The 55,123-nt window shown below is 49.2% G+C and carries 64 protein-coding genes and 3 tRNA genes (1 of these 67 cut by a window edge); 21 read left to right on the top strand and 46 right to left on the bottom strand.

Annotation, left to right across the window (positions count from 1 at the left end):
- Positions 1–332, bottom strand: the 5' end (the start) of a protein-coding gene (locus AC3OH0_RS02895) for an NAD(+)/NADH kinase (RefSeq protein ID WP_193436645.1). It extends 493 nt beyond the left edge of the window; the window shows 332 of its 825 coding nt (coding positions 1–332); the start codon lies at positions 330–332; the stop codon falls past the left edge of the window.
- A 70-nt stretch (positions 333–402) separates the two neighbouring features.
- On the opposite strand from AC3OH0_RS02895, the gene AC3OH0_RS02890 reads away from it, so the two are divergent.
- The gene (locus tag AC3OH0_RS02890) at positions 403–1,386 is read left to right on the top strand and encodes a class I SAM-dependent methyltransferase (RefSeq protein WP_193436644.1); all 984 of its coding nucleotides are present in this window, start codon (positions 403–405) and stop codon (positions 1,384–1,386) included.
- On the opposite strand, the gene AC3OH0_RS02885 is transcribed toward AC3OH0_RS02890, so the two are convergent.
- Complete coding sequence (locus AC3OH0_RS02885; RefSeq protein WP_498344701.1) at positions 1,342–1,797, bottom strand: DUF371 domain-containing protein; 456 nt, start codon at positions 1,795–1,797, stop codon at positions 1,342–1,344. The two genes, AC3OH0_RS02890 and AC3OH0_RS02885, sit on opposite strands and share 45 nt — an antisense overlap.
- Before the next feature lie 54 nt (positions 1,798–1,851).
- Here AC3OH0_RS02885 and AC3OH0_RS02880 point away from each other — a divergent pair, with 54 nt between their 5' ends.
- The gene (locus tag AC3OH0_RS02880; protein ID WP_193436642.1) at positions 1,852–2,535 is read left to right on the top strand and encodes a protein-L-isoaspartate O-methyltransferase; all 684 of its coding nucleotides are present in this window, start codon (positions 1,852–1,854) and stop codon (positions 2,533–2,535) included.
- On the opposite strand, the gene AC3OH0_RS02875 is transcribed toward AC3OH0_RS02880, so the two are convergent.
- From AC3OH0_RS02875 to AC3OH0_RS02845, 7 genes are all read right to left on the bottom strand, one after another.
- Positions 2,532–2,978: a hypothetical protein gene (locus tag AC3OH0_RS02875; RefSeq protein ID WP_193436641.1), complete on the bottom strand. Its 447-nt coding sequence runs from the start codon at positions 2,976–2,978 to the stop codon at positions 2,532–2,534. The genes AC3OH0_RS02880 and AC3OH0_RS02875 overlap by 4 nt on opposite strands.
- A gap of 141 nt (positions 2,979–3,119) precedes the next feature.
- Positions 3,120–4,181 carry a flap endonuclease-1 gene (fen, locus tag AC3OH0_RS02870; protein ID WP_498344700.1) on the bottom strand — a complete coding sequence of 354 codons (1,062 nt, stop codon included), beginning with the start codon at positions 4,179–4,181 and terminating at the stop codon, positions 3,120–3,122.
- Positions 4,182–4,229: 48 nt separating this feature from the next.
- Positions 4,230–4,487 carry an ArsR family transcriptional regulator gene (locus AC3OH0_RS02865; RefSeq protein ID WP_498344699.1) on the bottom strand — a complete coding sequence of 86 codons (258 nt, stop codon included), beginning with the start codon at positions 4,485–4,487 and terminating at the stop codon, positions 4,230–4,232.
- A gap of 10 nt (positions 4,488–4,497) precedes the next feature.
- A complete protein-coding gene (locus AC3OH0_RS02860; RefSeq protein ID WP_498344698.1) occupies positions 4,498–6,699 on the bottom strand; it encodes a CDC48 family AAA ATPase in 2,202 nt (733 codons plus the stop codon).
- 62 nt (positions 6,700–6,761) lie between these two features.
- On the bottom strand, positions 6,762–7,034 hold the full coding sequence (locus tag AC3OH0_RS02855) for an elongation factor 1-beta (RefSeq protein WP_498344697.1): 273 nt from the start codon (positions 7,032–7,034) through the stop codon (positions 6,762–6,764).
- A gap of 13 nt (positions 7,035–7,047) precedes the next feature.
- The gene (locus AC3OH0_RS02850) at positions 7,048–7,269 is read right to left on the bottom strand and encodes a zinc finger domain-containing protein (protein WP_498344696.1); all 222 of its coding nucleotides are present in this window, start codon (positions 7,267–7,269) and stop codon (positions 7,048–7,050) included.
- Positions 7,270–7,311: 42 nt separating this feature from the next.
- Positions 7,312–7,980: a hypothetical protein gene (locus tag AC3OH0_RS02845; protein WP_498344695.1), complete on the bottom strand. Its 669-nt coding sequence runs from the start codon at positions 7,978–7,980 to the stop codon at positions 7,312–7,314.
- 120 nt (positions 7,981–8,100) lie between these two features.
- On the opposite strand from AC3OH0_RS02845, the gene pth2 reads away from it, so the two are divergent.
- Together pth2 and truD are read left to right on the top strand one after the other, a co-directional pair.
- Positions 8,101–8,412, top strand: coding sequence for a peptidyl-tRNA hydrolase Pth2 (gene pth2, locus AC3OH0_RS02840; RefSeq protein ID WP_498344712.1), 312 nt, complete (start codon positions 8,101–8,103; stop codon positions 8,410–8,412).
- On the top strand, positions 8,409–9,500 hold the full coding sequence (gene truD, locus AC3OH0_RS02835) for a tRNA pseudouridine(13) synthase TruD (protein WP_498344694.1): 1,092 nt from the start codon (positions 8,409–8,411) through the stop codon (positions 9,498–9,500). Before pth2 ends, truD begins: the two co-directional genes overlap by 4 nt.
- Before the next feature lie 8 nt (positions 9,501–9,508).
- Here the strand turns inward: truD and AC3OH0_RS02830 are convergent, their stop codons facing one another.
- Together AC3OH0_RS02830 and AC3OH0_RS02825 are read right to left on the bottom strand one after the other, a co-directional pair.
- Entirely contained in the window at positions 9,509–10,006 is a 498-nt protein-coding gene (locus tag AC3OH0_RS02830) for a transcription elongation factor (protein WP_498344693.1), read from the bottom strand.
- 65 nt (positions 10,007–10,071) lie between these two features.
- Positions 10,072–10,926 carry a DMT family transporter gene (locus AC3OH0_RS02825; protein ID WP_498344692.1) on the bottom strand — a complete coding sequence of 285 codons (855 nt, stop codon included), beginning with the start codon at positions 10,924–10,926 and terminating at the stop codon, positions 10,072–10,074.
- 200 nt (positions 10,927–11,126) lie between these two features.
- Between AC3OH0_RS02825 and AC3OH0_RS02820 the strand changes: the two genes are divergently transcribed.
- Genes AC3OH0_RS02820 through AC3OH0_RS02810 form a run of 3 tightly spaced genes read left to right on the top strand, consistent with a single transcriptional unit; the run spans position 11,127 to position 14,337 of the window.
- Complete coding sequence (locus AC3OH0_RS02820) at positions 11,127–12,029, top strand: ABC transporter ATP-binding protein (RefSeq protein ID WP_498344691.1); 903 nt, start codon at positions 11,127–11,129, stop codon at positions 12,027–12,029.
- Between the two features lies 1 nt (position 12,030).
- Positions 12,031–13,542 (top strand): ABC transporter permease, encoded by a 1,512-nt coding sequence (locus AC3OH0_RS02815; protein ID WP_498344690.1) that lies wholly within the window; start codon positions 12,031–12,033, stop codon positions 13,540–13,542.
- A gap of 30 nt (positions 13,543–13,572) precedes the next feature.
- Entirely contained in the window at positions 13,573–14,337 is a 765-nt protein-coding gene (locus AC3OH0_RS02810; RefSeq protein ID WP_498344689.1) for an alanyl-tRNA editing protein, read from the top strand.
- A gap of 6 nt (positions 14,338–14,343) precedes the next feature.
- On the opposite strand, the gene AC3OH0_RS02805 is transcribed toward AC3OH0_RS02810, so the two are convergent.
- The 3 genes from AC3OH0_RS02805 to AC3OH0_RS02795 form a co-directional block, all read right to left on the bottom strand.
- Positions 14,344–14,418: transfer RNA gene (locus AC3OH0_RS02805), tRNA-Val, on the bottom strand.
- 178 nt (positions 14,419–14,596) lie between these two features.
- Complete coding sequence (locus AC3OH0_RS02800) at positions 14,597–16,162, bottom strand: hypothetical protein (protein ID WP_498344688.1); 1,566 nt, start codon at positions 16,160–16,162, stop codon at positions 14,597–14,599.
- 146 nt (positions 16,163–16,308) lie between these two features.
- The gene (locus AC3OH0_RS02795) at positions 16,309–16,662 is read right to left on the bottom strand and encodes a hypothetical protein (RefSeq protein WP_498344687.1); all 354 of its coding nucleotides are present in this window, start codon (positions 16,660–16,662) and stop codon (positions 16,309–16,311) included.
- 177 nt (positions 16,663–16,839) lie between these two features.
- On the opposite strand from AC3OH0_RS02795, the gene AC3OH0_RS02790 reads away from it, so the two are divergent.
- Genes AC3OH0_RS02790 through AC3OH0_RS02770 form a run of 5 tightly spaced genes read left to right on the top strand, consistent with a single transcriptional unit; the run spans position 16,840 to position 21,271 of the window.
- Entirely contained in the window at positions 16,840–17,352 is a 513-nt protein-coding gene (locus AC3OH0_RS02790; RefSeq protein ID WP_498344686.1) for a hypothetical protein, read from the top strand.
- A 6-nt stretch (positions 17,353–17,358) separates the two neighbouring features.
- Positions 17,359–18,372 carry an SPFH domain-containing protein gene (locus AC3OH0_RS02785; protein WP_193436627.1) on the top strand — a complete coding sequence of 338 codons (1,014 nt, stop codon included), beginning with the start codon at positions 17,359–17,361 and terminating at the stop codon, positions 18,370–18,372.
- 2 nt (positions 18,373–18,374) lie between these two features.
- Positions 18,375–19,346: a hypothetical protein gene (locus AC3OH0_RS02780; RefSeq protein WP_498344685.1), complete on the top strand. Its 972-nt coding sequence runs from the start codon at positions 18,375–18,377 to the stop codon at positions 19,344–19,346.
- A 20-nt stretch (positions 19,347–19,366) separates the two neighbouring features.
- Positions 19,367–20,842 carry a TFIIB-type zinc ribbon-containing protein gene (locus AC3OH0_RS02775; protein ID WP_498344684.1) on the top strand — a complete coding sequence of 492 codons (1,476 nt, stop codon included), beginning with the start codon at positions 19,367–19,369 and terminating at the stop codon, positions 20,840–20,842.
- 15 nt (positions 20,843–20,857) lie between these two features.
- Positions 20,858–21,271 (top strand): hypothetical protein, encoded by a 414-nt coding sequence (locus tag AC3OH0_RS02770; protein ID WP_498344683.1) that lies wholly within the window; start codon positions 20,858–20,860, stop codon positions 21,269–21,271.
- Positions 21,272–21,284: 13 nt separating this feature from the next.
- Here the strand turns inward: AC3OH0_RS02770 and AC3OH0_RS02765 are convergent.
- Positions 21,285–21,442 (bottom strand) — tRNA-Trp (locus tag AC3OH0_RS02765).
- 189 nt (positions 21,443–21,631) lie between these two features.
- On the opposite strand from AC3OH0_RS02765, the gene AC3OH0_RS02760 reads away from it, so the two are divergent.
- The gene (locus tag AC3OH0_RS02760; protein WP_498344682.1) at positions 21,632–22,051 is read left to right on the top strand and encodes an EamA family transporter; all 420 of its coding nucleotides are present in this window, start codon (positions 21,632–21,634) and stop codon (positions 22,049–22,051) included.
- A gap of 7 nt (positions 22,052–22,058) precedes the next feature.
- Here AC3OH0_RS02760 and AC3OH0_RS02755 read toward each other — a convergent pair whose 3' ends face one another.
- Genes AC3OH0_RS02755 through AC3OH0_RS02730 form a run of 6 tightly spaced genes read right to left on the bottom strand, consistent with a single transcriptional unit; the run spans position 22,059 to position 25,660 of the window.
- Positions 22,059–22,697: a KH domain-containing protein gene (locus AC3OH0_RS02755; protein ID WP_498344681.1), complete on the bottom strand. Its 639-nt coding sequence runs from the start codon at positions 22,695–22,697 to the stop codon at positions 22,059–22,061.
- Entirely contained in the window at positions 22,664–23,476 is an 813-nt protein-coding gene (locus tag AC3OH0_RS02750; protein ID WP_498344680.1) for a serine protein kinase RIO, read from the bottom strand. Before AC3OH0_RS02750 ends, AC3OH0_RS02755 begins: the two co-directional genes overlap by 34 nt.
- On the bottom strand, positions 23,473–23,802 hold the full coding sequence (locus AC3OH0_RS02745) for a translation initiation factor aIF-1A (RefSeq protein WP_193436621.1): 330 nt from the start codon (positions 23,800–23,802) through the stop codon (positions 23,473–23,475). The genes AC3OH0_RS02750 and AC3OH0_RS02745 overlap by 4 nt, the downstream gene beginning before the upstream one ends.
- Before the next feature lie 3 nt (positions 23,803–23,805).
- Complete coding sequence (locus tag AC3OH0_RS02740) at positions 23,806–24,864, bottom strand: 60S ribosomal export protein NMD3 (protein WP_498344679.1); 1,059 nt, start codon at positions 24,862–24,864, stop codon at positions 23,806–23,808.
- A gap of 9 nt (positions 24,865–24,873) precedes the next feature.
- Positions 24,874–25,209 (bottom strand): DUF424 domain-containing protein, encoded by a 336-nt coding sequence (locus AC3OH0_RS02735; protein ID WP_498344678.1) that lies wholly within the window; start codon positions 25,207–25,209, stop codon positions 24,874–24,876.
- Between the two features lie 16 nt (positions 25,210–25,225).
- Positions 25,226–25,660 (bottom strand): translation initiation factor IF-2 subunit beta, encoded by a 435-nt coding sequence (locus AC3OH0_RS02730; RefSeq protein ID WP_498344677.1) that lies wholly within the window; start codon positions 25,658–25,660, stop codon positions 25,226–25,228.
- Between the two features lie 62 nt (positions 25,661–25,722).
- Here AC3OH0_RS02730 and AC3OH0_RS02725 point away from each other — a divergent pair, with 62 nt between their 5' ends.
- Positions 25,723–27,012, top strand: coding sequence for a tRNA (N(6)-L-threonylcarbamoyladenosine(37)-C(2))-methylthiotransferase (locus AC3OH0_RS02725; RefSeq protein WP_498344676.1), 1,290 nt, complete (start codon positions 25,723–25,725; stop codon positions 27,010–27,012).
- 8 nt (positions 27,013–27,020) lie between these two features.
- Here the strand turns inward: AC3OH0_RS02725 and AC3OH0_RS02720 are convergent, their stop codons facing one another.
- The 9 genes from AC3OH0_RS02720 to AC3OH0_RS02680 all read right to left on the bottom strand — a co-directional run bounded on the left by AC3OH0_RS02720 (position 27,021) and on the right by AC3OH0_RS02680 (position 36,953).
- Positions 27,021–27,794, bottom strand: a complete 774-nt coding sequence (locus tag AC3OH0_RS02720; RefSeq protein ID WP_498344675.1) for a hypothetical protein — start codon at positions 27,792–27,794, stop codon at positions 27,021–27,023.
- Between the two features lie 2 nt (positions 27,795–27,796).
- Positions 27,797–28,444 (bottom strand): potassium channel family protein, encoded by a 648-nt coding sequence (locus tag AC3OH0_RS02715; RefSeq protein WP_498344674.1) that lies wholly within the window; start codon positions 28,442–28,444, stop codon positions 27,797–27,799.
- Between the two features lie 48 nt (positions 28,445–28,492).
- Positions 28,493–29,950, bottom strand: coding sequence for a TrkH family potassium uptake protein (locus tag AC3OH0_RS02710; RefSeq protein ID WP_498344673.1), 1,458 nt, complete (start codon positions 29,948–29,950; stop codon positions 28,493–28,495).
- Between the two features lie 64 nt (positions 29,951–30,014).
- Complete coding sequence (locus AC3OH0_RS02705; RefSeq protein ID WP_193436614.1) at positions 30,015–31,412, bottom strand: SLC13 family permease; 1,398 nt, start codon at positions 31,410–31,412, stop codon at positions 30,015–30,017.
- A 93-nt stretch (positions 31,413–31,505) separates the two neighbouring features.
- A complete protein-coding gene (locus AC3OH0_RS02700; RefSeq protein WP_498344672.1) occupies positions 31,506–33,065 on the bottom strand; it encodes a hypothetical protein in 1,560 nt (519 codons plus the stop codon).
- Positions 33,066–33,213: 148 nt separating this feature from the next.
- Complete coding sequence (locus AC3OH0_RS02695; RefSeq protein WP_498344671.1) at positions 33,214–34,179, bottom strand: ABC transporter ATP-binding protein; 966 nt, start codon at positions 34,177–34,179, stop codon at positions 33,214–33,216.
- Positions 34,166–35,131: an ABC transporter ATP-binding protein gene (locus AC3OH0_RS02690; RefSeq protein ID WP_193436611.1), complete on the bottom strand. Its 966-nt coding sequence runs from the start codon at positions 35,129–35,131 to the stop codon at positions 34,166–34,168. The genes AC3OH0_RS02695 and AC3OH0_RS02690 overlap by 14 nt, the downstream gene beginning before the upstream one ends.
- Positions 35,131–35,943 carry an ABC transporter permease gene (locus tag AC3OH0_RS02685; RefSeq protein ID WP_193436610.1) on the bottom strand — a complete coding sequence of 271 codons (813 nt, stop codon included), beginning with the start codon at positions 35,941–35,943 and terminating at the stop codon, positions 35,131–35,133. Before AC3OH0_RS02685 ends, AC3OH0_RS02690 begins: the two co-directional genes overlap by 1 nt.
- A complete protein-coding gene (locus tag AC3OH0_RS02680; RefSeq protein WP_193436609.1) occupies positions 35,943–36,953 on the bottom strand; it encodes an ABC transporter permease in 1,011 nt (336 codons plus the stop codon). The genes AC3OH0_RS02685 and AC3OH0_RS02680 overlap by 1 nt, the downstream gene beginning before the upstream one ends.
- Positions 36,954–37,045: 92 nt before the next feature.
- On the opposite strand from AC3OH0_RS02680, the gene AC3OH0_RS02675 reads away from it, so the two are divergent.
- The 5 genes from AC3OH0_RS02675 to AC3OH0_RS02655 all read left to right on the top strand — a co-directional run bounded on the left by AC3OH0_RS02675 (position 37,046) and on the right by AC3OH0_RS02655 (position 41,717).
- Positions 37,046–38,605 carry an ABC transporter substrate-binding protein gene (locus AC3OH0_RS02675; RefSeq protein WP_413743235.1) on the top strand — a complete coding sequence of 520 codons (1,560 nt, stop codon included), beginning with the start codon at positions 37,046–37,048 and terminating at the stop codon, positions 38,603–38,605.
- Between the two features lie 127 nt (positions 38,606–38,732).
- Positions 38,733–40,067 (top strand): DUF438 domain-containing protein, encoded by a 1,335-nt coding sequence (locus AC3OH0_RS02670; protein ID WP_498344670.1) that lies wholly within the window; start codon positions 38,733–38,735, stop codon positions 40,065–40,067.
- 1 nt (position 40,068) lies between these two features.
- Positions 40,069–40,467 carry a transcriptional regulator gene (locus tag AC3OH0_RS02665; RefSeq protein ID WP_498344669.1) on the top strand — a complete coding sequence of 133 codons (399 nt, stop codon included), beginning with the start codon at positions 40,069–40,071 and terminating at the stop codon, positions 40,465–40,467.
- An 82-nt stretch (positions 40,468–40,549) separates the two neighbouring features.
- Positions 40,550–40,640: transfer RNA gene (locus AC3OH0_RS02660), tRNA-Arg, on the top strand.
- A 102-nt stretch (positions 40,641–40,742) separates the two neighbouring features.
- Complete coding sequence (locus AC3OH0_RS02655; RefSeq protein WP_193436605.1) at positions 40,743–41,717, top strand: UDP-N-acetylglucosamine--N-acetylmuramyl-(pentapeptide) pyrophosphoryl-undecaprenol N-acetylglucosamine transferase; 975 nt, start codon at positions 40,743–40,745, stop codon at positions 41,715–41,717.
- Between the two features lie 38 nt (positions 41,718–41,755).
- On the opposite strand, the gene AC3OH0_RS02650 is transcribed toward AC3OH0_RS02655, so the two are convergent.
- Positions 41,756–42,088 carry a hypothetical protein gene (locus AC3OH0_RS02650; RefSeq protein ID WP_193436604.1) on the bottom strand — a complete coding sequence of 111 codons (333 nt, stop codon included), beginning with the start codon at positions 42,086–42,088 and terminating at the stop codon, positions 41,756–41,758.
- Positions 42,089–42,313: 225 nt separating this feature from the next.
- Here AC3OH0_RS02650 and AC3OH0_RS02645 point away from each other — a divergent pair, with 225 nt between their 5' ends.
- On the top strand, positions 42,314–43,126 hold the full coding sequence (locus tag AC3OH0_RS02645) for a hypothetical protein (protein ID WP_193436603.1): 813 nt from the start codon (positions 42,314–42,316) through the stop codon (positions 43,124–43,126).
- A gap of 59 nt (positions 43,127–43,185) precedes the next feature.
- Here AC3OH0_RS02645 and AC3OH0_RS02640 read toward each other — a convergent pair whose 3' ends face one another.
- Positions 43,186–44,595 carry a cytosine permease gene (locus AC3OH0_RS02640; RefSeq protein ID WP_498344668.1) on the bottom strand — a complete coding sequence of 470 codons (1,410 nt, stop codon included), beginning with the start codon at positions 44,593–44,595 and terminating at the stop codon, positions 43,186–43,188.
- A 120-nt stretch (positions 44,596–44,715) separates the two neighbouring features.
- On the opposite strand from AC3OH0_RS02640, the gene AC3OH0_RS02635 reads away from it, so the two are divergent.
- The gene (locus AC3OH0_RS02635; protein WP_498344667.1) at positions 44,716–45,732 is read left to right on the top strand and encodes a transglutaminase-like domain-containing protein; all 1,017 of its coding nucleotides are present in this window, start codon (positions 44,716–44,718) and stop codon (positions 45,730–45,732) included.
- 19 nt (positions 45,733–45,751) lie between these two features.
- On the opposite strand, the gene alaS is transcribed toward AC3OH0_RS02635, so the two are convergent.
- From alaS to AC3OH0_RS02565, 14 genes are all read right to left on the bottom strand, one after another.
- Positions 45,752–48,481 (bottom strand): alanine--tRNA ligase, encoded by a 2,730-nt coding sequence (gene alaS / locus AC3OH0_RS02630; RefSeq protein ID WP_498344666.1) that lies wholly within the window; start codon positions 48,479–48,481, stop codon positions 45,752–45,754.
- A gap of 139 nt (positions 48,482–48,620) precedes the next feature.
- Entirely contained in the window at positions 48,621–48,944 is a 324-nt protein-coding gene (gene rpl12p / locus AC3OH0_RS02625; protein ID WP_498344711.1) for a 50S ribosomal protein P1, read from the bottom strand.
- 78 nt (positions 48,945–49,022) lie between these two features.
- On the bottom strand, positions 49,023–50,030 hold the full coding sequence (locus tag AC3OH0_RS02620; protein WP_193436883.1) for a 50S ribosomal protein L10: 1,008 nt from the start codon (positions 50,028–50,030) through the stop codon (positions 49,023–49,025).
- A gap of 9 nt (positions 50,031–50,039) precedes the next feature.
- A complete protein-coding gene (locus AC3OH0_RS02615) occupies positions 50,040–50,681 on the bottom strand; it encodes a 50S ribosomal protein L1 (protein WP_193436599.1) in 642 nt (213 codons plus the stop codon).
- A complete protein-coding gene (locus tag AC3OH0_RS02610) occupies positions 50,681–51,190 on the bottom strand; it encodes a 50S ribosomal protein L11 (RefSeq protein ID WP_498344665.1) in 510 nt (169 codons plus the stop codon). Before AC3OH0_RS02610 ends, AC3OH0_RS02615 begins: the two co-directional genes overlap by 1 nt.
- A 2-nt stretch (positions 51,191–51,192) precedes the next feature.
- The gene (locus AC3OH0_RS02605) at positions 51,193–51,681 is read right to left on the bottom strand and encodes a transcription elongation factor Spt5 (RefSeq protein ID WP_193436597.1); all 489 of its coding nucleotides are present in this window, start codon (positions 51,679–51,681) and stop codon (positions 51,193–51,195) included.
- Positions 51,682–51,687: 6 nt separating this feature from the next.
- The gene (locus tag AC3OH0_RS02600; RefSeq protein WP_193436596.1) at positions 51,688–51,870 is read right to left on the bottom strand and encodes a SecE/sec61-gamma family protein translocase subunit; all 183 of its coding nucleotides are present in this window, start codon (positions 51,868–51,870) and stop codon (positions 51,688–51,690) included.
- A gap of 14 nt (positions 51,871–51,884) precedes the next feature.
- Complete coding sequence (gene ftsY / locus AC3OH0_RS02595; protein WP_193436595.1) at positions 51,885–52,769, bottom strand: signal recognition particle-docking protein FtsY; 885 nt, start codon at positions 52,767–52,769, stop codon at positions 51,885–51,887.
- Positions 52,770–52,772: 3 nt separating this feature from the next.
- Entirely contained in the window at positions 52,773–53,252 is a 480-nt protein-coding gene (locus AC3OH0_RS02590) for a prefoldin domain-containing protein (RefSeq protein ID WP_193436594.1), read from the bottom strand.
- Entirely contained in the window at positions 53,249–53,512 is a 264-nt protein-coding gene (rpl18a, locus tag AC3OH0_RS02585; RefSeq protein WP_498344664.1) for a 50S ribosomal protein L18Ae, read from the bottom strand. The genes AC3OH0_RS02590 and rpl18a overlap by 4 nt, the downstream gene beginning before the upstream one ends.
- Entirely contained in the window at positions 53,509–54,192 is a 684-nt protein-coding gene (locus AC3OH0_RS02580) for a translation initiation factor IF-6 (RefSeq protein WP_498344663.1), read from the bottom strand. Before AC3OH0_RS02580 ends, rpl18a begins: the two co-directional genes overlap by 4 nt.
- A gap of 22 nt (positions 54,193–54,214) precedes the next feature.
- Positions 54,215–54,514, bottom strand: a complete 300-nt coding sequence (locus AC3OH0_RS02575; protein WP_498344661.1) for a 50S ribosomal protein L31e — start codon at positions 54,512–54,514, stop codon at positions 54,215–54,217.
- A 10-nt stretch (positions 54,515–54,524) separates the two neighbouring features.
- On the bottom strand, positions 54,525–54,683 hold the full coding sequence (locus AC3OH0_RS02570) for a 50S ribosomal protein L39e (protein WP_193436590.1): 159 nt from the start codon (positions 54,681–54,683) through the stop codon (positions 54,525–54,527).
- A gap of 9 nt (positions 54,684–54,692) precedes the next feature.
- Positions 54,693–55,025, bottom strand: coding sequence for a DNA-binding protein (locus AC3OH0_RS02565; protein WP_013129795.1), 333 nt, complete (start codon positions 55,023–55,025; stop codon positions 54,693–54,695).
- Between the last annotated feature and the right edge of the window lie 98 nt (positions 55,026–55,123).

The raw sequence follows: 55,123 nt of genomic DNA, 5'->3' as shown, positions 1-55,123 counted from the left end.
TAGTACTGAACTATGAACTCGCCGTTCAAAACATTCTCAACAATCTCCGGGAGAGGCATGGTAATCGGGTCGAAGAAGGCTCCACGCCTGCCGCAGTGAATAGGTAGGATGAAAGCCCCTGTTCTCTGAATAGTGCTGGATGCTTTGAGAAACGTTCCGTCTCCTCCAACCACGACGACGAGTTGTGTGTTCTCTATCTCAGCCGGTAGTAAATCGTCAACAGTGAACAATATGGTTTCAGACCCTCTGCTATAGAAAGCGTTCGAAAGCTCCTTAACCATTTCAATACACTTAAGCGTTGGCTTGTATATCAACGCTACCTTGGAAAACATTCCAATCCACGATCAAACATATGTTAAGCTAAGTAATATAGATTTTAATTAGCTGAGCATGGTGACTGGTTTGGGCGGGAAAGTGCTTTGCGTGGAAGTTGAAAAAACCCGCGCTGAGAAAGCGATAAAGGCTTTGAGGAAAACCGGCCTACTCCTCGAGGACTACTTAATAGAGAGGGCAGGTGACAAGGTACTCATACCTGTTGCTGAGAAGCCTGAATCCATCGATGAAACATTGTTCAGAGTTGTCGAATGCGCCCCGGGATACAAGAAGAAGATAGCTGTTAACCCTCCCTCATACGATTTGCTGGGAGATGTAGCAATTGTGAGGAGCAAGGTCTTGGAGCATAGAGCGTCGGAGGAGGTTGTGGATGCGCTTCTAAAAACTCATCCAAGGCTGAAAGCAATATATGTTAAGGAGGAGACTGTTGAAGAGTATAGAGTACCGGTTCTCAAACTCCTATGGGGAACCCCGGTTGAAGTAGTTGTTGTTAAAGAATACGGTTTAAGCTTCAAGATCAGGCTTGGAAAAGTCTACTATAATCCAAGGCTAACAGAGGAGCATAGGAGGCTCGCATCCCTGGTCAGGGATGGCGAGATCGTTGTTGACTTATTCTCAGGGATAGGCGGGTTCCCAGTCCACATTGCATCATTGAAAACCGCACTGGTCTTGGCAAACGATTTAAACCCTGTTGCCCACGAACTCTTAATAGAGAATATTAAATCCAATATGAGGAGGCTTAAAGGAGTCATCATACCGTTAAACAATGATGCAAGAGACATCCCTGATCACCTCCCGAGGAAAGAGGTGGCTCACAGGGTGATCGCAAACCTCCCTAAGGCAAGCCTAGGCTTTGCCGAAGTCTACGATCAAGTCCTCGCGCCTGAAGGCATCTTACACCTATACGTTCTAACAAGAGATGTCTACACCAGCATTGACGAGGTGGGCAGTGTTCTCCCAGGGTGGAGAATACTCAGCCACAGGCTTGTCCTAGAGTACTCTCCAGGCTCAGGGATTTACAGGTTCGATATCATCAAGCCTGAGCACGTATAGCTTAACCGTTAACACGGCGTCACCGCTTTTCAAACTATTGACCAACCCTCTATCTAGATCCCCGGCTGCCTTCGTCGCGTAAACCCCTATTGTCGCGGGCTCGACATAGCTACTTCTCCTGATAATGATTCTTCGAGGATCGGTAGCAGTAATTTCTCTCGAACCATGTGCTATCAGGTAGTCCTTAAACCCGCCTGCCTCAAGAACAATTAACAATATGTTTCTCGGAGACGTTAAGGCAGCCTTAAAATCACTGGACAGGTTTGACGCAGCCTTGTCAGCATTAACCCCTATTATGCAGTCCCCTCTCAACGTTAAATCACAATCCCTCGTTATCTCCAGCGTTGTCTTATGCTTAGCCGTAACGTTTGGGTGGCCCTTTGCGCGCACTATCTCGCTGGCAACTATCATCCCTAACCCCATGTTTAATTAAACCATAAACCTAATATTTTCAAAGGGATCGCGTTGAGCTTTCACGAGCAGAGGAGTAGAGTTGTCGAACTCCTAGTTGACTCAGGCTACTTGAGAAACCCCAGGATCATTAAAGCTCTCCTAACAGTGCCGAGGGAGTTGTTCGTCCCAGAGGCGATGAGGAAATACGCCTACCATGATACCCCGCTACCCATAGGCTGGGGTCAGACGATAAGTGCTATACACATGGTTGCCATAATGACCGAGGAGCTGGATCCTGAGCCGGGCAACAAGGTGTTAGAGATTGGAACCGGGTCGGGTTATCAGGCCGCTGTCCTGGCTGAAATAGTTGCCAAGCAGGACTCCGGTGGAGGACACGTGTACAGTATTGAGAGAATCAGCGAGCTAGCCTCGTTTGCTAGGAAAAACCTTGAGAAAGCAGGATACTCGGAAAACGTCACGGTACTGGTCGGCGATGGAACACTGGGCTACAGGGAGGCTGCTCCCTACGATAGAATAATAGTAACTGCTGCAGCCCCGGATATTCCTCCGCCACTGCTGGAGCAGCTAGGGGATCCCGGGATCCTGGTAGCACCGGTGGGGGACAGGTATTTCCAAAGACTCTTAATCGTTGAGAAGAAGAATGGGAGAATAAATAAGCGGTGGGGGATAGAATGCGTGTTCGTCCCTTTAATAGGCAGGTATGGATGGAGCGTGGAGGAAAGGTGGAAAAATTAGACTGGGGGTGGGAGAGGGGTTTGCTCCTGTGCAACGGGTTTCTCCGGCGGCTTCCACGTTAATCCGAGAATCCCTCCTATCAAGCCCAAGACAAAGCTTAGGTAGAATCCTCCGCCAACAGTGATCAGGCTTACAATAGAAAGGATTATCCCTATTATAGACCAGGTTTTAACCTTGCCGGGTTCACCACTACGAATCTTAAAAGCGGCAACGATCATTAACAAGCCAATTAACAAGGCTATTGCCCCGACTATTATCATCACAGTCCCTATCGCGAAAGCCGTGAGGAACCCCATACCGGTTGGAAGCGGCATTGATTCTTCAAGGGGAATCTCCGCGCGTAGCAAGGCCCCTATCGCTAATGCTAGTATCGCGAAGAGCAGTAGGATAATGCCTGAAAGCAACATCAGCACGAACGCGGTTGTGGGTTTTTCACCGCTCATGAGCTTCACAAAGTATTTTATGTTAAAACATATCTATAAACGCGATCCTGCCACTTCTTAGCATAGGTTGAGGATAGGGTTCGGAGCGGGTGGTTTTTCTCGATTTAAATGTTTTGAACCTACCTGTTAACAACGCGTAAGCTAGGAGGGCTTGGCAAACCACTTGCCCAGCCCGGTCTGAACTCCTTTAATATTCTCCTTGTATGCTTTAGTAAATCTTTCAAGCGCGTTCTTCACTCTATCCTCGCTAAAATCGTGCTCGTTAACAAGGATCTCGAAAACCAGTTTCTCATCGGGCTCCCTCCACTCTATCTTGTACGAGTCTGTAACAGGGGGTTGGAGGAAGTATTTCTTAATCTCTAGGACATCAACCTCTACGCTGGACTTGAGCAAGGCTTTAGGAATCTTCTCGATCGACCCGTATGTTTTGACGAGCTGGTAGGCTTTCTTAACCCCTATCCCTTCGAAGCCTTCCGGATTATAATCCGTGCCTACCAGAATCCCTATATCTACAAGGTTCTCCAGGGTCAGGTTAAGCTTGGAGAGCAACGTGTTAAGCTCTATCATCTCAGGCTTGACCTCGATGTATTCCTCTCTTCTCGGAAGCTTTCTCTTCCCGCTAATAGTGAGATTCCTTATCAGCCTGGGGGAGCCGAAGAGGAGGCTATCGTAGTCCTGGCTTGCGGAAGCGTAGGCGTCGCCCTTCTTAACAAGGTATGCTGCCTGGGCCTCACCCTCGGCTGGTGCCTGAACGTAGGGAACTCCGAGAGCGTCTAAGAGCTTTTTAGCCTCCTTAACCATCTCATCAGTTAGCTTCGAAGCCATCATCGCGTATCTTCTAGCCGCTTCCAAATCACCTGCTTCAACAGCAGCCTCATACTTTCTAGCAGACTCCTCCTTCAACGCTCTCCTGCGCTCAAGCTCCCTAGCTTTAAGCTCAGGGGGCTTCCCGTCAAACACGTAAACTATTTTCAAGCCTTCCTCAACAAGGTTTATAGTCCTGTAGAAAAGCCCGCTCAAGTGGCTCGTGATCCTGCCCTGGGAATCCATTAGAGGGGTTCCATCCGGCTGCCTTATGGCTGCTAGGAACTGGTACAGGGCATTGTAAGCATCTATCGCGATAACCTTCCCCTTCAACACGCGCATGTTCTCAATAATTATCTTAGCATCCTCTGGTATGAGGTCTTTAAGGTTTACTCCCATGCCTCTCCCACGATCATTAAAATAGTTGTTTAAAACATTTAAAACTATTCACTTAAAAAGCTCGGGAAAGGATGGTGAAAGCCGTACAACGAATTCTTTTCCAACAGGCTCTACCTGGATATAACCCGATAGCTCCAGCTTCATCAAAGCCTTGTAGAGCTCTGCCTTCCCCACCTCGACCTCGTGCTCCTTCTTCAAGATATCTATTAGGTCGGACTCGGAGACTCCCTCCGGATGGTCGATCACGATCTCCAGGATCAGCCTGAAGAGAGGGGTAAGACGCCAGTAGCCCGGGTTATATTTCATTTTACCCACCTTAAACGTAGACTTGAGGCTTTAAGTGAGACCTAGGGAGTTGCTGCCTCGCCCTAACCCCCCATTCCAGGTAATATCTCAACATATTATCATTAATGCTTGGCTTAATAATCTCTAACGCCCTGTTGAAATGCTTCACTGATACCTCCTTAACGTTGAGGGATTCTCTCAGAGCAGACATGACCGCCTCCCTCACAACTGCCTCAACATCTGCGCCGCTGTATCCCTCTGTTCTCCGGGCGATCTCCCGGAGGTCTACATCCCTTGACAAGGGTATGCTTCTTGTCTGGATCCTGAGTATTTCAAGCCTCGCGTCATAGTCTGGCGGGGGAACATAGATGAGCTTTTCAAGCCTTCCAGGCCTCAGCAACGCGGGATCTATTAGGTCAGGTCTATTGGTTGCCGCTATCACAACGACGTTTTCAAGCTTCTGAATACCATCCATCTCGGTAATCAACTGTGTCACCACCCTCTCTGATACTCCAGAGTCCAGCTCGGCACCTCTCAGCGAGGCTATCGCGTCTATCTCGTCGAAGAAGACAACCGTGGGTGCATGTAGCCTGGCTTTCCGGAAAATCTCCCTTACAGCACGCTCCGACTCTCCAACCCACTTACTCATGATCTCCGCGCCCCGCACAGCTATGAAGTTGGCGCCGCTCTCGGTTGCAACAGCCTTGGCGAGGAGGGTTTTCCCGCATCCGGGAGGCCCGTATAGAAGTATGCCTTTTGGAGGCTTAATCCCGAACTTCTCGAACACCTCGGGCATTCTCAAGGGCCATTCAACACTCTCCTTTAAAGCCTGCTTCACTTCATGAAGCCCTCCTATATCGCTCCAGTGAACCTCAGGGACTTCGACATATATCTCTCTGAGACCGCTGGGTACGATGCTCTTATACGCGAACATGAAGTCTTCGAAAGTAACCTTAACCTTTTCTAAAACCTCTTCTGGTGTAGGCGGGTTAGACTTTTCAAGAGGCACATACCTTCTCAAAGCATGCAGGACAGCCTCCTTGACCAGGGCGGCGAGATCAGCGCCGGTGTACCCGTGGGTCATCTCTGCGAGCTTGACCAGGTCGACATCCTCGCCGAGGATGCCAGATTTAACAAGCCTCCTCGTGTGGATTTGAAGTATTTCCAGCCTGCCCTTCTTATCCGGCATAGGTATTTCAATCTCCCTGTCAAACCTGCCAGGCCTCCTCAAAGCTGGGTCGACAGCGTTAGGCCTGTTCGTAGCCGCTATCACTATGACGTTCCCCCTGCTCTCCAACCCGTCAAGTAAGGCTAGGAGCTGGGCGACAACCCTTCTCTCAACCTCGCCTATAACCTCATCCCGCTTCGGCGCAATAGCGTCTAACTCGTCTATGAATATTATTGCAGGGTTCTTCTTAGCCTTCTTCCTCGCTAGCTTGAAGATCTCCCTAAGCCTCTGCTCCGACTCACCGTAATACTTGCTCATGATTTCTGGACCATTGATCACGATGAAGTACGCGTTAGCCTCGTTAGCCAACGCTTTAGCAAGCAATGTCTTGCCAGTGCCTGGGGGACCGTACAGAAGTATTCCCTTAGGCGGGTCAATGTTCAGCTTCCTAAACACTTTCCTGTACTTGAGCGGTAGCTCAACCATCTCCCTAATCTTCTCGATCACGTTGCCTAGTCCGCCAATGTCTTCATACGTTACTCTTGGAACCTCCCCGACAGGCTCCTCGAAAATGTAGAGCTCTGTTTCATCAGAAACTATCACAGGCCCCTTCGGCTTCAAGGTTACGACTCTGAAAGGTATGCTCATCTCCATTATGACTACGTGGATTTCATTATCCTCCATCAAGGGCCTTCCAATAATCCTCCTCTTAACCTCTTCCACCACGCTTGGGTCGGCGGGGGCGAAGTAATTGGTTGGAGCTAGCTTAACCACCTGAGCGTACTGTTTCTCAACCTTCTCCACGAAAACTACCTCGTTAATGTTCACGCCCGCGTTCTTCCTGGTAACCGGGTCAAGCCTTATTACCCCCAGACCCCTATCCTGATCCCTGCTTGCAGCGGCTATCACAGCCGTCTCCGACTCTCCCTCAACAAGGAGGAGGTCTCCCTCCAATATACCGTGCTTATCCATTACCTCAGGGTCCAGCCTCGCTATGCCTTTATGTAGATCCCTCCTATCAGCGTCTAGTACTCTTAAAGGTAATCTCAACTTATTCCCTGCCAAATCAAGCACCAGCGTTAACAACCTATAATGTTGAGTGTGAAAAACCCTTAATATAAGAATTGCTAAGGAAGCCTGTAAACAGCTTCAACCTCGACCTGGCTGATGCCTTGAATACTCATTAAAAGGTTCTCCAAGGGCTCTGTCCCGCCCTCGGTTTCCTCAGGCATAGCTATTAATAAGCGGAGAGCTTTCAAGCCGAAGGCTATTGGCTCCTCATCGCTAGCCTTCACCTGATATCCCTGCGGCAGGCTCTGCTCAATCCGGGCTTTCAACTCGTTCAACGGTGTCTCCACATCTTCTGGGAGGATTTTAACCACTACAGCAACCTGAGCCATCCACACCACCTCTTCAAGGACCCCTGAACCCGCAGTTAGGGCAGGCGTACTCAACCGCTTGCTGCCTGCACCTCTTGCATCTACGGATCAATACCTTCCCGCAGTTAGGGCACATGAACTCCGTGCCATAGTCCCCGGGCTCCATGATCCTGTGGCAGCTATCGCACATCGGGGGTGACGCTGCCTCCTCGACAACGATGCCGGCCTGCTGCGTTAAACTGTACTGTGCAACCATGTAGCAACCACCATGGTTAAGCAATCAACAGTTTAAACGTGATTAAGGTATTAAAAATATTCTCTCAGCAACCTGCAACCTCTTGCTCTTCCACGAGTAAGTTATCGCGACTAACCCAAGGGCGAAACCCACCGTTGCCGCTGCCAAACCCATGGGGGCAAGGGCTGGGTTAACCCTGTAGTATGCGCTTGTCGAGAGTAATTCTAAGATTGCCACGCTGTTGAAGAAGAAGGTCTCGGTTAGCTCAACATACCTTATCAGCACGCCGTTGACATACTTGGCTGTAACATTCAGGAAACCCGTTGCTACCTGATAACTCTCCGCGAACTCGCCAGTATACGAGGGATTGGCGAAGAATCCTATGTATGATGATGAGGGCTCAGCATCCAGCCTGTCAACACCCTTGCTATCCCTGAAACTATTCTCAACCATCTCCAGGCTTAGGCCGAAAACCTCGCAGTCACCGGTGAAGCTAATCCTCCTGTGATCGCCAATACTATACTCCACGAAAGGATATGACACGCTCTCCACTCTAACTGTGAGAAACACTTTAACCGTGCAGAACTGATTACTTCGTGAAAGCGTTACAGTGTACTCGTAGTTGAAGAAGTCTCCAGGGCTGTAAACAGGCTCCACGCCTTGCGCGCTAGCCGTTGAGGCCATGGCTAAAACCAGTAGTGTCAGGATTGTGAAACACGATTTAGCACCCATAAAGTCCACATCCAAGCATTGAATAATCCAGCGGGAACTAATATATGAGGAGTGTTTAATAATTCTTGTTGAGGGTTTAACGGGTTGAAACAGGTTATAATTGTTAGAAGCGATCTCGGGATGAGCAAGGGAAAGCTCGCCGTGCAGGTTGCCCACGCGTCGGTGACAGCTGCTTTCGAAGCATACCGTTCAAGAAGAGAATGGTTTGAAGAATGGTGGAGTAGTGGGCAGAAGAAAGTTGTGGTGAAAGTTCCAGGCGAGGCCGAGCTCATCCAGCTGTATGAGAAAGCTGCGAGGAGCGGGCTTCCAGCATCCTTGATCAAAGACGCTGGGCTGACCGAGCTGCCTCCGGGAACGACAACGGCCGTTGCAATAGGTCCAGCGCCTGATGAGGCTGTTGACAAGCTCACGAGCGGGTTGAAGCTTCTTTGACCTACTACCCTCATCCATTAGATTACGTAGCCGGGTTGAAGCACGTTCTCACGCATCGGAAAATAAACACCGAGCTCAAGATCACCCCTGACACGTTCACCGTGGAGGAGGTTGTCAACTTTCAAGAACTAGGCTTTAACAGGGAAAAAGGCGAGTACGCGGTGCTCAGAGTCACTAAGAGGTCTATGGATACTTTACGCGTTAAAAGGCTTCTCGCAAAACAGATCGGGATTCCTGACTCCAACATTATTCACCTCGGATTGAAGGATAAGGAGTCCACAAGCACCCAGTTCTTCTTCGTCAAGAAAACCCTGGTTAGCAACGATCTTAAGGAAATTTGTGGCGAAAACTACGCCACTCTCCTAATAGGCTTCGCCCGTGCTAAGCCCACGAGAAAATCACTAGTCGGGAACAGGTTCAAGATAACCCTGGAGGGTTCAAGACCCGGCGATTACAGTATTGCCGAGGATTTGCTTAGGCTTATCGTTGCTTCGGGGTTGCCATCATACTACGGGTATCAGCGATTCGGGGTTGAGAGGCCGATAAGCCACCTTTTAGGCAAGCAAATTCTTCTTGGAAGGGAGGACCGGTTCAGCATATTCTTCCTGAGAGAGCATTATCCATGGGAAAAAATGAACAGTGCTGTTGCAAGGATTAAAGGATCATTCCCGGGGAGACTGTTTTACGAGAAACTATATGTTGAATCACCACTATCCAAGGGTTTAGAGCTTGTGCAGAAATCAACGTCGAGAATCCTTGTGGAGGCTTACGCGAGCTACCTTTACAATCTTCTCTTAAACAAGCTGGTCGACACATGCGGATGGGGGTGTCTAAACAGGGTGCTTCCAGCCCCTGGCTGCGGTGAGGAGGGCTCAACGCTTTACACGGATCTCTTCGAGAAGGAAGGCTTGAGCCCTGACAGGATTAGCGAGCTGGGATGCTGGTGGAGGACGGGGTTGTTCAAGCCATCCAACATCAGCTTAAAGCATGCCAACAATCTCCTAGAGATAGGCTTCTTCCTGAAGCAAGGATTCTATGCGAGCATAGTGTTAAGGGAGTTGTTTAAGGAGAACTTGGTTTTAAAATAAATCTCTTATTACTCGAAAACAATCCTGGCCTTCTTGCTGGTTAACTTAGCTATTAACTCCTCGAACGTGGTTCTATTTTTCTCCAAAAATCTTCGATCCCTCCTCGGAACCCTTACGTTAACGATTTCCGTTCCATCGGGGAGCCAGACCTGGTTCACGCCGAGGAGTGATGCAGGACTGATCACCTGCTCAATAAGCCTTCTTATATCGCCTGTCTCAACAATTATTTTAACCTTAGCGTCAAGCTCCCTGCTAAGGTGTTTTGAAACCTCCTCAAGCTCGGCCTGCTCCACGCCGTCGCGGAGTATCAGTATGAGTTGATCACCTGCCATGAAAGATTTCACATACTCCCCGTTCCTCAAGACCTTGTGCTTTTCCTCAATATCCATTAAAGCCTTCATCACTTTAATCTCATCAATATCGACAACGCCTGTCTCCACTTTACGCTGGCAGCTAGGGCATAAGATGCCGCTTTTAACGCATATCCTGTCCAGCGGGTATTTCAAGCTACATCATCACCGTATTACTCTTCAAAGGGATTTTACGATTAAACAGTAATTTAAACTCTTTTTCAAGGAGAAAGGAGGGATATAATTATTCCTGAAGAAATAAGCAGTGCTCCTCCAACAGTTCTCAGCGTCGGCTTCTCCCTGGACAGGAGCTTGACAGTTAGCTGGGATAGCACCGGGGTGAGCGCGGTGGCTACCGCAGTGGCTGAAACACCTAACTTGTTTATAGAGTAGATGAAAAGGAGCATTCCAATACTCCACCCTAAAACCCCTGTTATGAGCGAAGCCTTGATCAAAGGCTTCGAATCCCCTTTCCCAGGACCCCCTTCCACGATCAGGCCGGCGGGGATGAAGAAGACTGCTATGAACCCGAGCCTCATCACGGTGAGGGTTAAGGTGTCAGCGTATAGGAGGGCCACCTTAATCATAGATGTTGCGAGACCCCATGAAATAGAGGCAACAACAGAGTATGCAACACCCTTCACGTTAAACCTTCCCCCGTTGCCGTTTGAAGATGCTAGGACAATGCCTAGGAAGGCTGTCAAGCTGCCGGCAACAACCGGAAGCCTTAAGGGCTCGTTCAGGAAAACCGCCGCTATGAATTGGGAGACGAAGATGTACGTGTAACTTATTATCACCGCGAGGGAGCCGCCGAGGAGTTGAATAGCTTTAGTGTATGAAGCGTCCCCTATTCCGGGCCCTAGCAGAGCCGAGGCCAGAATGACTGCGAGACCAGCCTCCGTAAACCCTGGAAAGCCATGACTATTGATCAGCGCGAAAGGGATGAGTGATGCAAGAGCTGTGAGAGCCCTGAACCCGGTGAAAAGCACCGGCTTAATATGCTCCCTGTACTTAGAAATTACGGCAGGGTTCAAGCTCCACATCAGCGATGCAACTATTGGTGCGAGATAATCCACTTTAACCACCCTTCTTCATATGCATACTTATTCGCTCTTAAAGAATATACTGAAGGGACGTTTATACTTATACATTGTTTGAAATAATTGCGTGTCAAGGAATCTTACAAGATGTGAAGGATTCCACAGGAGGAAGGGTTTCTTTTAAAATTTTATAAGACGTGGAGAGGTTATTACTATCAAGTAAAAGGTGCAAATGCTTGATAGAGGTTAACAGTGTTTCAAAATCCTTTGGCAGGCTTAAAGCCCTTGACAACGTCTCATTTAAAGTGTATAACGGGGAGATAACGGGCTACGTAGGCTTGAACGGTGCTGGCAAGACCACAACTATTAGAATAGCTGTTGGAGTACTGCCCCCGGATTCCGGGGACGTGTTAATCGACGGCTTATCGGTGACGAGGGAGAAGAAAAAAGCTTCTGAAAGGATCGGGTGGGTTCCAGAGCTTCCCATTTTTGAAACAGACTTTAAGGCGCTGGACTACTACGTGTACCTAGCAGGCTACTACGGCATACCGCCTACCGAGGCGAAGAGAATGGGGAGAGAGGCTTTAGAGATGCTGGGTCTTGGAGACGCGTTGAACATGAAGCTTGCCGCTTACTCGCAGGGAATGAAGAAGCGCTTCGCCCTAGCGGTCTCACTGATCAACGACCCCCCAAACTTCATTTTCGACGAGGTTTTAAACGGCCTGGACCCTAAGGGAATAGTTTTCTTCAGAGACCTAGCCGTGAAGTTTAAGAAGCAGGGTAAGGCTGTATTATTCTCCTCACACATATTAAGCGAGGTTGAAGGAATAGCTGACAAGGTAGTATTCATCCATAAGGGCAAGATCATCGGTGTCTACATGATGAGCGAGATCGTGAACATGGCTAAACCATCCCTGATCATGAAAATTGACAGAGTTGGGGAATCCCTCAGCATTCTCGAGAAGTATGGACGGGTTGAAACCAGGGGTGAGTACGTGGTGGTCTCAGGCTTAAACGCTTCCCCAAGCGTAATCGTCAAGGAGCTCGTGGAGAGCGGCTTCAGCGTACAGGAGGTTAGGAGCGAGGAGAGAAGCCTCGAAGAATTCTTCTTCAACCTGATAAGGGGGAAGGGTGAGTGATGTGAACCCCATTTTCTACGACTTTAAAAGAGCCTTCATACGTCCAGCAACGCTAGTGACACTAACAGTTTTCATCCTGGTCGGTGTTGGGCTATCATACCTAGTATCCATCTCGCTTAGCATGGGTGCAGGATCTTCTTATCCAGCTTTCCTCGCAAAGCTTGACGTTGAAACCGGGGAGTTAACCATGCACTACAACATCTACGACTCAGAGATGAGACGAACCACAGCTAACGTCGAGGTAAACCTTCTAGTTGAGGAGAACGGGGTTTATCAAACACTGAAAACATTTGCTTTCCGGGCGGATGGCTACCATGTCGTTGAGACAACGCTGGAGTCTGACATCATAAGGTCGCTACCTGAGGATACGGGGAGGTTGCTTTTCGAAGTAAGATCATCAACGCCTTTCGGATTCAACAGTATAGTGGCACGCTTCATAAAGGGAGGCGGAGGAGCGCTCTATGCTTCCACCCCTCTTATCTACTTCTCCAGCCTCGACGGCTCGAAGTCGGTGTATTCAGCAGGCTACGTGTTTCTAAAGAATGATGAGCTAACTATTTCAATGTTGATTGAGCCACCCGGCGATGGCTTCGAGCTATACTGCACGTTTTCCACGGACACAGGTAACGCTGGGCTTGAAAAAGCATTGTTAGCCGGTAATGTTTCAACAGGGCTTAATGTTTTCAAGACCAACGCATCGGAGCTAGGCTTGAATGCTTCAACTACAACTGGAATCATGCTCTACCTTAAAAACCCCGAAGGCCTTACCTACTTGAGTAGCGCATTACCTGTAACCAGGATTCAGACAGGGATTATTCAGCGACGTATTACAAACATCGCTCTCGGCACAGCCGGGCTCGGCTTATTCTCCCAATTCTTCCCAATAGTGGTTCTATACCTCGCATACACTCTCGTCGCTAAGCCGAAGGGGATTGGGGCATTGGAGTTCCTCATAGCCCGCCCTGTTACAAGGCTAGAAGTATATGTCACGAGGTTCACGGCCGGGGTTTTAACCGCTCTAGCTTCAACAGGGGTTTTCTTCGCAGCATTCAACGCGAGCATATTCTTGCTCACCGGCTACAGTATCGAGGCGTCTTACACTGTGATACTGTTCCTAGGCGTTGCTGGATCACTCATAGCTTTCTACAGCGTCTGCTACATGCTTTCAACAGTGGCAAGCGGGGGTAAGTATCTCGCGGTCTCAATCATCCTGTACCTGTTCTTCACAATGATCATGGGGATCCTGGTATTCATACTAGCATACTTCATGCACGGTTTCACCCCCAGGCTTGTCGAGGAGCTGCAGAAACTCCAGTATACTAGCTACTACTTCAACCCCCTCGGCTTAACAAGCTTTGCAACATATTTCGTAAACAGAGCAGAATTCCCTGATATCTATGCAGAAGTCTCTGTTGTAAACCCGTACCTAGTCGTTGCCGCTGGGGCCGCTTGGACGCTGGTACCTTTCCTGCTGGGCTGGACCCTGTTCAGGAAGGCAAATCTTTCAAGATAGTTTTCATAAGAGGAAACGGGTTGCTTGGTCATGGTTGATCTTTACTCCTGGCTTAAGAACATGCAGGGCACCGAGCTTCTATACCTTGAAGATTCATATTTGAAGACGGCAACAGTTAATCTTCTCGACTATGCCTGCGATAAGCCGGGCAGGTGCTACCTTGTCTTCGATAAAACAGTGTTTCACCCGAAAACCGGGGGTCAGGGAAGCGATACCGGCTGGGTCAAAGGCGAGGGCATTAAGTTCAGGGTTGAGAAAGCCCTCATGGTTAAGAACATTGTAGCACACTACGGCAGGTTGGTTGAGGGAAACCTGCCCGTTAAAGGCTCCCAGGTGGTGCTTGAGCTAGACTGGGAGCCCCGGTACAAGACTATGAGGCTTCACACCGCAGGGCACATCTTGGACTACGCTGTGATGAAGGCTTATGGGAGAAATGTCAACACTCTCGAAGCCCAGCACACTCCCCCAGATGCCTACATAGAGTACGATGCTAGGAGTGCTTCGAAAGAGATTGTTGAGGAAGTTCTCAGGGAAGCTACGAGAATAGTGGAGGAGGCTCGGAGGGTTAAAGCCTTCTGGGTCAGCTGGGAAGAGCTTCCAGCAAGGATTTACAACGCCCCCAACCTTCAAAGACTTCCCAGGACGAGCAGGTACAGGGTAGTCGAGATTGAAGGAGTCAACGCAATCCCGTGCACGGGGACACACGTCTCTAACACAAAGGAGGTTGGAAGGATCAAAATATTGAGGCTTGAGGAAACCGTTAGAGGCTTCAAACTATACTACGATGCTGATTGAAGGAGATGGGCCCGCGGGGACTTGAACCCCGGGCCTCCGCCGTGTCAGGGCGGCGTCCTAACCAAGCTAGACGACGGGCCCCTTCCTATAATTAAGGACTCAAGTATTTTTAAACCCTACCACGCGGTCTTAAACCAGCAAGCATTGAGTGATGTAAGGTTAGGCAGAATCGCCTGCGAGCGATAATATTATTCACTACTACACGCGATTTCCAGCTAATGGAGTGTGATGTAAAGGCGAATGGGTTAGGAGTAAAAAATCATTTTGGCCTTCTAACCAACCAACCTACGAGGAATCCGACTATGAGTGTTGCAATAGCCCCGGCTATTCCTGTTGAAGTCTCAAGGATGCTTGTGGTATACGTCTCGGTCTTAGTGGATGTTGTCCACTCAGTGCTTACAACCGTTCTCGTCGTAGTCTCCGTCTGAGTCTCCGTTACAGTAGTGTATACCGCGTTGGTCACCGTGGCTGTGGTCGTCACCGTTGTAGTATTGGTTATAGTGGTGCTCACGGGAATCGTAGTGTACGAGGTCTGGACAACTGTGGTTGTAGTTGGGATCACCGTGTAGGATGTCTCCGTAACGGTTGTTGTATTCGTGATTGTTGAAGTAACCGTGGTTGGAATAGTCGTGTAAGACGTCTCTGTTACCGTTTCCGTAGTTGTCTCCGTATAGGTTTCAGTAACCGTAGTGGTCACAGTTGAGGTGACCGTCTCAGTCACAGTAGTGGTGTTTGTCTCGGTTAAAGTGGTCGTGACGGTTGTTGTCTCGGTCACGGTGGTGGTGGATGTGATGGTTTCGGTAATTGTCGTGGTTGTTGGAACGGTTGTAGTGGTTGTCACGGTCTCTGTTGTTGTCGTCGTCTCCGTGATCGGGGGGAGGTCAACGCCTATTCTGCCGAGGAACAGGTATGTGTCAGACTCGTTGGTTGCAACATTATATTCTCTGAACAGAACGGCGAATCCGTCAAACCCGTCCACTCCAACCCTTACAGGCGTCGCGTTCATGGCTGGCGTGGTTTCAAGCGTTATGGGTCCGGTGAACCCTAGGCTGCTCTCCTTAACGCCTCCAACCACTATCGAATAGGTTGTGCCGTACATTACGCTCCACGTAACAATATAATATCCCATGGGCGAGTAAGCTATCTTCACATATGCCTCATTAGACTCCTGGGTCCCAGCAATCCTGCTTAGGTTGAGCGAGGCTATTTCGCCAAGGCTCTCGATGTCGAGAATCTTGAGCACTACATCGTATCCTCCAGCACCGAAGGAGGAGTAGGCTACTGCCATGGCCGATGATCCAAGAGCGATCGAGGGATAGTGCCCCGGTCCAAGCACGATCCTTCTCAGCACTACTTCACCCCCCACCATCGCGGCCTCAGCAATGAACACGCTTCTCGAACCGTCCGAGTTGTAGGTGAACCCTGCGAAGACAACCTTATTATTTGAGACAACCACGGGGAGGAACGGTGAGTAAATAGTGTCAGTCCTAGTGATGTTGGGCGCTCTCATCGTGATTATATCGCCCAGGGTTTCATTAGCCCCTGGAGTAGGGATCACGGGTAGCGGGTACATGTTGGTCAGGTTGAAGAAGACCGGGTTCAGGTCTAACTCTCCAGGAGTTGAAGTATCGTTAACGTATAGGAAGATGAAGCCGTCCCCCAGCGGCGCTATGTTAAAGGTTATTTGAGTATATCCAAGCGTAGTGTTGGGAGGTATTAAGTAGGTTTTCACGAGTGTTTGGCTTGACAAGTCCACGATGGAGAGCATGAAGCCCCTGTACGAACCGTTGCCCATGTAGTGGGCTATGCCGAGGAGGTTGCTCACCGGGTTGTAGGCCGCAACAGGATGCTCGTCGTAAATCTTCCAGGTCTCGGCAACAGGTACGTCGGCTTCAACGCTCCCTGTCGCGGGGTCGATTAGGAAGAGCCTAAGATCCCTGTAATAGGTGGAGTTCGGGAATCTAGTGTACGCTAGCGCCAGCTTGCCTCCGGCGAGGATGAGGTAGTTGTCGATTCCCAGGTTGTCGGTGAGCAGGTTTTCTCAGCCTGCCCGGTGGCAGGGTCTATCGTGAAGAAAGTGATGTTCCCCTCGATAAAAGCTCCCTGGGTTATATTGAGTATCGAAGTATAGTATTTACCGCCGTAGTAGACCAGGTTTGGCTCTATAGTGTACGAGGCGTACGGGGTGTTGTCAACAGGGATTTTCACCCCGAGCGGGGTTTCGCTGACAAGGGGTTGATTCCTGACCTGTGTTCCAAGGGCTAGCGGCAGTATGGATGCTGTTATTAGTGTGAGAATTAGGATTATTTTCAATGCTTCATGCATTCAAACCAACCCTTAATCAATACTAACTTCTCAACGTTAATAAAGTTGAAAAGCGGAGAAGCTTGCCGAATCCCCCAATACTCACGTATGAATCTGCTAGTTAAACGCTATGGTTGAACAATTAACGATTCAATATATTAAGTTGGAAGCTGTTAATATTAGTGAGGTGTTACTTTATTGTCTAGTGGCAAACCTTCACCAGATCTCAGGCTTTACGAGAAGCTACTAATGCTGTTCCCCGGGTACAAGGGTTATAAGGAGAAAGAGCTTATCAGGGAGACCGACAGGGTTGTCAGGGATGAGCTTTACAGGAGGCTTAAGAAGAGCGTTTCAGACCTCAGAAGCTTTTACTCGCTCATAGTGTCGTCATCAGGTTCCACGCCTGTTTCAAACCGTGTTGAAAAACTCATCTACAGGCTTGACTCCCTGGCCGAGAAAACGAGGCACGCACCCTACGGGTACAGACCCCTTTTCCACGCTTTCAAGGTTGACGAGAACGTTCTGGACAAGATGCTGGAGCATGATTTAAACATGGGCGTGATAGTTGAGGAGCTGAACAAGACTACTTCAAGCAAGCCGTCGAGCATCCTGGAGGCTGAGAAGTTCCTTGCGAGTATCGAGGAGCTTTTAGGGAAGTATGAATCCCTCCTGGAGGAGAGGGAGAGGATATTGTCCGGGATTGTGAGGTGATGATGCGTGAGCAAGACTAACGTTATAGAGTGGGTTAACCCCGGCCCCGAGGATATTTTATGGGTTTACCCGTACGAGGATATTAGATGGGGCAGCGTTCTAGTAGTGCACGAGTATGAGACAGCAGTGTTCATGAGAGATGGGAAAATATACGATGTCCTACCGCCTGGTAGACATGTTTTGACGACACAGAACCTCCCGCTTCTAACAAGGGCTTTCAGGCTCGTGGCAGGCTATGGTGAAACCCCGTTCAAAGCTAGGATAATCTTCGTATCGCTGAAGCAGTTCAGAGGGAAGTTCGGGCTGTCAACAAGGGTTAAGCTGGGTCCCCGCACCCTTTACATGACGGAGCTCCAGAGCTTTGGAGAATTCTGGTACAGGGTTGCAGACCCCGTCCTCTTCCTAACACAGGTAGCCGGGGCCGTGAGGGAGCTGTCTTCAACAGTGGTTGCAGACTTTATAAGAAACTACTTCGTGGAGACGCTGATACAGGAGATCAGCAAGTACAGTGCAATAGATATCTACACCAACCTAACCCAGGTTACAAGTAGGCTGAAGGCGGGAACAATCCAGGAGGCATTCGCGCAGAGAGGGTTAGAGCTCATTGATGTTAAAATAGCCGGGATAACCCTGCCCCAGCTTGAGAGAATGGAGAAAGAGGACCCGACCTATGGACTACCCCTCCTGCTCGCAATCCAGAAGGGAGACGAGGACAAGGTGTTGGAGATTGTTAAAACAGTTGAAGTCATGAGGGCTCTTGGGAAATCACCGGCCGCAGGCTGGATGGGTGCTCTCGTAGCCATGCCGACATTAATGCAGCAGGCTATTCAGCCTACTCAGCCGCAACAGCCTCAGCAGGCACCTCCCCAGCCAGCGCCAACGCCAGCCCAGCCGCAGGAAAGCCCCCTCGTAGCCAAGCTGAGGGAGCTGAAGAAAATGCTCGACGAGGGCTTGATAACCCAGGAGGAGTACGACCAGCTGAAGAAGGAGTTGCTTGAGAAGTATAAGAAGGAGATGTAGCCGTGATATTCTTCAAAAGTGAGAGGGAAAAGTTCGAGGACGAGTTAAACAAGGCTTTCAGCGATAGAAACAAGGGAAATATAGAGGGTGCTGTGAAACACTTCCTAAACGCTTACGAGATCGCTTCCAAGTCGAACGACCCCGAGATTAACCGGAGGGCTGGGGAAACCATCTTCTACGCGACATTCTACGATGCGCTTTTGAAGAAAACCCCTGAAGCATTCTCGAAAGCCGCAGAGCAGTGTAGGAAGCTAGATCCCGCCCTCCCGTTAGATATTGGGATCGCTGCAAAGCCTACAGCGGGGGAGCTTGCGAGAGATCTCGAGCTGGCTTCAATGATCTTCAGCCTGCCTAGATTCAACATTAACGAAGCCGTGAAGATGGATGAATCGATCGCTCAGAAATACGAGGAGGTTGGCAATATTCTCCTCGGGGAAGGCTCGAGGAGGCTGATACTCGAGGACTTGCTGAACATTCACGACCCTTTAAGCTCGGTTGGCTTCAGGCTCCTAGGTTACGCGAGGATTATAAGAGCGTTGAAAATAGAGGCTGACAACCCCTCTAAAGCTGTTGAACTATACAGTGAGGCAATGGCGTATCTTCAGCAAGCGCCTCCCGAGGTTAGAAGCTTCGTGAACGATAAGCTGGGGAAGCTTTCGAAAACAACGAAGTGCTGGGTTTGTCACAGGGAGATACAGGGCGAGGAGATAAACTACATCTACATGCCGGCCTCGGTTAACAATTATATAAGGGAGAAATACGGGGGCGAGGCGTCTTTCCTCATAGCTGACGGCAAGATAGCTGTGTGCAGGGTATGCTACACCATGGTTTACAATCTCAGCGACGCGCTAGCTAAGAGATATTATGAGCTAGCAATGAAGGCTCTTCAAGAAGTCGAGGCAAGGTTGAACGCTAGGATAAGCTCGCTTGAAGTGAGAGTCTCAGCTATACGGGTTCAAGTGGGAAGAAGATAAGGCTAGGAAAGGGGAATAACATGGAGACTGTAGTGTTGCGATGCACCAATTGCGGAGCCCCTCTTCCGAAACCCCAGCAAGGAGAGGAATGGGTTAGGTGCGAATACTGCGGCTTCCTCAACAAGATAGTGGATGCCACCCGCTACATTGAAAAACTCAGAGGCGAGCTTGAGAAGTGGATTAGGGAGTTACTGCCCTCCACCGCCGTCTCGACAACTGTTGCAGATATTGCTGCTAGGCATCAAATATTCCAGAGCCTGATAAAGCCGAAGCTGTTAATGACCAGGGCTAATGTTAGGGCGAAATACCTCCAGTACTTGTCAAACCCTGTTACACCTGTTCCACCTCCCACACCGCCAGGGGAGGAGCCGAGAGCGTTTTTCGAGGAGGCGTTGAGAGTACAGGCTGTCAAGGACTTCGCAGTCTCAGAAGAGGATTCGAGATTCGTTAGTGAAACAATAATCTACGGTAACACCGCAGGATACCTCCTCAACGCTCTGCGAGCACTATCGAAGTATGATGTAAAGTCTGCTTTGAAGAATATTGAAGAAGCCTTGTCCGAAATTCCAGACGACCCTGGTTTCACGCTTGTTAAACAAAGGCTCAGCTCTATCAAGACAATGCTCGCATCTCTTGAACAGCTCTATGCCAGGAACACTTCAGCAGCACTTGACCTTGCGAAAACAGGTGTTGACCAGTACGCTTTGCTTCTCGAGAGGGTTGGGTCCTCGCCCATCCCGGAGGTTAACAGGGGTATTTTAGAAGTTGAGAAAATGGCTGCTGAATCAATATATAATTTATCAGATGCTGCTCACAAGTTCTTCACGGCTGGAAGAGATCCTTTGGAGATTGTGAGATGGGTTGAAGCATACATGAGTGTTTTCAAATGGCTGAGAGACACCTATAAGAGGCCTATCCAGGATCTTCTGGAGATAATGGTTAACCTCAAGAAGCTAGCATACGGGAAGACGGGTTCACCCGAGGTTAACGTGCTCCCTGGCAGGGGAGGCTTCTACGTTCCATTCTACGTGGTTGAGTGCAGGTTCTCGTTCGTCAAGGGCATTGTTTTCAGGAAGGGCGGGGAGTCAAGGCTCACTGTTCTAGTAGCCTCAATACCTCCATACGCTGAAAACCCAGTTCTAGACGTCCTAGGACTATACACTGGGAGAACGCCGCCTCCCGAGAAAATTGAGGAAGCACCCGGCTACTCTCTGGCTAAAGATATTGCTTCCTCAGCAAGGGTTTCAAGCATACCTGGAGAAGCCAGGGCTTTCCCCCCGTTCATATCCAGCGTGCTAGCCGAGAAGCTCGTGGACGGTTATATTGAAGCAGTAAACAACAAGTACAGGGGCAAGATAACCTTTGCATCCTCCCAGGCAGTAGGCCTGGTTTACATACCTTTCAACACGCTCGACCAGAAAACACTTGTGAACGAGAAAGGACTGGGCGTACGTCTCACAACCGAGTTAAATAACCTGTTAAAGCTAACTATATAGTAGAGTTGAATAAGTATGAGCGAATACCTCGTTCTAACCGGGTTAGCGGCAACAATGCTGTTCGCAATACTGACATTTCTGAGAATTAACATCGCTACAAGCTTCAGAGACTTCGCGGTCTTTATCGCGTCAATAATTTTAGCAATCGCTTCAACGCTTACCGTAACAGGAGGGGAAGGCGTCACACTAGCCGCGGGAATATTCCTCTACGTTAACGCGGTTTGGTTCTACGGCGTGGGAAACGCTCAGCAGTCTGCGAGAAAAGCCTTCTTCGCGCCCAGCGCACCCAGGGTGTTCATCGGATTATTATTCTTCATCATCGCCACATGGATCGCCTTCTCAGGGATTGATTTAAGAATAACCTTGATCATTCTACTAGTATCCATCCTCTTAGCAGCCTACAAGGTTAGAATGCTTGAGAAGAAGTAATTTTCAATCGTAGTGGGCCCGAGGGGATTCGAACCCCTGACCTACGGGTCACTCCCTCCAGATCTATCTCATCCCGTAAAGGTCGTCTGACCCATAGCACTGGATCTGGAGCTTCGACCGCTGGAGACATCCCCCAGCGTCCGCCGCTCTGCCTGGCTGAGCTACGGGCCCACTACCAGTCATCGAGTTCTATTATAACTTTAGGAGTCATATAAGCTTTTCCGCTTAAAACCATTTTAAGGGTTCAACGAATACTTCTTCACTTGCCGGCAGATGAAGAGGGAACCCGGGGATAGAACCCCCTCTGAACACGGTGTTGACAAGGCCCGCACAAGATGCCGGGTTGAAAAGGTGGTTGCCTTGGAGGATTGGGTAATCTACGCATTGCTAGATGCCTTCATGGCTGCGCTTGCAACGATTTTCGCTAAAATAGGGCTTCAACACGTGGACTCCCTCACCGGCACCGCCTTAAGGTCTATAGTAATGATGGTTTTTGCAGTAGCGGTCATGCTAACCTTCAGGGGAACAGGCTTCGTGTCAACCATTACTTCGAGAGAAGCACTTTTCATAGTGCTAAGCGGTGTGGCTGGAGGAGCATCATGGGTTCTCTACTTCCTGGCATTACAGAAGGGGGAGACAACACCTGTGGCCATAATTGATAAGTCCAGCCTTCTATTCGTGATAGCGTTATCAGTGATCATTCTTCACGAACAGCTTACCCTTAAGAAAGTCGTTGCGAGCGCGCTCATGATCGTTGCTATATACCTACTCGTTTTTTAGAAAACTCCTATTCCTCTCGTTTCCCTTCCTCTCCAGTTTCTATTTTAGGAGGCTTGAGCCAGAGCTCCCTCATCCTCCTCCTCTTCAAGGTGAACGTCTCATTCTCAACGTACTTGTAAACTGTTGAATGCCTCCTCCCCTGTATCAGCATTTCAATAGCTGTTTTAGCTATATTAGCTGTTTCAAAATCCCCAATGATAGCCACGTAAGGCTCGTATATCGATATGAACGCGCCGGTCATTTCCTCAAGAGTTCTCCTCGCCTTACCATCCTCGCCGATTATTCTCCCTAAAACCCTTGCCACGTGGTTAGGCTTATCTCCCACGTACTGTCTAACATCTATGACTACTAACACCTGGTCCTCATCCAGCAACCTCATAGCCCTGTCAGGACTGAAGCCGTATGCTATTGCCTTAACTATATCCCTTGCCTTCATAAGCTCGAGAGCGGTGGTTGTGGGGAGGGCTGGCTCTATCACTACGCCGCCTGTTGAAGAATCTATCGTTATAGCCGTCCTAGTCTTCTCCTCTATCTCCTTCTTCACCCGCCCGTTATCGCCTATTAAAACCCCTATTCTCTCCAAAGGTATTTTCTCGTAGAGTCTTGTAACGCCTAGGATGAACCTTCCCTTCTCCTCTCCAGACATTTAAACAACCCCTCCAAAACCTCCTCGTCACTTAAAACATTTATCTTGGCTTCATTTTTGAAAAACCTGTTAATATTTCTAACATCCCTTTCGAGAAACTCCTTCGCGTTAGGGTGTGAGTAGTCGACAGCCTGGCTTACATCTATGATTGCTATGTCGAGATCAGGCTTAACCACTATGTTGAACTCTGATAAATCCCCGTGCACGAGCCTAGCCTTGCAGACGATTTTCTCCAGCTCCTCTAAAACCAGCTTGTAAATGTTTTCCAACTCCTCTTTCTCCAGCTCCTTGTAGGCTTCCACTAGCAATGGATACCTCTTACCCTCCTCGCCCAGGAACTCCATAACTAAGACATTGTTGAGGAATGCGACAGGCTCCGGAACCTTGACCCCTGCCTCCCTCATCCTTACAAGATTCCTGTACTCCTTCCTCGTCCACGCATAGATCAGCGCTCTCGTGTCACCAGTTTTAACTCCGTGAAACCTCGGGTCTCCGACAATATACTTCAAAATCCCTTTCCTGAACTCCGCTGAGCTTGTAAGGTATATTTTAACAGCCAGCGCCCTTCCATCTGGAGCGTATCCGAGGTAAACCCTTGCTTCTTTCCCAGCACTGATCACGCCTGAAATCCGCTTTAAAACTCTTTTACGGATCAGGGAGACAACCGTTAGGACTGTGGATGTGTCGAAAACCTCCTCAACAGTCTCGTAGAGGTCCGCATCCTTGATTCTCGGCTCCCCTCCCCCTCTACGGAGAAGCCTGTCCACGTCATCGCTCATACGTATTCACTGAGAGCGTCAATGAACTCCTTGCTCAAAAAGCCCTTCTCAATAAGCTTGTTTATCTCGTTACGACCATACTTGTAAACCACTTCACCCTTATCCGGGCTGAAATCCCATAGTCCGACGAGAATTATGTCTCCCTCGTTAATCCACACTCTCTTCCTAAGCTTCCCCGGTATCCTAACCTTCCTATCCACGCCATCCATGCATTTTGCCAGCAGGTAATCCCCGCCGAGATGCCTTATGACGCCGCAGACTACTGTATCGTCCCCGGGGAACGGTGTTTCCGCTCCGGGCCCTAGACCCTGGTCCTTCTTAGGCAAAACCTAATCACTCTCCCTTATCAAATACTCCTTTTCCTCTATTGACAATAATAATACTTCATCGCCGGCTTTTAAATGAGAATAACCAGGCTTAACCGGGACCTCCTTAAGCTCCCCTGTCTCCTCGTTGAGCAAGTAGACGTAGTTCTTGTCAACACTCGTCACGACATACCTGCCGCCTAGGTGAGCCCTTGGCAACGGCTTAATCTTTCCATCCCAGTAGCCTGACACCTTTATCTGAACATGCTCTCCTGTTTCAAGAATCCTTATCTTCACCAGTCCTTTCGAAACCTCCTCGACAACGCCAACCTCACCCTGGTACTCGACCACCATGTCCTTGTGTATTGGCGGGATTCTCACGGACAGCGTTACAACACCCCTCCACTTACCCTCGTGAGCGTCGAACCGGGTTGACCTGAAGGACTCGGTTGTTGATGCCCCGTACTTCCTGCTCAGAATGCTTGAAAGCTTCCTGGCGGCAACAGGGTCTTCGAACTTGACGTCCACGCCTTCCCTCACGGTCTCAACCTCTGTGACGCTTGAAGCCAGCCCAGCCTTAACAATAAGCTCCTCAACCTCCTCAGCCAGCTTCTCGACATCTACCTCTCCCTCAACCCTTACCTGTACTAATGCTTTATGAGAACCTCCTGCCCTGGCTAAGCATGAGGGGCACGGCTTGTAGGTTATTTTAACAGGGGCTTCCAGCTCATATTCCACGGGATTGGTTTCCTTAATCAATAATTGATAGTTCAAGGTCACCCCGTGCTCGCTCGCGCTGATTTTATGGAGTGGTTTAACCACTGAAACATCTAAAACCTCTGCTTCCTCCCTGAGGAAGCGCTTAGACTCCCCTAACGCGATTCTTCTTAAAACCTCGTTTTCTTCCAAAGGATGATTCCACTCTCCCTTGTAAAACCATGCACCACACTTAGGGCAGACCGTCACCTCGAGCCTCGGCTTATCCTTGAATGGGGTGAGGTATTTAACATAGCATTCAAGACAGTGGTTTCCAATAATCTCCTCGTCCGGTACCTCTCTCCCGCAACGCACGCAGAACCTCATACGCGACACCTATAGGATTGCGAAGAAGGCTATTGGAACGCCTTGAACTACGAGAACAGCATCGGGGTGGATAAACCCCCTCTCTATTGCTGCTTTAACAATCCTCTCGCCAACCAGGTTGCCCGTTGTAGCGGTGGAGAGGATCTCCAAGGCTTCTTCAACACTTTTAAGCTCCCCCTTGTAGAAGAAAGGGTCTACTACGTATTTAATCCCCTTACCCGGGTCAACAAGGGTTTTCCCCAGGATCTCCTCGTCGCACACTGACACTACTACTTCATCATCTGAAAACCTTATGCTTACATACTCCAAGCCGGTGTATGCTTCCAGACCACCTTTCTCCTCCATCAAGACATCACGCGCTCTAGAAAACCGGTAGCGTGGTCTCCGCGCCGCAGGCCTCGCACCTCATCACGAAAACCTTGCCCTTCTTAGCGAGTTTTGTGTGAATGGCTCCGCAGGTGGGGCATTTAACGTATTTCTCAACGAAGACTTCTATAAGCTTGTTGATGACTGAGGCATTGAACTTGCCCTGCAATAGCAACTGCCCAGCCTCGTTGAGGAAGGCTGGAACACCAAGCTCCTTGACAAAGTATTTTTGAACAATATCTTTCTCCCTACCAAGAGCCTCAGCTATTTCCGAGAAATTGTGAACAATAGTTCTGCCTCCAACGATCAAAACCTCAGCCCTGGGGATTTCGAAGACCTCGCCGCTGCTCTTCTTAGACGGCAGTCTCTGAATCGCCCTGTCCAACAGCTCCTCGTAACTGTAGTCCCTGATACTCTTCAAAAACAACACCTCTCCAGGGAGATTATTGTTAAGAGGGCTATTTAACAATAATTCTGTTAATGGATGGTTTAATGAGGGTTTACGTGGAAACATACGGCTGCGCGCTCAACAGGAGCGATGAAGCCTTGATGAAGCATATTTTAACAGAGAGAGGACACTCTATCGTCGCCGATCCCTCCAGCGCTGACGTGGTAATAATCAATACTTGCACGGTTAGGCTTGACACGGAGCAACACATGTTGAAGAAAATAACCAGTCTCAGAAGACTGGTCCAGGAGAGAAACGTGAAGCTCGTGGTCGCTGGATGCCTCCCCGCTGCACAGCCATACAAGGTGTTGAAAACCGCTCCTGAAGCCAGCCTTGTCTCCCCGCAGAACTCTTCCAGAATCCATGTAGCAGTGGAATCAAGCGGGAAGGTTGTGATGCTGGATGGGGTTAGGGAAAGAGACAGGATAGGACTGTTCTTCGAGAACAGGATTGCGCCAATACCTATTCAAGAGGGATGCCTGAGCAACTGCTCCTTCTGCATAACAAGACATGCTAGAAGAGTATTAATGAGCCACACTATTGAAGCAATCGTAAAATCCATTGAGACCGCTGTAAGAATGGGCGCGGTGGAGATACAGTTGACGGGGATGGACCTGGGCACTTACGGGGTAGACCTGTACGGTAAACGGTATCTTCCTGAACTGGTTAGAAAGATTTCGACACTGCAAGGAGAGTTCAGGGTGAGAATAGGAATGATAAACCCGGAGCACCTGCCACCAATCCTTGACGAGCTGGTTGAAGCCGTCTATTCAGACCGCAGGATCTACAGGTTTCTGCACATCCCTCTCCAGTCTGGTAGCGACAAAGTGTTGAAGGCTATGAACAGGAAATATACTGTTGATGAGTACAGGGGTTTAATCAAAGAGGTGAAGCGGAAAATCAGTGACGTTAGCATTGCAACCGATATAATAGTAGGCCACCCCTTTGAGGATGAGGAAGACTTCGAGAATACTTTGAAGGTGATTAAAGAGTTAGAGTTTGAAAGAGTTCACTTCGCAGGATACAGCGTGAGACCCAACACGCTCTCAGCTGGAATGCCGAACATTCCGACACGCGCTAGAAAGGAGAGAATGCTCAGAATGCTTGAAACCGTAGAGGAGGTGGGGCTTAAGGTTAGGGAGAAATATGTTGGATCAACCCTGCCGGTGTTTGTTACAGAGTACTCTAACACATGGGTTGGCAGGCTTGACAACTACATCCCTGTCATCCTGCTGGGAGGAGGCCTGCTCGATTATGGAGTATCTGTTGAAGCGGTGATTGAAAAAGCTACTTTCTACGACCTCAGGGGCAGGGTTCGGAAAGGGATAGGTTAAACATTCTTTTAGTAAACTTTCACGAAGCGGACTTCGGGATCATACTCCTTGAATCTTCCAATCAATTCGGACATGAAATCAATGATCTCAATATGCCTGATACTAGGACCCGTGGGATGCGCTACAATCCTTATAGTAAATCTCGACGGGCCTACATGCCGTATAATGGTTCTCCTATCGTCTATCCTGAAAACTTCCGGTTTAAAGCTCTTGAACAGCTCTATCAGCTTCCGCAAGTCCTCTTCACCCGTGATCTTCAAACGAATGTCAAACACCACGGTTGGTGTCAGCGGTTTCAGCACAGCGTTATACATTACCGTGTTGGGTATCAAGTACTTCTCGCCAAAGACGTCTTCGATCTCGCAGTATGACGATGAAATCTTCGCCACCCTCCCGTAAACCGGCTCTTTGAAACCGGGCAGTACTATTTCAAAATACTTGCCCATGATTTTCTTATCCATTTGAAGTGATAGGTAGGCGATAAACCCTCTTATCTTATCGATAAGCATGAAGACTAAGACAAGGGCCAGCCCCGCTATCGCTATAAGAGCCGTGTGTACTTCTATGAACTGGGCTACCAGGACGAGGAAGGATATAACTATGATTGAAATATCCAGAATCCTCAAAACTGTTTCCTTACCCGTGACTGAGATCGTGCCTCGCATTGCCAGGGAGTCGAGGAGTTTTTTGAAAAGCACTCTAACAATGACTAGTGTGAGAACTATGATTATTGGGACCTCGAGCTTAGACAGTAAGTCCTGGATGAGGCTTGGCTCAGCCATGATTACCCCTTTATGTGGCTTATAAAATCACTTCCCGTAGCCATTATCACCAAGATATCTCCGGGTTTTAAAACATCGTCTTCAGAAGGCACTTTAAACCTGGTGCCATCAAACATAAGTATGATCCTGCCTACCTCCTCACTCATTTCAAGATCCTTAATCCTGGACCCTGCTGCCCTATCCCCTTCCGCAACCCCTACGACATATAGGTCGAAAGATCCAAGCTTTCCCAGTAGAACAGGTGTCAGGACCGATGACATGTAGTCTGCTACAATGCTCGCCAAGATCTTAGGCTGCGTTATAGGGATTCCGAGCTGGAGCTCCCGAACCAGCTCGCCAATCTTCTCCTCGGCAAACCTCCCGATCCTGATAGGTACATTGTAGATTTTCGCTATTGCGAGGACCAACATGTTTATTTCATCACTATTGGTTAAGGCTAGGACAGCATTTATCTCGTCCATCTTCACCTCTCGAGCGTAAACGTCAACGTCCGTAGCACTCTTATTGATCACCAGGACATCGTACTTTGACTCCAGCTCTCTTTTCCGCGCCTCATCCTTCTCTATAACTATGATCTCGTTTTCCCTAGGGTTCAGCATTTTAATTAAGTTCTCAGCGAACTCGCCGCCACCGGCTATGAGTATTTTCATGAAAAACCCTCAGCTAACACTGCTCCAAGGTATTTTATTATTGGTGAACTATCTTAATAATTTAATAGTTTTCCTGCCCAGGATCCAGCCTACAAGCATGAGGAGTGGGAGATACTCCAGCCTTCCTAGAACCATCAGTAAGATTAAAACAGCTTTAACCCCGGGGGGCGCCGTGGCAGATGCGATCCCTGTGGATAATCCCACACAGCTCGCGGCCGATGCTGATTCAAACAACGCGTCGGCATAGTCGAAGCCTGGGAGCATGAGTTTTATAAGCATGGCCCCTGTGAAGACTGCTGTGAAATGTGTTAAAGCCAGTAAGAGTGCGGAAACCACTTCCGAGTCGTCCATCACGTTTTCCCCTAGCCTAATCCTTGTCTCAGCCCTCCCACCTGTTACAATGCTTATTGACGCAGCCTTAAGCTTCTTCAAAATTATGAGAAACCTGAGCACTTTAATGCCTCCCCCGGTTGCAAAGGTCATCCCTCCAATAAGCATTGAGAAGGTGAGGGTAAGCTTCGTAGCGTATGGAAGTTGGTTGATCGCGCCGATGTTGAAGCCTGTTGTAGTCATCGCGGAGATCGCGTTGAAAACCCCGGAGACTATTGTTTCAGAAATGTTTGATGAAACGTTATTGGAGGAAAGCATGGATGCAGATGTGATGGCGGAGAAGAACAGTAAGAGAACTATATAGAGCTTGAACTCCTCGTTACGGGCAACCTCCCCCACATCCCCTCTTAAAAGCTTGTCGAGAAGGAGGAAGTTTGTCGCCCCAAGCACCATTACAATGATTAATGGAATAGAAGTTAAGGGTGCAGCTCTGTAGATGAAGTCGTAGTTAGCATCGTAGTTGCTCATACCGCCGGTGGCTATTCCGGTCATCGAGTGCGTTACAGCGTCGAAAATGTTCATGCCCGAGTAGTAGAGCATGAGGGCTCCGGCGAGCGTTAAAACTATGTAGATGTTGAAAAGTCTTCGCGCGGTTCGATACATTGAAGCCTCTATCCTAACCGGTCTCTCAACACCATACATGAGTAGCCCATACCTGTAGAAGAAAGGGAACAATACCATTGCGAAAACAACGAACCCCAGCTCCCCGACCCACTGCATTAAAGCCCTCCAGAACAGTATGCTAGGCTTCAACTTCTCAAGCCCTGTGAGAACCGTTAACCCGGTTCCGGTAAACCCTGAGACGCTTTCAAAGAACGCATCGTACAATGGTATTGAAAGCTCAATAGACAACGGTATTGCGGAGATCGCGGGTAGAAGAGTCCACGCTAGAGTAGAGGAGAGAACTGCTTCAATAAATGACAAGCCCTCCTGTGTCTGTATTCTCGAAAGCAGGAAACCCCCTATCATGAGGATGATTGAGAATGCGAGAAACCCTGCCGAAACCTGCTCACCGTACGCTAAATCTATCAGGGGCACAGAGGTCATAAGTGCGCCCAGCAGGGACATGAGAGCTCCCGTGGTTTTCAGAACATTAAGGCCCCGTAGCTCAACCATACGCGCTAACCATTCATAGTATACACCTCATATTGTAAAAAACGTTTTGTTGATTGAACTGTTATCAACCGGTGAGGAGTGTTATCATCGGCATGAAGGCTATCAACACTATGGAGGACAATAGCGTTAAAACCAGGCCAACCTTAGCCATCTCATAGTTCTTGAAGTATCCGTAGGAGTAGGCGATAGCGTTCGGGGGAGTGTTGGCTGGTAGGAGGAAGGCGAAGCATGATGCTACACCAGCTACAATGCCCGTGAACCTTGCATCCATGCCTAGGGATCCTGCTATCGCTATTGCGATTGGGACGAATGCTGACGAGGTGGCTGTTATACTGCAAAATACTGTTACACTGAACCCTGCCACCAACGCTATTACGATGTTGACAAGATAAGGTGATGCCCCGGCCAGCCCTGTCGCTATAGCGTCTGCAAGCATTTTAACAATCCCGGTTTCCCTCAGACCTCCACCCAATGCCAGCCCTCCGGCGACGAGGAATAAAACACCCCAGTCAGCCTCTCGCGAAACCTCATCCCATGACAGTGTTCCAACCCCAGGTATCAGGTAGAGTATGATGATTATCAAGGAGGCTATGTAGGTCCAGTTAGGGAGAATAGGGTAGAACGAGTCCATAAGCCATAGAACCACTGCTACTCCGAAAATTGCCAGGGTTGTCTTCTGCTGTTTGTTCAGTTTTCCAATCTTAGCTAGCTCTCCTTCAACAATGCTTTTGCCTCCCGGGATTGTTTTGACCTCCGGAGGATAAAACAGTGTGAGGAGTTTCCATGCAATAATCGTTAATGCTAAGGCTATTGGAACACCCCACGCCATCCACATGGCAAAAGTGATGTCATACCCTGTTGCTTCCTTAACATTCCTGATAGTAATGGGTACCGGAGGAGTCCCGACAGGTGTGCCTATCCCGCCGATAGTTGCCGCGTATGCAACACCGATCATCATTATCTTCCCCGCATTGCTCCTCCCCTTCTCCGCCCTTATCAGCTCCAGCATACCCACGGCTACAGGCGCCATTATTGCCGCCGCAGCCGTGTTAGGAATCCACATTGAGAGAAGGGCTGTGGCAAGCATCATGCCGAGGACTATCCTATCGGTTTGCTCACCCATGAATGAAAGAATCTTAAGGCTTAGAAGACGATCCAGCTGGTACTTTGAGAGAGCAATGGATATTACTAACCCGGCTAGGATCAGCATGTTGACATCGGACGCTATGTAGGACAATCCCTTCGCTAGAGGGAATACGCCGAAGACTATTTCCAGAAGGATTATAATTATGCCTGTAACAGGTATGGGCACGCACTCCGTGACCCAGTAGGCTATTGCCAATATGGAAATGCCTATCATTGCTTTCTGTTGCAGTGTGAGATCTCCGAGCGGAGAGTACGCTACTATACCAACCAGTGCAAGCATCGCAACAGTCACAGCCAGTTTCCACTTATTATTCATAAGCATCCCTTAAGGGAACCAAGAATATTGGAAGGGTTGCGTGAAAATAAAAATATAACTCTAACTAAGCAACGGTCTCAGCGTATTTCCCGCTCAACCACTCATCTTCATCTGCTCCTCGAGGCTCCTCGCCATCTTGGACGCGTCCTCCCTGCTGAACAACCCCATATCTGATAAGCGAGTTAAACACACCTCAACCCTCTCTGGGGTAGTGTTGGCCAATAGGTTTTTAGCACTAACCTCCGGCTTCATCTCCTCCTTGTCAAGCACTTGTTTAACCCAGGAGAAGTAGTTAGCGATTCCCTCGTTAATGTAGTGGATGAGTCTTGGCCCAAGCATTCCACCAGGCTCCAGGACCACTATTGTCGTAATACTTGAACGAGCAGTTCCATCCGAAACATACGAGGTGTATACAAGGGGGATTAAATGTATCTCCTCACTCTTCGACGGCGCGTTAATGCTGATTTCTTCAATCCTTCTCCCAGCCTTGACAAGCCCCTCTACGTACTCCTGGAGACTACTCCTAATAGCGTCAAACCTCTTACCAGCCTCCTGGATCAATGCTTCCACCTCTTTCTGAACCGCTTCCCTCTCGCTGAGAATCGACCTAACCTTGTTATTCTCCGCTTCTACAAGCTCGCTATACTTTTTCTCAACCCTTCTAACCTCGTAATCATACGATTCCTTAGCGTTCTCAAGCTCCTTCTCAAGATTCTTCAACGTCTTCTTCTGGTCGTTAAGCCTCTTCTTCAAATCCGAGGTGTCCTTGCCGTACTCCTTCGCCTTTTCCAGCTCCTCCTCAAGCCTCCTAACGTTTTCACGAGTCTCAACTATCCTTTTCTCAACAGTCTCAATATTAGGTAGATATCTTTCTTTTACCGCGGAAAGCTCCTCATCCTTCTTTCTCTTCAATTCTTCAATAGCCTTGGCAACGGCTTGCTTTGTCTCCTCAATCTTCTTATCCATAATTCTCAACTTCTCATCATACTCCTTCGAAATATCCTTCTTCCATTCCTCTAGAAGCTCTCTAACCTTTTCCAACAGTTTGTTAACGTAGTCTACGAGTTCATCTACTTCGCTCATAACCTTTCTTATCCTACTGGCAACCTCCTCGTGATCAACTGAGGGGAAAGGTATTTCTATGAACGGGACGTTGTAGGTTGTCTCCATCCCTATTAGCGGCTTCAACCCTTGCAGTAAACCCGGGTCTGAGACCACGTTGTCAAGCTCTACAACCTTTTTCCGCACCCCCGACCTAGCGCCCGCCACGTCCTGGGCAAGCCTGCTTAGCTTTACCAGTCCGTCGAGAAAGCTCTTCCCGGTCATTGCTGAAAGCTCTTGCAACGCGGAGTCCAGTAGGTTCTTATCCACCACGTTATACTGTATGGTTAGCCTGCTACTCCTGAGCGGGTCTATTAGGACGGCCATCCCCTTCGAGGTCGGCTTGACAAGGAGCGGGTAGAGAACGAGCGCGACCGCGCTGATCCTCTCCCCCTTCCTCCTTAGGAATCCGGGCTTTTTCCTAAGCTTCTCCGAATAGTAAAGTGCGAAGCCGATGACCTCGTCATCCCCCAGTTTCTGGTAGGCTTCACCCGTGTGCTTGAGGAGGAATGGCATATATCTCTTCGGAAAAACATTGACGTTAGAACTCATAACTCCCACTAAAGTAAGTTTATGTCACAAAGATCCTATTAAAAGCTGATACTGGGGTAGGAAACTCCTATGGGATAAGAAGACGCCACAATGAAATAGTTCACTACTTCATCCTAATTGTTAAAACCTGTGCCTAAGATTCAACAAATTAACCACTCGCGTAAAGCCAGCACTTTACCTTTCTCCCAGCGGCTAATTCGATGAATGGAGGCTCCTCCTTAGCGCATTTTTGACTAGCGTATGGGCACCTTGGGTGCAACCTGCAGCCTGTGGGCGGGTTAGCAGGATCCCCTATCTCCCCTTTCAGGATGATTTTCTCGAACCCTAGCTCCTGGCTGACCAGGGGGATTGCGGATAAAAGAGCCCGTGTATACGGGTGTAGAGGGTTCTTAATGACTTCATCGCTGGGCCCTTCCTCAACCAGCTGGGCAAGATACATTACCCCTATCCTGTCCGCTATTAGGCTGAGCAAAACTATGTCGTGTGTAATGAACAATAGTGATTGATTATACTTCTCCTTGAAATCCAGCAGGAGCTTCACTATGGAAGCCCTTATGGAGGCGTCTAAATTACTGGTGGGTTCATCAGCAACAATGTACTCCGGTTTCAACAACATAGCCCTAGCTATAACAGCTCTCTGCAACTGCCCCCCGCTCAGGTTAAAAGGCCTCCTGCTAATGAAATCCTCCGCTGGAGTAAGGCCAACGTTCTCCAGCATTGCCTTAACCTGTTCCATCGCCTCACGCGTCTCCAACCCATAGTGCACTATCAGGGGTTCTGATAAAGCCTCGCCTATTGTCTGAACAGGGTTAACAGCCCCGTATGGGTCCTGAGGGATTAGCTGCATCCTCCTTCTCAAAGGCCTCAGCTTGCTCTCAGGTAGTCCTGTAATATCCTGTCCATCAAACAACACCCTCCCTGACACCGGCTTGTAAAGCCTGAGCGTTACCCTCCCTAACGTGGACTTCCCGCTACCGCTCTCGCCAACCAATCCATATATCAATCCCTTGTCAATGCTTAACGATACATTATCAACAGCTCTAACCTTCTTCTTCCTGCCGAAAGAACCTATCTCAAACTCCATCACTATCCTGTCAAGTTCAAGTAGCGGCATCAAGCTCACCCGCGTAATGGCATGAAGCATAGTGTCCAGGGGAAACCTCTCTTAAAACAGGCTTCTCTACTCTACACTTATCGGTCGCGTATTCACACCTAGGGTTGAACACACATCCTTTAGGAGGGTTTCTTAAATCCGGCGGATAGCCTTTTAAAAACCTAGGCAACTCCTTAGACGAGATCCTTGGGAGAGATGCGAACAAGGCCTTCGTGTACGGGTGGAACATTTCTCTCATCAAGTCATCCTTACCAGCATACTCCATTACCTCTCCACCATACATTACAAGGATTTTATCAGTTCTCTCAAGAGCGAGAGCGATGTCGTGGGTTATCAGCATTATCGACACGTTGTGCTTAACCCTTATCTCATTCATCAAATCCATTATCTGCTTCTGCACGATAACGTCGAGGGCTGTAGTGGGTTCGTCAGCTACCACTATGGAAGGGTTTAAGGCTATAGCCATTGCTATTGAAACCCTCTGCTTCTGCCCCCCGCTGAGCTGGTGGGGGTAAGCGTCCCTAAGCCTCTCAGGTATCCCTACCGCTGCGAGTAGCTGGTAGCTTCTAGACTGCGCCTCCTCCTTCGATAAACCATGCTCCATGAGGAACTCTACGAATTGATCGCTCACCTTCCTCAAAGGGTCAAGAGTTGTGAAAGGGTCTTGGAAAACCATGGATATCCTGCTACCCCTTATCCCCCTAAGCTCCTTGCTTCCCAGTTCGAGAATGTTTCTCCCATCGAGAATCACGGCTCCCTTAACTATTCTACCGGGAGGAGGCACCATGTTCATCAGCGCGAAACCCAGCGTTGACTTCCCACTACCGCTTTCTCCTACAACCCCCAGCATCTCCCCGCGCTTCATGGTGAAGGAGACGGCTGAGACCGCTGATACAACCCCGCTGGCAGTGTAGTATTTAACCCATAAGTCTTCGACTCTTAAAGCCTCCATTAATCCCTCCCCCCGAACTTTAGGGAAACGCCCTCGCTGAGCAGGGCGAAGCCTATTGCTAGAAGAGTTATCATGAGCCCGGGGAATGCTAGCAGCCACCAGTCTCCTGAGAGGATGAAGCCTTTACCCTTGTAGAGGTCGAAACCCCAGTCAGGTTCCGGGGGTTGGACGGTTAAGCCGAGGAAGCTCAGCGCTGCCTCGGTGAGCACGGCGTCGGCACTGTTCATGCTGAACACTACCATTAAAGTCTGAGTTAGGTGTGGAAGAATATGTCTTGTAATTATCCTTGAAGACGGGATCCCGAGGGCCCTGGCAGCCTCGATGAAGAGCTCGTTCTTCAAGCTCAACACCTGGCCCCTGATCATCCTGAAATAGGTTGGAATGTAGACCACCGCTATGGCTATGGCAGCGTTCAAGGGACTCGTCCCGAGCGCAACAGATAACGCTATCGCAAGAATCAGGGATGGGAAGGCGTAAAGGGAATCCATTACGAATGATGCAACCTTGTCGATAAATCCGCCGACGTAGCCGCTTAAAAGACCGAGGATCGTTCCAACGCTCCCGCTCACGAGCACGGATAGGAAGACAACTACCAATATAATCCTGCTCCCGTAGACGATTCTTGAAAACATGTCTCTTCCAAGATTATCCGTGCCCATCAAATACTCGCGGGATGGAGGGCTTCTCTCAGGGCCGACTTTCTCCACGGGAGAGTAGGGGGCTATGAAGTCAGCGAAAACAGCCATGAATGTGAAGAACGCTATCATGGCAAGGCCAATAATTATGTAAGTGTTTAATCTCCCAAGCCTCATTAATACCTCACCCTGGGATCTATCAATGCGTAGAGAACGTCCACGATTAAACTGGTCAACCCTACTATGAAGGCAAATATTATCACTACTGCTTGTATAGCAGTGTAATCCCTGTACATTACCTTGTCGACCAAATAGGTGCCTATGCCGGGCCAGTTGAAAGTCGTCTCCGTTAAAACAGCCCCTCCAAGCAGGAGGGCGAATTGTAATCCCGCGTAAGTTGCCACCGGTATTAACACGTGCCTGAAGACGTGGCGGGACACAAGCTCCTCCCTGACCCCTCTCGCATAGTAAGCTGTAACCATCTTAGACTCCCTGATCTTAACCATGTTGTTAAGCGTTAGCCTTGTGAAAGGACCGGATAGGACGAGGCCCAGGGTGAAAGCTGGCAGAACTATGTGTTTCACAGCGTCCACAAAGGCTGGAATATTGAGCTGGAGTAGTGAGTCTATAGTGTAGAGCCCGGTGACAGGTTTAAGGTAGAAACCGGTGGATAATCTGCCGCCTGAAGGAAGTATCCTGAGCCATTGAGAGAACACCAGCTGGAGGAATATTCCCAGGGCTGGTATGAATATCACATATGTGATAGAGCCCGTCAGCCTCGCGAAGTTTCTAACCGACTCCCTCTCGCTGTTGCCTGCTAAATACCCGGTTCCCACACCTATTAAGAGGCTGAAAGCCATAGCCCACACGGAAAGCTCTATGGTTGCTGGGAGCTTGTCCGCTATATCGCTCGCAATAGCCCTACCCCTCACTATCATGGACTTGCCCATATCTCCTTGGAGAAAGTTTACCAAGTACTCGAAATACTGCTGGTACAACGGTTTATCAAGCCCCAGATCCTTCATAATAGCGATCAACTGTTCTTCAGGGATGTTCTTAGTTCCCAGCGCAGCTAAAACAGGGTTCCCAGGCAGTATCCTTAAAACTATGAAGACAAGAGTGTACAAGACAATGATCGTGGGAATTATTAGCAAACCCCTTATTAGCACGTAACGGGCCAGGCCCATTGAGAAAACCCCTTTCAACTCAAATCTTTAACAAGTTATAGAGGGTTAAATTTATAAATTAAATGGAACTGTAAAAACTATTGGTGTGGGATTTGAATAAAAAGATAATAATAGTATTACTCCTACTTATAATTATCGCCGCGGGAGTATTAATCTACGTATACACGCAGCCAGCACAGCCTGCTCTGGCTGAAAGGGTTGTCATAGGAGTTACCGATAAAGTAACCGATCTCGACCCTTCAAACGCCTACGATTTCTTCACGTGGGAAATACTAACCAACGTGATGGAAGGCCTGGTCAAGTATAAGCCCGGCACAGATGAGCTTATCCCCGGTATCGCGGAAAGCTGGACGGTTTCAGAGGATGGTGCTGTGTGGACTTTCAAGTTGAAGCAGAATGTTTCATTCTGCGATGGGAGAAAGCTCACTGCCGATGATGTTGTTAGAAGTATTGAAAGAGTGATGACTATTAACGGGGACCCTGCGTGGCTCGTCACAGACTTTGTCTCGAACGTTACTGCCTTGGACAACTATACTGTAAGATTTGAGCTGGCAACACCTGCAGCCTTCTTCTTAGCCGTAGCCGCGACGCCTCCATACTTCCCAGTACACCCGAGCTATCCCAACGAGATAGTGAGCGATGCAACCTGGGGCGGGGCCGGACCCTACTGCATTGCAGAGTTTAAGCGTGACGAGTACATAGTGTTGAGGGAGAACCCGTACTATCATGGCGAGAAGCCGAAGACTAAGGAGATTGTTGTCAAGTTTTACAGGGATGCTACGTCCCTAAGGCTTGCCTTGGAGAACGGCGAGGTCGACATTGCTTGGAGAACCTTGAGGCCTCAAGACTACACTGACCTGGAGAGGAAGCCGAACCTTGTAGTCCAGAGCATCCCGGGCACGTTCATAAGGTACATAATTGTTAATGTGAAAATGTCCCCAGTTGACAACGTCCTGGTGAGGAAGGCCATAGCCGCTGCGATAAACAGGACTGAAATAGCGTCAACAGTCTTTTACAACACCATGAGCCCGCTCTACAGCCTGGTTCCAGCTGGAATGTGGGGGCACGTAGATGCTTTCAAAGAGGCATATGGCCCAGGCCCAAACATCACTCTCGCCCGGGATCTCTTAATGCAAGCAGGGTTCAGCGAGGAGAACAAGCTGGTGATCGAGCTATGGTACACGCCCACCCACTATGGTGACACGGAGGCTGACGTAGCCACCTTGCTAAAGAACCAGCTAGAGGCTACGGGAATGATCACCGTCCAGCTTAAGAGTGCTGAGTGGAGCACGTATGTTGACAACGCCAGGAACAACAGGATGATGCTAAGCCTGTTTGGATGGTATCCTGACTACATAGACCCGGACAACTTCCTGACGCCATTCCTGATGACAGGTGCTAACAAGTGGACAGGTTCGCAGTACTCTAACCCAACGGTGGACGAGCTACTGAATCAGGCTCAAGTACTAGTTAATCAGTCCGAGAGAATTGAACTCTACAGGCAGGTTCAGAACATCCTTGCAGAGGAAGTCCCGTTCATACCTTTACTGCAAGGAAACCTTATGATAGTCTACAATACTAATGTGCACGGGATTCTGATAGGGCCGCCTATGCTAATGCCGTACTACACGATTTACAAGACAGTTCCCTAATTTTTCAAGCCTTTTTTACAAAACCGTCTTTCCTGTTGAATAGTGTTCTAGCTTGTAGAATTTTCTGCTAATTGACACGTGTCAAATTTAAAAAGGGATGAAACAATACCACATCTTGGTGAAAACCTTGAACCATGTTAGCAAGGAGAAGGTAGAAATCGTGAAGAATTTGCTTAAAAGAATCCATGAAGGAGAAAGCTATGAGGAGTTGAGGAAGGAGTTCTCGCATATTCTATCACAGATTACTCCCTTTGAAATAGTCACGGTTGAACAGGAGCTCGTCAGGGAAGGCGTATCCGTAAGCGAGATATTGAAGATGTGTGATATCCACCTGGATTTATTCAAAAACGTCCTCGCATCCAGGGAGCTCAAAGACATTCCCAAGGGGCATCCCCTGGACCTGCTAATTTCCGAGAACGATGAGATATTGAAGACTTCGGAAGCCCTCGGCCTTTACGCAGGCCTCTTAGCCCAAGCCTTGAAGAATGGTGATGCCGAAAATGCTTCAAAAGCCTTAGCAAACGTTAAATCACTGATCACTATTGCGAAGAACCAGCTGAGAAGCCATTACAGGAAGAACCAGATGGTTCTCTTCCCTTACTTGGAGAGGAGAGGCATCTACGCTATTCCCAGGGTTCTATGGGGTAGGGAGGACCAGGTTATTGTAAAGATAAGGGAGTTGCTGAGTTTGCTCGATAAGGTTGTTGTGAACCCGTTAAGCGAGGAGTCCGCAAAGGTTTCGGAGATTGCTACACAGCTCTCAAGGGATATCGCTGACCTAGTGTTCCGTGAGAACAAAATCCTCTACCCAGCACTATGGGTTCTTTTATCGGAAGGTGAGTGGGCAGGGGTTGACAAAGTGGCTGGAAAACTAGGCTTCTTCGTGAAGCAGGATAAGCATGAGTGGACGCCGTCTGAGGAGCCGAAGTATCCGTATCAAGTGGTTGCGGAGATAACCCCTGAGCAGGCTGAAAGACTTCCTGAGGAGGTGAAGGGTGTTATCGGCTCTACGAGTTTTCAACCAGATGACTACTCTGTAGTGAGAGAAGGCGATCTTGAGTTTGAAACAGGCTTCCTCTCGCGTGAGGAGGTTGAGGCATTGTTTAAATCCCTCCCACTTGAGATCACCTACGCTGACGTAAACAATAGGGTGAGATTCTTCAGCGAGAGCAGTGTTTCAGGAGGATTCCCTCGCGCAAAAACCATTCTTGGGCGCAGGCTTGAATACTGCCACCCTCCCAGGCTTGAGCAGTATGTTGCAAGAAATGTTGAAGCCTTGAAAACGGGCAAGGAGAAATACAGGGTTTTCTGGACGAGGCTTGGGGACAGGATCATAAGGGTTTTACTCGTAGCTGTGAGAAAGCCTGACGGGGAGCTACTCGGCGTTGCAGAAATTGTGGAAGACTTCACCGAAGTATTGAATAACCCTGAAGAGATCATGAAGAAGATAGTGGTGTTGTAGTTTGCCTAAAAACATTTTCGAGCTAGCATACCGGTATGTTGAACCCTCGATTAAAAGACTCATAGTGCTGAAGCTCGTAGAGAAGAATATTCCACCCATAGCTATAGCGGAGAAGTTAGGGGTTTCACCATCCCTGGTTTCAAGATATATGAAAGGAGAGAGAGGCATGTTCCTCGATGTTTCGAAAAACCCAGGGATCATGGAGAGGGTTGAGCAGGTTTCCGAGAAAATAGCCCGGGGAGAGCTTGAAGGAGTCAGTCTTCAAATAGAGGTTAACAAGGTTGTGCTGAAAACCCTGGCCGACAAGCATGTTTGCGGGCTACATAAATTGGTTGATGAAACCGTAAACCCGGTTACCTGCAACATATGCCCCACGCTCTTCGCCGGTGCCATCAAATAACTTTGAGACGTCGCAGGTTCTGAGGCCGTAAAATTGAGGTTAAAAATATAAAACGTGAAACACTATTAAACAGGATTGAAGCGGGCCCGTTGCCTAGCCAGGATAGGGCGCCGGCCTTCTAAGTAGGCTCCGAGGAGAGCCGGAGGCCCGGGGTTCGAATCCCCGCGGGCCCGCTTCAAGGTTTCCCACGCCTCAAGCCCCAGCTACTCCGTTTCCTCTTAAGAAGACAGTGATTTTTAACAGTGTCCTGATAAGTATACCTGACAGCGTGGTGGATGTTGAGAGGCCTTGTAATCGCTGGGTACGGGGGACACGCCGGCTATGCTTTCTCAGCGGCTTACGAGCTAGCCAAGCATGGTGTGGAATTAGACATATTGCTTCCAAAAGGCTACGAGCACCTGTCCAAGAAGTTCACCAGGCTGGGGAAGTTGCGTTACGCCGTCCTCCCTCGAAAGCCGCTGGAGCCTTTCCACCGTGGAATCCACAGGTGGCTGGCAGGGTTTGCCAGCACAGCATGGCTTGTCAAGGAGAAGTATGATTTCGTCTTCGCTGCTGGCTCCAACTTCTCCATACCTGCCTCAGCATGGCTTAAGCTGTTTAAAGGCACGCCGGTCTACGTTGTTGAAGATGTTAACAGGTTTTCCAAGCCTGCTAAAGCTGTTAAAATCCTTCACATGCTGGGAGCCAAGGTTCTCCTCCACTGGGAGGAGCAAAAAGCGCTTTACGATGATGGAATCGTTGTTGGACCTTTACACGAGCCCGCACTCCACCAGCCTAGTGACGAAGGGTATTTGCTGGTAACTCTTGGAACACTGGGATCATCAGAGGTTTTCGAAGCCGTGGTAAGACTTAGCTTTGAGAAAGTGGTTGTTCAAACTGGCGACATAGATCCCACCCCCTTCATCTCCAGGAAGCCTCACTGGGTTTTCTTCAAACATGTTGACGACTTCCACAAGTGGCTTGCAGGGGCATCAGTGGTTGTCACCCACCCGGGCACGACCGCCGTCACCGCCAGGCTAGCGTATGGGAAACCCGTAGTGATAGTCTACTCTAAAAGGCATTCACCGCTCTATCCTAGAGAAGACGTTGAAATGCTTGCATCCAAGCTGAAAGCGGTTTTCATAGACCAAGTAACTCCTGGTAATCTAGAGGCTGCTTTACAGGAAGCCGCCAAGCTTGAAAAACCTTTATACGAGAACGGGGCTCGGAACGCTTCAGAATTCATATTAAGGGATTGCTTAAAAACATGAGTCATGAATAAACTCTTCACCAACCCTAATCACAAACACTATTTCCCACCAGCTATGGCTCCACCTATCAATCCTCCAATGCCTGCGAGAACGGCTGTGAACACGAGGAGAATAATGAAGGCAAACCCCACGACCCACCCTATTAAGGCTCCCAGTACTCCCGCCAGCAACCCGCCGAGAACTGTTAGAATAATGGTGAGCAATATTCCCCCGAATAATCCCCCTATGAAGCCTGTTAGGAAGCCTCCACCAGCCCCTTTCTTAGCGACGATCCCCCCAGCTATTCCAGCTAGAATCGGCCCTATCACAGGTATCCATCCAATCACTATTAACAACAGGAATGTTACGAGTATTCCTCCAGCATACCCCATCTTTCCCCCTCATATGAATATTCTGCTAAAACCAGTGATAAGCTTGACTTGTAAGGGTTCAAGCCTTTAAAATAATGGAGATTGTCGTTGTGGAAACGCCTGGCGTGTTTCTGTGTAACCCATCCTAAGATTCAACAGTATTGCCGAATTAAGCCTATTCACCGCGTATAGCGGTGCTCCCTTGCTTTTAACCTGTTCCCGCCGGATTTCTGACAGGGGGAGAAAATGAGTGACGGGTCGATTAAGGTTGAAGCATTAATGGGTTCGCTTCAGAAAATACATGAAGTATCGCTGATAGCGTTCATCTCAATCGGCATGGTTGTAACCGGGTTTGCCTTAACCATTCTGGCACCACCCTTGTTAAGCGCGTTGGAGACCGGTGCTTTCTCCATAAGGCTAAGCTTCTTTAAAGCCTCGCTAGATAGGCATGTTGACGTAGCGATTATGGGTGTATTCCTGCTCGTGGCAGGGCTCACCATATTCATGCAGGTGGTTGACGAAAGCCTGCAAGATAGTCTTAGCAAGCTTGCCGAGTTAATCCCGGAGTTCGTTACAAGCGTCAAGCTTGTTCAATACATGAAGCTGGGGATTACTATATCGGCCATAGGACTGGTCGCAATGGTGATAGGTGCTTTCAACTATTTCCTAACAGGGCTAATGCTTGCTTTCACCGGAATAGCTTTAGCACTTTCATGCACGGTGGGTCCTGGTGACTCAGACTACTGTAAATCAGTACCATTCCAGATGAGATTGTTGATCGGTGGCCTGCTGATCCTGCTCGGGATCGCCTCTTTCACGACAGCGCGGGTTTTCCCACCCACCGTGTTAACCATGGTCACCGGGGTGTTGTTAACCATGCTCTCAAGCATCGGCTTCTCAATACTTCTCGCAGGTTTAGACAAGGCGTTCGAGTCTCCAACGCTGTGGGTTGCCAGCCTCATGTCGCTCACCGTAGCTCTAATCCCCTTATCCTTCCTGATGCTGTACTTGGAGCTGCCTGAAATCGTTGCGAAGATAGATAGAAGCTATCGCGGATAACACACCATCCCTACTCTTTTCTTAAACCAGGAACCAAGGAAAAGTGTTGATGGAAAAAATCAATGCTTTCTAGTTATTGCAAAGTAGAGTAGGGTTGCAACAACCACTCCTATATACCAGCTCAGGCTTGTCGGAAACGGTACGCCTCCTACGATGGTTATATCGCCCATCACGTAGCTGATGGCGTATATGATGATTATAGACATCACGTATGTTAGGATAGCGGCCTTGTTGTACCCGTCTCCATACCAGTAGCCCTCGGGACCATTCATGTATAGTTTCCGCAAATCATAGTTCCCCCTAACCAAGTAGTAGTCTGCTATCATGATTCCTGCTATGGGCCCCAGGATCAGCCCGTAATTGCTAGTGAATGCTGAAACATAGTTGATGATGTCTGGGCCCTTCTCAACAGCCCACCATGGGGCGAGCAGGAAGCCTATGAAGCCCGCTATCACGACCGCGCTACGCCACTTCATTTTGAAGCATGATGTTAGAATGTTCACTAGTGCTGGAATGTTTGCCGTGATATCAGTGCTGAATGGAGCTAGGGACGCGAAGACCTGTCCAAGGACTATCGCTATAACCCCTGGCGCAGTGTAAAGTATTATCTCCTGTGGTGTTGAATACCCGGTGTACATAGTCAAGTAGTAACCCAGTATCGATGCTACCACAGCCGTTAACACAATCCCCGTTAACGGGCCAATAATCAACGCCCTTAAACCTCTCTTGTCAGCGTAAAGCCCTCTGGAAAGATCGGATATGTTAAGGCTCATAGTAGCCCAGAAGTTTGTTTGAATAGCCAGGTATAGTGCGAAGCTTCGGGAGAACAAGCCTGCCCCACCACCCCCGGTCTCAGGGATTTGCTGAGTCGACAGCTGCAGGGTCAGCCATATGAAGTAAACCAGGAGCAACGGCCCGGTCACGTTAACCACTCTGGCAATCATCCCAAGACCCTTAGCCGTCACGATCGTTGCGAAAGCAACGTATAATGCTACAACGAAGACAACGTAGCGGAACGCTGCCGAAGCTATTGCAACAGGATCCCTCCCAGCATATCCGAGAATGTACAGGGCAACCATCAGTATTGCTAGCGAGCCACTGTATGCTTCAATACCGTACCACCCAGCCCCGACAATCCCCCTGAGAACCACCGGTATTTTAGAGCCCTTAAAACCCCAGCTAGGCCTCAGCTGCACAGGGTAAGGTATGCCATACTTAACCCCTGGAAGACCGTTGAGAAACAATATCACCGTTGTCGCAAGATTCCCCAGCAATGCTCCGAGAGCAACCTCGGTAACGCTGAGCCCTAGTTGAAGCCCTATGGATCCGAGGAAGAACAGTGGGATACAGACGTTCATGCTGAACATCATCCAGGTGAATGTTCCAATTCCGTAGAGCCTCTTATCTGAAGGTATTGGTAGAAGAGATTCGTTTTCCACATAGCCAACCGGTTTTACATCCTCGGGCATGAGCCCACGCCTACTAATGCTGGGATAAGCTATTTAAATATTTCGCCGCACGCTGTTCGCAGGACTCGTGCCAGATTAAGCTTTTTTGAAAGAAAACTTATAGTACACTTGGTGCTACCGGTGGCGGTGGAGAGTGCTGAAAAGAGGGCTTCCAATCACAGAACAATAGTTGTACTTGGCGTGGTTGTATTGCTATTAGCCGCTGGCTGGGCTCTATACTCAACTATTCTGCCCACAACACTGGTGCAAACTACTAAGGGAAGCGTGTGTGACTTGTTCAGGGAGAAGCATCTCTCAACGATCACGAGCTTCAGCCCTGAGCTACGTGAGCATGCTATCAGCATTCTCGAAAACTATAGCAACCCTAACATAGTCTTAGAGAATACAAGCTACTACCTACCGGGTGGGAGAGCGCTTACAATCTCTTTTTACGCAACCTCCGGTGCAACCATCAAAACTAACATCATTGCAACGAATTATAACGTACTTATTGAAATATACGGTCCAGGAGGTAGCCTTATTTACTCACAATTGACAAACAACTCCTCATACTCTTTCAACGCGTCTGCGACAGGAACATACGTTTTAAGAGTAACTAACAAGCTCCTCCGCACGGGTGTGCAGGTTTCAATCCTGCTTCAAGCAATAGTTCCGGTCGACATAAATGACCCGGTTTTCAAAATAATGGCTATCGGACACTGGGTAGGCGTCAACGTTAAATACGTTAGCGATCCAAACGGTCTCGAGTATGTAGCATCTCCTCTAGAAACACTGAGGATCGGGGCTGGAGACTGCGATGACTTCGCAGTGCTTATTGCCTCTCTTTACGAGTCTATCGGCTTAGACGCCGTAATAGGTCTCGTGGACACTAACGGTGACGGGGCGGTTGATCATGCGGCAGCACTAGTCTTCGTCAACCAGGACCCTGACAACCTGCTGAAAGCCGTGCAAAAGTATGATTTAGTCTTCAACACGAGGACTTCAAGAATAAGCTACTTCTCCGGTTTGAAGGATGCACAGACGGGTATATGGTTGTTAATCGATCCTCTTATGGCCGGCGTTAGGGATGCTCCCTGGGACGTTAGCCACGAGCCATACATTCTAGAATGCTATGTTGACGCTCATCTTAAAAAGTAAGGTAGTTTTCAGCATGTTTTCACTGCTTACCACTGGCACAGATGGTTTTCTCTACGGCTTCTAAAACCTTGTCCACAGCCACGCCGTTTAGTTTCAGGGTGATGTGGTCGGAGCGCCCTCCTCCCTTAGCCCCCAGGCTTCTCAAAGCCTCAGCGGTCTTCAACAGGTTGACTCTTTTCTTAGCCGCCTCTCCAGGGTCTAGCGCGATCTCAACCATATCTCCCGTGAAAACTACTGCCAGGGTCTTATGCTTCAGTGAAAGGTCTTCCAGGACTGTTTTAACGAGTTTTTCATCCCTGACCGGTATCTCTACCATCGTGGTTTCAACACCGCAGACAACTCTCTTAGTGTTTAAAGCGTTTGAAACGAGGGCGTCAGCCAATACTCTTCTATAGGTGGCGACAGCTTCCTCGAGCTCGCTCAAGCTCTCCCTCAGCTTGCCGGCTGCTAGGACTAGATCCTTATGAGTGGAGCCCATTGCCTCAAGCGCTTTCTCCTTCTCCTCCTCCATGCTCCTTGCTAGTTCAACAAGCCTTGTCCCAGCAACATACTCGAGCCTGATCACGCCGTCCTGGATTCTCTCAGCGTTAATTATTTTAACACCCCCTATTTCGGAAGTGTTCCACAGGTGTGTGCCGAAGCATGCCTGCGCATCCCATCCAGGTATTTCAACGATTCTTAGAACAGGGGAGTAGACAGCTCCTCCCTGATATATCTTTAGCCCGTACTTGGACTCGGCTTCGAACTTGCCCATGTAGTGGAATCTAAGCTGGATCCTGCTGTCAATAATCTTGTTAGCCAGCTCCTCTATCTCAGCAACCTCCTTCCTCGTCAACGGCTTGTGATGAGTTATGTCAAGCCTGCCCTTCTCAACGGTTTTCTCAGCACCAGCCTGCCATACGTGATCTCCGAGAACCCTTCTCGCAGCTGCGAGAACAACGTGTGTTGCCGTGTGATGTCGCATGAGCCTGTATCTTCTAAACCAGTCTATCCTAACCTCTACCTCATCGCTAGCTCTGAACCCTGGTTTCTCGAAGAGCTCGTGCACTATTACGCCGCCTATCTTGCCAACGTATTTCACAGGGTAGGCTTTACCGTTGAAGACTAACTCTCCTGTGTCGTGATCCTGCCCGCCAGCCCACGGGTACATTATGGTCTGGTCTAGGATGACATAGTTCTCCAGAACCCCGAGCACCCTGGCCTTAATGCTTGTTACATATGGATCCTGGTGGAAAACCCTCACAGTCTCCGGGAAGCCTTCCGCCCATTTAGCAAGCTCCTCAGGGAACTCGTGCTCCTTCTCCTTCACCAACGGTGCGGCGGAGTGCCTCTGCGCAATCTTCGAGTAGAAGTCTCCGGGAACGCTTACCTCAACGCCCTTCTCACGGGCTCTTTCAACAACAAACTCCGGCGGGATCCCGTGGGAGTCGTAAATCTCTATTAAATCCTCCTCTCCGAGAGCCTTCTTCCTCTTCAAATGCTTGTCAACTATTTCAATACCCCTGTAGACAGAGTCGACGAACTTGTTTGCCTCTAAGCCGACCACGTCTAAGATGTAATCCCTGTGCTTCTCGAACTTGCCGTAGATGTAGTCGTTCCTCCAGTACTTTATCTGCCTGTCAACAAGCTCTTGAGCAATGTCTGCAAGCCTGTTAGACTCAACACCCAGTTTCACAAGGTTTCTGAAAAGCCTTCTTAAAACCAAGCGGGCCAGGTATCCCTCGCCGCTGTTCGATGGCACAATGCCGTCGGAGAGCATTAAGCTTATTGTTCTAACGTGGTCGAGGCTCCCGTACAGATATATTATTTTGGAGAACGAGGCGAGGTGCTCGCTAAAACCATGCTCCTCGAGTGCTCTAACATACTCTGCCACACTGTTCAGCTCTTTATCGCTTAAAAGGTAAACAGCCTTTTTCAAAACCTCGTGAGGAGGCTCCTCAACCCCTAACACATCCTTGTACTCGTCCACCAACCTCCCGTATATTGCGTGGAAGCCTGTTGGAGACTTCTGGGTAAACCATGTTATCCTCTCAATACCGTATCCGCAGTCCACGACTAGGACAGGGTTTTCAACATACTTACCGTCAACGGTCTTATACATCATGTGGACGAGAGTGGCTAGCTCCATCCCGTCGACGAGAACCTCCGGGGCCGGCCCGGCGTTACCGCCTCCCTCCCACCACCCCTCCTTGAAAACAAGGTCTTCCAGATCGATCCCGATCTCCTTGTTGAAGAACTCTATAGTATTGTCAATTATGCCCTCTACCCAGTAAATCATCCTGCCGGGCTTGTTGAAAGCATGCATCCCGCCCATTTCAAAACTTGTTAAATGCCTCCCGAAGGTTAAGCCAACATTGTCAATATCGCTTAGCCTTATCGAAGGCTGTATTATTACGAGCGGGTTGTGCGGCGGGTCCACAATACCCTCTGTCACAGCGGGCTGGAAGACTATTATTGAGGCGATGTTAAGGTATAGGTCGTTCCTCCACCTGGCTAGAACCGGGTAGGGATCCACCACCCCATGCCCCTTGGAGACCAGGAAGTTTATAAACTTCTCCCTAACCTCTTGAAGGCTCAGGGGCTTAACCCTCTTATAGTCCTTGTAGAGAAACTCATACTTACTGCATGGGCGGTCGGGGCAGGTATCCCTTGGCACAACGCTCCATATCACGCCTTCCTCGCACTTCTTGCAAACATACTTCTCGTAGCCGTATTTTCGAAGATAGTCAAAACTTATTTCTCCAGGCATTGAAACACCTCAATACTTGGTTATACTATGTGTTAGAATAATTTAAATCGATTCTGAAGCCAGGAATGATTTGTTTAAATAGGGGAGTTTAATGATGGAAAACTCCTTACTGTTTCCAATACGCTGAAAAACCGTTGCTTTACCCGAACAGTGCGCTTAAGCCTTCTGCAAGAGTCTCCTCGCTAACGCCTTCCTCCTTCTTCTTCTCCTCTTCCTCAGCAGGCTTCTCCTCCTTCGGAGGAGCCTGCGCGGGAGCCGCCTGAACAGGGGCCGCTGCAACCGGCGCTGCTAAGGCCTGCTCCAGCACTTTCGCAATATCGATGTTTTTGAGAGCCGCTACTAGGGATTTAACCCTGACTTCGTCGACGGCGACCCCGGCTGCTTCTAAAACCTTCTTAATGTTTTCCTCGCTTAATTCTTTCCCAGCCTTATAGAGTAATAGTGACGCATATATGTACTCGATGGCTCACCACCTCTTCCCACATTAAACATGTATCACATCTTAAATAGATGATGAGGTGTTTTAAAACTATCTCTTCCCTTATCCGAACAGTGCGCTTAAGCCTTCTGCAAGAGTCTCCTCGCTAACGCCTTCCTCCTTCTTCTTCTCCTCTTCCTCAGCAGGCTTCTCCTCCTTCTTCGGCTTAGCCTCCTGCACCTGTTGCTGGGCAACCCTAACCTCTATCCCAAGCTCCGGCGCGAGCCTTGAGACCTCGTAAGCCAGTGCCTGGGCCTTGGATTCGGCAGCTTTTAACACTAGTTCAACGGTTTCAGGCGTGACATACCCTGCTTCAACAGCCAGGGCTGTTGCCTGTCTAACAGCCTTGGACAGCACTAGCGGTAGCACCTCAGGCTCCGGTAGCGCTAGCTCAACAGCTATCTTCAAAGCATCCAAGCCAGCTGCCTTAACCAACTCAACATACTGGTCAATGTTCAGGATAAGGCTTTCACCAGGTATCAATACGCCGTCATACGCTGCCTTAAGCCTCAGCCTTATCTCCTTCAACGCTAGACCGAGCTTCTGCAGAATGCTCGACAGCTCCGGCGAAACCACGTCCCCTGGCTTCGCGACAACAGTATCCTTGGCAACATGTATTACGTTAGCCTGCACCTTGGTCTGAATCTTCAACTTGCCGAAAACACTAAGCATTGGGCCTGGGGGGATTCCAGTGTTGCCTTCAGGAATTACGATCTCCTTGTCTGTCTTCTCCCCGGGCTTGTAGTAATCCATGGTTACAATGTTGTGTATTTTCAACGCCACGTCGAACGGGTTCTCGTTCGTGAAGAACACTATGTTCTGCCCTGTCAAGACATCCTTGAAAGCCTCGGGGTCTATGCCCACCTTCTCAAGCGCTATTGCGAAAAGCTTCGGCTTAACAACTCTGACCTCCGCGATCTTTGCAAGCTTCTTCCTCAGCCTCTGGACATGGCTGGCTGGAACGCCTGTTAGATCGCCAATGATGAAAGCCCTGTGAGTTTTCAACAACCCTACAAGCTCCTCTAACTGCTCCGTCTTCCACCTGGGGTATGTTCTAGCTACTGCTGACATATCCACCACCTACAGAACCTCCACTGCTGGACCCATCGTGGTCTTAAACAATATCCTGTCAACATTGCCCATTCCGGCGGGGAGCTTAGATTCTAGGAGCGATAATACGCTGGATGCGTTGGCTGTTAAATCCTCAACGCTCATGTCCTCAGTACCTATTGCAACGGATAACTGCGGCTGCTCCTTAGTCCTAACCACTACGGAGTTCTCATATCTTTTTATAAGTGTTGAAATATCCGCAGAGGGAGGCATTGGGACAGGGGGTTTTCCGCGCGGACCAAGAGCCGGTCCCAGGATGCGTCCAACCTGCGCCATCAGGTCAGTCCTGACTAAAACCCAGTCGCACGTGCTCGCTATTTTCTTAGCCTGCTTCTTACCTATGGACTGGAGCTCGCTTGATGAAATCACCATGAATGCTCCAGCAGACTTCGCCTTCTCAGCGAGCTCGCCATCAGCTACGACGCAGATCTTCTGCCTCTTCCCCCTCCCCTTCGGGAGCGTAACAGTCTCCCTGAGCTTCCCAGCCTGGCTCTTGGGATCTATATCTCTTAAAACAACCACCATTTCAACAGTCTGTTTAAACCTTCTCCCCTTACCCATTTCCAAGGCCTTGGACAAGGCTGCTTTAAGCTTCTCGGTGTCAACCGGCATTAGGCACCGCCCTCCCACTCACTCTCATACTTCTTAAACAATTCATCGTAAGCACCCTCATCTATCAGCTTCTGAACCTCGCGAGGGTCTTTACCCTCGACGGTAATGCCTATGGATCGCGCTGAGCCGAGAATAGTTTTCACGGCAGCCTTCAAAGTTTTAGCGCTGAGCTGCTCCTTCTTGGCGATGGCGATTTTTATGGCTTGCTCCAGAGTTATGTTGCCTATTCTCTGGTGGCCCGGGTCACCGGTTGGCTGCTTAGCCCCTGCCTCCTTTAAAAGCAGCGCGGTCGTGGTTGGAATGCCTACTTTAACCTCGAACTTCTTCGTGTCCACGTCTATGGTTATTTCAACAGGTACTGTCAAACCCTCGAAATCCTTGGTCGCATCGTTTATAGCTTTGACTACTTCGGGAATGTTGACTTTGTAAGGGGACAGCGTTGGCCCCAGGGGCGGTCCAGGAGTAGCCCTGCCGCCCTCAACCATTACCTTGATGGTTTTCTTAGCCATTCCTACTCACCCTTCTTAACCTGCTTCACGTAATCACTCGGAATAGATATCGGGATCGCGAAAGCTGCTTCTAAAATATTCACTGTAAGCATGTTTTTATTTCTATCTATGCCTGTAACCTGGGCTTTCATCCCTCTGAAAGGCCCCCTGATAATCTCGACAACGTCGCCTACAGATATGGATTCGACCACGGGCTTAGGCATGATCAGCTTCTCCAGCTCCTCGAGCGATACTTTAACAGGCCTTGAAGCCTTGACATACTTCACTTCCGATGAAAGCCTGTAAAGGGATGCAAGCTTTTCTACCTCGAAGAACACGTAACCCCTGACGTTCGGGGGTATGACAATGCTTGCAATCCCCGGGTCCTCGCCCTTGGCTAGAAGCTCCTCCGCCCTGCGCGCGATAACTAATGCTACGTCCAGCTCGCGCCCCATCGTAGTCCTCACAGCAAATATCTTACCAGTGCCTGCTGCTTCCTCTGCCCCGCTCAAAACTCTTCACCCGGCTGGAGGGGGGAATAGGAAAGTGTAGAATAAAATCCTTATCACAAAGGATATGCCCCCCACTAGGGCCAGCCCTAGGAGGCTGAGCTTCAAGGACGTCATGTAGTCATCCCTGCTCGGCTTAGTAGCCAGCAAGAGTATCTTCCTCCAAGCCTCAACCAGTTCCCTCAGGTTCATTACTCATCAACTCTCTAATCCGGCAAAATCTTGTTGACGTATTCATAAACGTTAAACGGCTTTAAATCTTTATAGCCCTGCCCAACCCCTGCGTAGATCACTGGCTTCCCAAGTATGTACGCAATACTCAGCGGTACACCGCCCTGCTCGTAAGCATCAACCTTTGTGACGACAACGCCGTCAACCCCTACCGCGTCGTTGAAAAACCTGGCTTGCTCTATCGCGTCGTTACCGGTTAAAGCATCCACCACGAGTATTTTGAAATGGGGTTTAACAATCCTCACAACTTTCTTCAACTCGTTAACCAGGTCCACGTCAACATGCATTCTCCCAGCAGTATCTATCAACAGTGCGTCAAAGCCCCTGCTGGATGCGAACTGTATGGCGTCGTAAGCCACGGAGGCTGGGTCAGAACCGTACTTGCCTGTGAAAACAGGGATTCCTGTTCTCTCACTATGTATCTTCAGCTGCTCCTGCGCTCCAGCACGGAAAGTGTCCGCAGCAACCATTAACGGCTTAAAACCGTTCTCCCTTAAGAGCACGGCTACTTTAGCAATAGTGGTTGTCTTACCCACTCCGTTAACGCCTAGGAATACGAGTTTGCAGGGCTTGTTAGCCCTTGCGACATCGAGGAGGTTGACACTACCCGCTTTCTCGAAAACCTCTATTAAAATGTTCTTAAGGACGCGCTGAAGATCCTCCCTGCTCTTAACCAAGCCCTCATCCACTGCTTTTAAAAGCCTGGCTGAAATCTCTTCTGCAACCTCGTAGGCCACATCGCTCGCAACTAGCTCGAGCTTTAACTCATCAATAAGGGATTCAAGCTTCTCTCGCGAGAAAATTATCGACGAGGCTGAGTCAATAAACTTTCTAAAAGCTTCTTTAATCTTCTTGAACAAAAGCTAGCCACCAGTGGCTTGGCCTCCCGAGTCCTCGGGTTTCTGAGCCTCGGCATACATCTGGTTTAGAATACCCTGGATAGCAGAGTACTCGTCAAGCGCTGCCCTATACCTTTTTTGAAGCTCGTCGAGCAACCTGTTAACGCTGGCAATCCTTTTCTCTATCACTTCAACAGCCTTATCCCTACTAGTTTTCAAGTAGTAGCCAAACCCTATGTTAACCAGGACGCTCCCTGTCCACCCCTCCCTGATAATCCCCGGCACCAGGACGCTTGACAGCCTGTCAACGACTACGAAGCCTTCTCCTCCCGCTTCGGGAAGGCTTTTCAAAGTCTCTGATGCTAGCTGAAGCTCCCTATACTGTGTCACGTAGTTGTTGATAGTGTTGGATAAAACAGTTATATACTCCCTGAGCTCTGAGGCTCTTGCCAGGAGCTCCTCCAGCGTTATCGTCTTCTCGCCTTCCGCCTGCTCACCGCTCATGGCTTAACAATCCTCGTCGCTCTAGCCAACTCCCTCACAACCACGTCGATGGATTCCTCAGGATTTATCTCAGTGATGCTCTCGATTCTTATATGGTATCTTTTAAGCTTGTGCTTGCTACCCATCAAGCTGTATATCTTCTCGAGCGCGTCGCTCTCGTTAACGGCTCTCACATCTTTCGTAAAAACCTGCCAAGTAGGGAGCCTGTCATGGCTGATAAGCATGTATCCTTTAACCCGATATGTTTTAACCGTGCTCACTCCAGCTCACCTCCCAAACCCCTCTTAATCCTGAGTATTTCGGGGCCGGTCGTGTTGCCCCCGACCACTATTCCCTTATTATTAGCTAATACCCCGCTCCTTATATATGGTACTCCTGCGTTAACCGTGGCCTTCTCAGCCTTAATCTTTAAAACATCTAATAGGGTTTTAAAATCATCTTCAACGAAGCCTGGGTGGACGGCGCCGCCGAGATCGTTTACCACGCCGAGGCTGCCAGGTATTGACAGCTTCATTAAATCCTTCTCAACCACTTCGACGCCGAGAACGTCCGAGACTTTTTTCTGAGCCTCTCTCTCGAGCAGGGGGCTTGTTATACACCCCTTATTATTGCATAGGAGTAGGTTGCCAAGCGCTGTGTGCCTCGACCTCACTACTTCAACGCTGAGCCCGTGCTCCCTAGCCTTCTCCTTGATCAAGCTGAGCTCTTCTTCGAAAACAATGTGCGGGAGAATTATCCCGTTGTCGTTACCGTTAATGAAGACCCCGTTTAAGATTGTGCCGGCTATCCTCGCCTCTACTATATCGACTTTAAGGGTTTCGGAGATTGCTGCTAAGTCGTCACGCCCGATTCCAGGGGGTAGGATGATGATCTTGTTATTGGTGAATCCGTATACTCCAATGTTTGAGTTTCCGAAAAAACTCATCCTGATGATATCCATGTTCACACCTGGGCTTTAAGGGTTAGCCGGATGGTTTCGGCGTGGCAGTTTTTCTAGCCAAAAAAACTTTGGCAACCTTATTCTCCTTGTCAAGCCTTACCTCAACCACGACCTTCCTAGGAGGCTTCTCCCTGCTTCTAGACCATATGTAGTTGTTCACCGCTGGGTCGACAATAATCTTCTCCGCCTCCTTGAAATGCCTGGCCACGTACTTCTTAACCAGCCTCACCGCGCGGTCAGCCCTGTTAGCCCTCCTGCCATAGTAGACTTTTCTCAAAGGAATTACGTGAACGGCTTTAACAACCTGACCCTGCTCGCTCATGGTGCCTCACCTAAATATTCTTAAGCTTACTCCTCCTCCAATTCCTAAGCCTGAAACCTCTTCTAACACTCATCCTGGTTTTAACAGTGACCCATATTGGAATAGGCTTATTACTCTTATCAGCCGCGGCAAGCCTTAGCTTGCGAGCCAGGTGTTTGAAGCGAGCCATAAACACCACCTACTTCCTCTTAAACGTTATGCGTGTTTCCCTCCGGGAATGCTCATATAATTCTGATAAAATCTTCTTTAAAAACTCATCAGTAACGGGAACAGGTATGCGCCCGGCCTGGGCCAGGGCTATTATTTGTTGCTCAAGGGCTTCAGCCAGCTCAGGCTTGACAAGCCTGATATTGTTGAGTCTTTCACGAGCCTCAGGAGTTAGCAGCTTCCGCATCACAGCCTCTATCTGAGCCCTACGGGCCTGCTCTTCCTCCATTCGCTTTTTAAGCTCCATCATCTTCCGTTGCCTAATAGCCTCCAACTCCTCGTCGCTGTACCCGTAATCCTCCATGATTCCACCGCTGAACCTAGCCTAGTATCCTAGCCCGTGCAGACTCCGGCAGGTACTTCGCCAGCTCAGGGTTCCTCCTAGCCTCCTCAACCATGACG

The sequence above is a fragment of the Thermosphaera sp. genome, from assembly GCF_059755995.1.
Note: the sequence above shows the minus strand (reverse complement) of the source record. Positions and strands in the feature narration are given on the sequence as shown.

What these genes read in the sequence shown, in the direction of transcription:
- AC3OH0_RS02865 (WP_498344699.1), bottom strand. Translation starts at nt 4,487, where the DNA reads ATGAAATATAACCCGGGCTACTGGCGTCTTACCCCTCTCTTCAGGCTG.
- AC3OH0_RS02855 (WP_498344697.1), bottom strand. Translation starts at nt 7,034, where the DNA reads ATGGCTCAGGTTGCTGTAGTGGTTAAAATCCTCCCAGAAGATGTGGAG.
- AC3OH0_RS02700 (WP_498344672.1), bottom strand. Translation starts at nt 33,065, where the DNA reads ATGAGTTCTAACGTCAATGTTTTTCCGAAGAGATATATGCCATTCCTC.
- AC3OH0_RS02640 (WP_498344668.1), bottom strand. Translation starts at nt 44,595, where the DNA reads ATGCCCGAGGATGTAAAACCGGTTGGCTATGTGGAAAACGAATCTCTT.
- AC3OH0_RS02850 (WP_498344696.1), bottom strand. Translation starts at nt 7,269, where the DNA reads ATGGTTGCACAGTACAGTTTAACGCAGCAGGCCGGCATCGTTGTCGAG.
- AC3OH0_RS02770 (WP_498344683.1), top strand. Translation starts at nt 20,858, where the DNA reads ATGAGCGAATACCTCGTTCTAACCGGGTTAGCGGCAACAATGCTGTTC.
- alaS (WP_498344666.1), bottom strand. Translation starts at nt 48,481, where the DNA reads ATGCCTGGAGAAATAAGTTTTGACTATCTTCGAAAATACGGCTACGAG.
- AC3OH0_RS02655 (WP_193436605.1), top strand. Translation starts at nt 40,743, where the DNA reads ATGTTGAGAGGCCTTGTAATCGCTGGGTACGGGGGACACGCCGGCTAT.
- AC3OH0_RS02620 (WP_193436883.1), bottom strand. Translation starts at nt 50,030, where the DNA reads ATGTCAGCAGTAGCTAGAACATACCCCAGGTGGAAGACGGAGCAGTTA.
- AC3OH0_RS02575 (WP_498344661.1), bottom strand. Translation starts at nt 54,514, where the DNA reads ATGAGCGAGCAGGGTCAGGTTGTTAAAGCCGTTCACGTAATTCCTTTG.
- AC3OH0_RS02795 (WP_498344687.1), bottom strand. Translation starts at nt 16,662, where the DNA reads ATGCATGAAGCATTGAAAATAATCCTAATTCTCACACTAATAACAGCA.
- AC3OH0_RS02845 (WP_498344695.1), bottom strand. Translation starts at nt 7,980, where the DNA reads ATGGGTGCTAAATCGTGTTTCACAATCCTGACACTACTGGTTTTAGCC.
- AC3OH0_RS02590 (WP_193436594.1), bottom strand. Translation starts at nt 53,252, where the DNA reads ATGAGCGGTGAGCAGGCGGAAGGCGAGAAGACGATAACGCTGGAGGAG.
- AC3OH0_RS02690 (WP_193436611.1), bottom strand. Translation starts at nt 35,131, where the DNA reads ATGGAGGCTTTAAGAGTCGAAGACTTATGGGTTAAATACTACACTGCC.
- AC3OH0_RS02680 (WP_193436609.1), bottom strand. Translation starts at nt 36,953, where the DNA reads ATGGGCCTGGCCCGTTACGTGCTAATAAGGGGTTTGCTAATAATTCCC.
- AC3OH0_RS02875 (WP_193436641.1), bottom strand. Translation starts at nt 2,978, where the DNA reads ATGAGCGGTGAAAAACCCACAACCGCGTTCGTGCTGATGTTGCTTTCA.
- AC3OH0_RS02580 (WP_498344663.1), bottom strand. Translation starts at nt 54,192, where the DNA reads ATGGATATCATCAGGATGAGTTTTTTCGGAAACTCAAACATTGGAGTA.
- AC3OH0_RS02710 (WP_498344673.1), bottom strand. Translation starts at nt 29,950, where the DNA reads ATGGTTGAGCTACGGGGCCTTAATGTTCTGAAAACCACGGGAGCTCTC.
- AC3OH0_RS02775 (WP_498344684.1), top strand. Translation starts at nt 19,367, where the DNA reads ATGGAGACTGTAGTGTTGCGATGCACCAATTGCGGAGCCCCTCTTCCG.
- AC3OH0_RS02645 (WP_193436603.1), top strand. Translation starts at nt 42,314, where the DNA reads ATGAGTGACGGGTCGATTAAGGTTGAAGCATTAATGGGTTCGCTTCAG.
- AC3OH0_RS02750 (WP_498344680.1), bottom strand. Translation starts at nt 23,476, where the DNA reads ATGAGCGATGACGTGGACAGGCTTCTCCGTAGAGGGGGAGGGGAGCCG.
- AC3OH0_RS02740 (WP_498344679.1), bottom strand. Translation starts at nt 24,864, where the DNA reads ATGAGGTTCTGCGTGCGTTGCGGGAGAGAGGTACCGGACGAGGAGATT.
- AC3OH0_RS02725 (WP_498344676.1), top strand. Translation starts at nt 25,723, where the DNA reads ATGAGGGTTTACGTGGAAACATACGGCTGCGCGCTCAACAGGAGCGAT.
- fen (WP_498344700.1), bottom strand. Translation starts at nt 4,181, where the DNA reads ATGGGAGTAAACCTTAAAGACCTCATACCAGAGGATGCTAAGATAATT.
- AC3OH0_RS02570 (WP_193436590.1), bottom strand. Translation starts at nt 54,683, where the DNA reads ATGGCTCGCTTCAAACACCTGGCTCGCAAGCTAAGGCTTGCCGCGGCT.
- AC3OH0_RS02720 (WP_498344675.1), bottom strand. Translation starts at nt 27,794, where the DNA reads ATGGCTGAGCCAAGCCTCATCCAGGACTTACTGTCTAAGCTCGAGGTC.
- AC3OH0_RS02565 (WP_013129795.1), bottom strand. Translation starts at nt 55,025, where the DNA reads ATGGAGGATTACGGGTACAGCGACGAGGAGTTGGAGGCTATTAGGCAA.
- AC3OH0_RS02705 (WP_193436614.1), bottom strand. Translation starts at nt 31,412, where the DNA reads ATGAATAATAAGTGGAAACTGGCTGTGACTGTTGCGATGCTTGCACTG.
- AC3OH0_RS02615 (WP_193436599.1), bottom strand. Translation starts at nt 50,681, where the DNA reads ATGCCGGTTGACACCGAGAAGCTTAAAGCAGCCTTGTCCAAGGCCTTG.
- AC3OH0_RS02600 (WP_193436596.1), bottom strand. Translation starts at nt 51,870, where the DNA reads ATGAACCTGAGGGAACTGGTTGAGGCTTGGAGGAAGATACTCTTGCTG.
- AC3OH0_RS02735 (WP_498344678.1), bottom strand. Translation starts at nt 25,209, where the DNA reads ATGGAGGAGAAAGGTGGTCTGGAAGCATACACCGGCTTGGAGTATGTA.
- AC3OH0_RS02885 (WP_498344701.1), bottom strand. Translation starts at nt 1,797, where the DNA reads ATGATAGTTGCCAGCGAGATAGTGCGCGCAAAGGGCCACCCAAACGTT.
- AC3OH0_RS02695 (WP_498344671.1), bottom strand. Translation starts at nt 34,179, where the DNA reads ATGCCGCTACTTGAACTTGACAGGATAGTGATGGAGTTTGAGATAGGT.
- AC3OH0_RS02715 (WP_498344674.1), bottom strand. Translation starts at nt 28,444, where the DNA reads ATGAAAATACTCATAGCCGGTGGCGGCGAGTTCGCTGAGAACTTAATT.
- AC3OH0_RS02610 (WP_498344665.1), bottom strand. Translation starts at nt 51,190, where the DNA reads ATGGCTAAGAAAACCATCAAGGTAATGGTTGAGGGCGGCAGGGCTACT.
- AC3OH0_RS02650 (WP_193436604.1), bottom strand. Translation starts at nt 42,088, where the DNA reads ATGGGGTATGCTGGAGGAATACTCGTAACATTCCTGTTGTTAATAGTG.
- pth2 (WP_498344712.1), top strand. Translation starts at nt 8,101, where the DNA reads ATGAGCAAGGGAAAGCTCGCCGTGCAGGTTGCCCACGCGTCGGTGACA.
- AC3OH0_RS02685 (WP_193436610.1), bottom strand. Translation starts at nt 35,943, where the DNA reads ATGAGGCTTGGGAGATTAAACACTTACATAATTATTGGCCTTGCCATG.
- AC3OH0_RS02755 (WP_498344681.1), bottom strand. Translation starts at nt 22,697, where the DNA reads ATGTCTGGAGAGGAGAAGGGAAGGTTCATCCTAGGCGTTACAAGACTC.
- AC3OH0_RS02810 (WP_498344689.1), top strand. Translation starts at nt 13,573, where the DNA reads ATGGTTGATCTTTACTCCTGGCTTAAGAACATGCAGGGCACCGAGCTT.